We start from the raw sequence: 57,671 nt of genomic DNA, 5'->3' as shown, positions 1-57,671 counted from the left end.
ATCTGAACCTCTACAGGTACCCCGTGAGGGCCGATCATTGACGTATGAAGAGATTGGTAGCCGTTGGCTTTTGGTACCGCAATGTAATCTTTCATGCGGCCCGGACGTGGCTTGTACAAGCTGTGAGCCTGGCCAAGTGCGCGATAACAAGTGTCTGGGGTATCAACCACTACGCGGAAAGCGTAGATATCCATAATGGTGTGAAAGCGCTGTTCTTTGGTTTTCATCTTGTTATAGATTGAGAACAAGTTCTTTTCACGACCTACGACGCGAGCAGACAAACCGACTTCTTCAAGACGGCCTTCAATTTCGCTATGGATACGTTGGATCATTTCCTTACGGTTACCACGCGCAGCTTTCACTACATTTCTGAGTACGCGATAACGGTTAGGGTAGAGGGCTTCGAAGCCCAACTCTTCTAGTTCGGTCTTGATGTTATGAATACCAAGGCGATGAGCAAGTGGAGAATAGATTTCTAGGGTTTCGCGAGCAATACGACGCTTTTTATCAGGACGAAGTGCCCCAAGCGTGCGCATGTTATGAGTACGGTCAGCTAATTTGATCAAGATAACGCGGATGTCTTGCACCATGGCGAGAACCATCTTACGGAAGTTCTCTGCTTGCGCTTCTTTGCGATCACGAAATTTAAGCTTATCCAGCTTAGATACACCATCAACCAGTTCAGCAACAGTGTTGCCAAATTGAGCTTCTAGCTCCTCTTTTGTAACTTCAGTATCTTCAATTACATCGTGGAGTAGGGCGGCTTGCAGAGTTTCGATATCCAGACGCATTTCTGCCAGGATTCTTGAAACAGCAACAGGATGGATTATGTATGGTTCACCCGTTGAACGGGTTTGCCCTTCATGGGCATTTCTCGCTACCACATAAGATTGACGCAGAGCCTCAATTTGAGGCTCTGTTAGGTATTCTTGGGCAACGTCTTTGAGGCTATCGAATAGATACAAATTAAAGGCCCGGAAGGTTAATTAGTTCGAATGACGTTGATTCTATCAGCGAGTGTGAGCGATGCTGCTTACTGCTGCAAGTTCAGCCGCTTCTTGCTCTTGTTGCTCTTGACGCTCACGAGCATCTAGTACGTCTTTAGTGATAAGACCTTCTTCGATTTCGCGAAGAGCGATAACCGTTGGCTTATCGTTTTCTTCAGGCACTAGTGAATCTTTGCCGCCAGTTTGCATTTGACGTGCGCGGCGAGCCGCAATAAGAACTAGGTCGAAACGGTTGCCAACTTTTTCAACAGCGTCTTGAACAGTTACGCGTGCCATGAGGACTCCAAATAGTAATTAACTAATAAATTTTATATGACGAGAAAGTATACAAGTTTAACTAGAGACTTTCTAGCTCACCGTATACTTATCTCAATGGAAAATCCAGTTATACCAATCACAGTAAATAAGTGCTCAGAGATAGCGCCGGAAAAAAGTTTGAGAACAAGGCAGAATTTTTCGATAAGTAGTCACCCTACAATCAAAAATTATAACGACGTTATCAGGCTTTTTAGCAAGCTAGAATGACCAGTTGTTTACTACGATTGGTATCAGAGATTATTCCGCTAGTAGTGCTGTAAGCATGCCGCTGTATTTAGCTGCTTGCTTATCTTCTTTCAAACGCTCCGCACGAATGATTGCTCTGAAGTCCATTAAGGCTGCATCAAAGTCATCATTCACGATCACATAATCGTATTCTGCATAGTGAGAAATCTCAGATTTTGCTTCGCTCATGCGTTTCGCAATAACTTCGTCGCTATCTTGACCGCGAACATTCAAACGACGCTCTAGCTCACCATTTGATGGTGGAAGAATGAAAACACTCTTCGCTTGAGGCATTTTTTCACGGATCTGACGAGCACCTTGCCAGTCGATATCTAAGAATACATCGATACCGCGGTTTAGGTTCTCTTCAATCCACACGCGTGAAGTACCGTAGTAGTTGCCGAATACTTCAGCGTACTCTAGGAACTCACCTTTCTTAATCAGGTCTTCAAAGTGATGTTTTTCTACGAAGTGGTAGTGAACACCATTCTCTTCACCAGGGCGCATACCGCGAGTGGTGTGTGAAACAGATACCTTCATTGCGTAGGTTGGATTGGTTTCCAGCATTGCTGAGATCAAGCTCGATTTACCTGCGCCACTAGGTGCAGATACGATGTAAAGAGTACCTATGCCCATCTGTATATTTCCACTGTTGGTTGGATTGAGTGAAGGTGATAAACCGACACTATAAAAGATAGCACTGACCCTAATTTTTGTTCCGGTGGTGCATCTATTAATTGTTCCGGTGGTTACATCTATAAAGAGATAACGAGTGAAACTAATAGAGACAATTGGTGAAAATTAGGTCAGAAAAATGGAGGCGAAGAGTAGCATATTTAGATGATTGAGAACAACTGGCTTGATCGTTATTTATCAGCGAATGATCTTTTCAAGGATCTTTGTATAACTGCAATGACTCGTCATCTTCACTTTTTTATGTGATCTGGACAAAATTTGTTGAAGTTTTAATCTCAATCCTTACAATCCGCGCAAACGATTAAATGCTGTATATATCTAGTGATATGGACTAGATGTTTCTACTACCGAGCCTACCTTGGTGACTACAGTTTTTAGTGTAGAGACCCCTCTATTCTCACAGCATTTGAATCACCAAATTCTTAATTTATTGCAAAGGTTTTGTTGTGAGTACCGATTCCACTTTGAAAGCCCAGAACACCTCTGGCTCGCTTGATTCGATGTTTAAAATCACTGAAAGAAAAACCACGATTGGCACTGAGCTGTACGCGGGTTTTATTACCTTCTTAGCGATGAGCTACATTCTGGCGGTTAACCCAGCGATTTTGGGTGATATTCCTGGAATGGACAAAGGTGCAGTGTTTACTGCCACCGCCCTGTCTGCTGCGATTGCAACGCTGATTATGGGCATCTGGGGTAACTACCCAGTGATGTTAGCGCCGGGTATGAGTATGAATGGCTTCTTCAAAGGTTTGTTGTTGAGTGGTTCAGTGGCAGTACTTTGGAATGAGGCACTATTTGGCATCTTTCTATCGGGTATCCTTTATCTTGCGTTCTCGTTGACCAACATTCGTAAATCGATGATTGAGTCGATTCCAGAAGACCTGAAGCTAGCGATTACGGTTTCGCTTGGTTTGTTCATTGCCTTCTTAGGTCTTAAGAACGCGGGCATCATAGTGTCTAACCCATTCGTATTGGTTGGCTTGGGTGATATTTCAGATCCAAAAGTGATTATCGCTTACGTGAGTATCTTCATTGCTCTAGGTTGTATGGTTCGTGACATAAAGCTGGCAACGTTCATCTCGTTCGTTTCTGCTATCGCTCTGACCATTCTTGCTGATGTATTCATGGGTACATCAAATGCACCAATTCCAGACCAGTTCTTTGCTATGCCGCCAAGCATGGCCGGTAGCTTCGGCGCTATTTTTGATTTCTCTGCTTTCACGCCTGAGAAAATATTCGACTTGCTGTTCATCGTGCTTATCTTCCTGATTGTCGATTTCTTTGATGGCTTGAGCACCATAGTAGGTGTTGGCCGCGATGCTGGGATCATCGATAAAGACGGTAAGATGCCAAACGCGAAATCGGCTTTGGTTGCTGATGCGGGCGGCACGGTGATTGGTTCGATTTTAGGTACAACGTCGATTACCGCTTTCTCTGAGTCTGGTATTGCTTCTTCTCAAGGTGCGAAAACGGGCTTAGCAGCAGTCATGGTGGCTGGTCTGTTCTTAATCTCCCTTTTCCTATACCCAATCTTCTCCATCTTCTCTGCGGCAATGGTTGCACCTGCGATGGTCGTGGTGGGTATTTACATGGTGGGTCGTCTGGGTCAGATTAACTGGGAAAAGAAAGAGTCACGCATTGCAGCGTTCTTTACCATCATGTTCACCGTTCTAAGCTTCTCACCAGCAAACGGCATGGCGATGGGCTTCATCAGCTACGCATTCACGATGGTTGTTGCGGGTAAGCGCAAAGAAGTACACCCGCTTATCTACGGACTGTGTGTGGTGTTCTTGACTTATTTGATTCTGCTCTAAGACTCGTTAGTAAATAAAGTCGGTAGATAAAAGACAAATAGATGGCTCTGCAGTAAATGTGGAGCCATTTTTGTATCTGTATCTGTATCTGTATCTGTATCTGTATCTGTATCTGTATCTGCTAGCTTAGCTAATCGTTAGTTGATGGCGTCATCCTAAAGTCGATGCTTTGAGAGTGCGCGACTTATATTGATGCATGCTATTGTAGATATTGGATTAATTATTTTTGAAGAGTGACTATGCCTTCGCACTTACCTAAGTCTTTTAGTAAGCCTTTCCTTAAGGTTTTCCACATTCTTGAAGCCGTTTTATTGGTGGCGATCACACTGGCGACACTGTTTGCCATGATGGAAGAGTTCATGCACGTCTTTGCGGAACGTCGAGTGCAACTGACCGACATTCTTCTGATGTTCATTTACTTGGAAGTGTTGGCGATGGTTCAACAGTTTGTCATGAACGGTAAGATCCCGGTGCGATACCCGATCTACATCGCGATGATGGCGATTGCTCGTTACATCACCTTAGGTATGAAAGAGTTAGATGCAGTACTCATCGTTTGGTTGTCTGTCGCTGCATTTATCTTAGCCGCAGCCACACTGTTAATTCGAGTAGGGCACCATTACTGGCCATATGTCGATCTAAGAACTAAGAAGCCGGATGAGTAACTCAATCAGGTAATAAGCAACTGATCATAAACGACTAAGAGCCCAGCCATGTTGCTGGGTTTTTTTGTTCTTTATTGTGAGTCAATATGACGCCTAAGTGTCTTGGTGTGCTTTGAATTTATCGAGTTAAAATGACTCTTTTGTTACTTTCTCCTTGCCTTATAAGGGTTTTAGTCTTGGCATGAATGTTGATTAGTAAGTATTAGACTCATATAAGGAACACGCTATGCATTTTGAAAGCACTCATTATAAACCTGAAATCTTCTCCGAAAAGGTTGCACTTCTTGTTACTCGACTTCTCAAAAAGACACTTAACTTGTTTTATGGAAAACACTTAGCCAAACGAGCCATGTTGTTGGAAACCATAGCGGCGGTGCCGGGCATGGTGGCGGGAGTGTTCAACCACCTCAAAGCTCTGCGCCGCATGAAAGACGACGGTGGTTGGATCAAAGAGCTACTGGACGAAGCGGATAATGAACGGATGCATTTGATGATTTTCCTTACCGTTACCAACCCGTCCATTATAGAACGCATTTTAGTGATGCTATTACAGTTCATCTTTCTACTCATCTATGGCGTGATCTACTTAGTCTCATCTAAAACGGCGCATAGGATCGTTGGGTATTTTGAAGAGGAAGCTTGTAATAGTTACTCCGAATATATCTCGAAAATTCAAGATGGCACGTTGCCCAATCATCCCGCGCCTGAAATTGCGATTAAATATTATCGCTTACCCGAGAATGCCATGTTTTTGGATGTGCTTTTCTGCATAAGAGAAGATGAAGCTAAACATAGAGATAAGAATCACGACATTGCCGATCTCTATAAAACCCAAGACTTACCCGATCATCAGTGTTAATCATCAAAAGATAGAATTATGACAAATGAAGCTCAACAACCAGAAAATAAAGTCGTCTTAATTACTGGTTCAAACCCGGGATGGGGTTGGGCTTTTTTGTGGATACCAGAAATACGGGCTTACCTGAAGATGAGTGCTTAGAGATACGTACCATGAGCAAGTTTCTTAAGATCAAAGCGTTATAAATGAGCTTAATGGCGTAATAGAGCTTTAATCTAAGTCAACCGAACAAAAAAACATCAATTATTTTCAAATAAAGCTTTACAACGGGGCCCAGATCACCAAGAATGGCCTCGCTCTGTTTTCAGAGTTATTAAATGAAACATCCAGTTGTAAAGTAAAACCCTTAGTATTGCTTCATTGTTATTCTCAGTGTTTCCCTTGGCTTCATAGATACATTAAATAATTCAAGCTTTCAGCGCATCGCACTTTTGGCGATTAATTTTTTATTTTTATATAAGGGACACATCATGTCTAACAAAACAAACGGCGTAGTAAAATGGTTTAACGAAGAGAAAGGTTTCGGTTTCCTAACTCAAGACAACGGCGGCGCTGACGTATTCGTTCACTTCCGTGCTATCGCATCTGAAGGTTTCAAAACTCTTAAAGAAGGCCAACAAGTGTCTTTCGAAGTAGAGCAAGGCCAAAAAGGTCTTCAAGCTGCAAACGTTGTAGCTGTATAAGATTTTAAGTCGACGCAAGTTGCAATAGCAACTTGCGTCACTTTCCCGCTTAATTTATACCTTCTATACCTTCTATACCTTCTATACCTTCTATCTACTGCTTAACCTTTTTATCTCCCTCTGAAATATTCCTAGTACCTTTTTTACTTCAGCTACATCCTTATCTATCGCTACAATCTATATTTTGCTCTAAGCCCTTTTTCCTGCGCGCCTACTTTATCTACTCCTTACCTGATCAACCATGTACCTTGCTTGGTATTACTGTATCCATAAAAAAAGCCCCTAAAATTAGGAGCTTATCTTGTTCTAATTAACACTGTTAGTTCATCAACACTGATTGAGCTAATAGCTAATAGCTAATGCAGCGTGTGACTTACAGACTGTTATTCAATATTTTGGATCTGCTCACGCATCTGTTCGATAAGAACCTTAAGCTCTACGCCTGATGCTGTGATGTCTGTACTGATAGACTTAGATGCCAGCGTGTTTGATTCACGGTTGAACTCTTGCATCATGAAGTCAAGCTTACGGCCACAAGCGCCACCTTTCTTCAAGACTACATTCGCTTCTTTCACGTGAGAGTCTAGGCGATCAAGTTCTTCAGCTACGTCTGACTTCTGTGCTAACAGGATAAGTTCTTGCTCAACACGAGAGCCTTCAAGTTCAATTTTCGCATCTTCAAACTTATTAAGAAGGCGTTCACGTTGCCATTCTAAGATCTCAGGCATGCGAGCACGAACTTTAACAACTTCTTCAGTGATAGCATCTAAGCGCTGTACGATGAGCGCCTTCATGTTTTCGCCTTCACGAGCACGAGCATCAATGAATTCAGCGATTGCATCGTTGAATGCTTCAAGTAGATCTTTGTTGATGGCATCCATGTCTTGCTCAGGTGTTTCCATTACGCTAGGCCAGTTCATAACTTGGAATGGGTTCAAACGGCTGTCTTCACCTGTCATCGTCATTACTTGGTTAGCAGCATTGATTACTTGCTGAGCCAAGCCTTCATTGATGCTTAGTTCGCCCTTTGCTGCTGGGTTTGCTTCAAAGCGTAGGTTACATTCAACCTTGCCACGAGCTAGACGCTTACGGAAACGCTCACGTAGGATTGGCTCTAAACCACGGAACTGTTCAGGCATACGGAAGTAAGTTTCTAGGTAGCGTTGGTTTACACTACGGATTTCCCATACTGCTGTACCCCAATCGCCTTTTACTTCTTTGCGTGCGTACGCAGTCATACTATAAATCATCGAATTTTCCTGTCTTTTATCATTCTGAAAATAACGCGCACGAATAGTATCACGATATGGGGTGCTCCCGAAGCCTGTCGCTTTTCGCGATCATAGCTTGTAACGAGCAGTAGATTTGAACGGTAAATAGATTTGAAAGATAAACTGCTATATAATCTTGCCCCAATCAAAACTGTCTCACCGCGTTCTTAGGTGATGCACTCTTTCGATAGTAAATCACTTCAGACTGTTAATAAGGTAGATACCAATGCGTCCAAATGACCGCGCTGTAGATCAAATTCGTCCAATTAAAATTACTCGTAACTACACAGCTTATGCTGAAGGTTCTGTATTAGTTGAGTTCGGCAACACCAAAGTTCTATGTAATGCGACGGTAGAAGAAAACGTACCGCGTTGGTTAAAAGGCCAAGGAAAGGGTTGGGTAACTGCTGAATACGGTATGCTTCCACGTGCAACGCACACTCGTAACCGTCGTGAAGCGGCGAGCGGCAAGCAAGGTGGTCGTACGATGGAAATCCAACGTTTGATCGCTCGTAGCCTGCGTGCTGTAGTTGATCTGAAAGTACTGGGTGAAATCATGATCACTGTCGATTGTGATGTTATCCAAGCAGACGGCGGTACACGTACTGCTTCTATTTCAGGTGCAAGCGTTGCAATGGCCGACGCTATCAACAGCCTACTAGCAAGCGGTAAACTGAAAAAGAACCCAATGAAAGGCCACGTAGCGGCAGTTTCAGTGGGCATCGTTGGTGCACAAGCACTGTGTGACCTTGAGTATGTTGAAGACTCAGCAGCCGATACCGACATGAACGTTGTAATGACGGAAGACGGTAAGATGATTGAGATTCAAGGCACCGCAGAAGGCGAACCGTTCAGCCACGAAGAGCTGATGCAGCTTTTGGCCCTGGCGAATAAGGGCATTGTCGATATCGTCGAAGCGCAGAAAGCTGCGTTGGCCGACTAATCATTTAATAGCTCCCATTTGGGGGCTATTTTTTTATCTTCGTCGTATTCGCGCCTTCCGCGTTGTTAACTGCGCTTACTCACCCGAATCACTTACTACTCGTAAGCTCATGGGTTTCGCAAGTTTGTTGCCTAGCGGAAAACACGACTACTAAGAAGATACTAAGAAGAGTTTAAGTTAATTAAGTTTTATTGAATAAACGTAGAGGAAGAACATGAAAGCATATCAACGTGAATTTATTGAATTTGCACTAGAGAAAGAAGTACTTAAGTTTGGTGAGTTTACTTTAAAGTCTGGCCGTAAGAGCCCTTACTTCTTCAATGCTGGATTGTTTAATACAGGTCGTGACCTAGCGCGCTTAGGTCGCTTTTACGCGGCAGCATTGGCAGATTCAGGTATTGAGTTCGACGTACTATTTGGCCCTGCATACAAGGGTATCCCAATTGCAACGACGACAGCAGTTGCTTTAGCGGATCACCACGATGTAGATACGCCTTACTGTTTCAACCGTAAAGAAGCGAAGAACCACGGTGAAGGTGGCAACCTAGTGGGTAGCGAACTTGAAGGCCGTATCATGTTAGTGGATGACGTGATCACTGCAGGTACTGCGATTCGTGAGTCGATGGAAATCATCCAAGCAAACGGCGCTGACTTAGCGGGTGTGCTTGTGGCTATTGATCGTCAAGAGAAGGGCAAAGGCGAGCTGTCTGCGATTCAAGAAGTTGAACGTGACTTCGGTTGTGCGATTATCTCAATCGTTAGCCTAACTGACCTGGTGACTTTCCTTGAAGAGAAAGGCACAGACTCAGCACACCTAGAATCAGTACAAGCGTACCGTGCTCAATACGGTATTTAGTTCGTAAACTGAAGCAGTTGAACCTGATGGTTTAGCGCTCTAGGTTAAGAATCGAAAAAGCAAAAAGGCCCGAGAGAGATAACTCTTTCGGGCCTTTTACTTTTCTATTGAGACGAGCTGTTTTCTTATCTGAAGATAGGCGCTCTATTTATAACGGCTACTCTATTTGTAACGAATACCGCGCTCCACTTCTGGGTCTTCCATGGTTTTGAAGCGCTTGTGTAGCCACATCCATTGCTCTGGTGCTCTTAAGATAATTTTCTCAAGATAGCGGTTCATATAGGCAGCGGCCGCTTTCTCATCTTTCTGTGGATAATTTTCTTCAATTGACTCATCGGCCATGATTTCATATTTGCCGTCAGCATTTCTAAAACCCGAACCCGGAACAAGAGCGCATCGACTGGTATACGCCAGAATGCTGGTACCTGTAGTGGTACACGCGTCTTCTACAGCAAAGAAAGGCACAAACACAGATTTGTTGCGACCGTAATCATGATCAGGCAAGTAGAAGAGGATTTCTCCCTGACGCAGGATTCGGATCATGCGCTTCACGTCTTTACGGTGAATCAAGCTATTGCCATTCTGAGTACGGCCACGATATTGAATGAATTCATAAGCCGGATTGTTGTGTGGACGATAAACACCTAACCCCGAAATGCCTAATACAGCCATTGCTCGCGCCGTGATCTCTAGGTTTAAGGCATGCACACAACATAGCAAAACGCCTTTACCGTTGGCTTTGTGGGTACGCAGTGTTTGAGTGTCTTTATCCACAAGGATTCTTTTGAAACGCCACGTTGGCCAAAACCACGTAATACCCGTTTCAATAAGCGCCATACCCGTATTCTTGAAGTTTTCACTGACCATAGCGGCCACTTCATCTGCAGGTTTGTCTGGGAATGCTAGCTCTAAATTACGAGTAGCCACTGCTACACGTTTCTTACCATAGCGAGCGCCAAGAGAGCCTAACGATCGACCCAGCAACAACAGAAGTCGGTAGGGAAGGACATTTACGATAAGCGCCAATAACCCAAAGCCAAACCAAACACCCCAATATTTAGGGTGGAGTAGCGCCAGAGTAAAAGGTGGCTTAGTAATTGTGTGTTGCGCAGTGCTGCTTGTCGGAGAAGTTTTCGTCGTCATAACCATCACTTAAGATTTGATTGCTACTTAATTTGATTGCTACTTAATCTGAGCGCTTAGCAGTGCCCAATAAGCATCAAAGTTTTCTGTCGGTTGATATTTGAAGTCAGAACGTACAAATCGATTTAGGCTGCCTTCAACCTGACCGAGCAGTTGAGCCGCTAAGATTTTTTCGTCAACCGGGAACGATTTTCCTTCACGAAGCTTTCTTTCGCGTAGGATTTGGCGAAGTTGAGTTTCAATACGCTCGAAAAGCTGATTAATTCGTTCGCGAAGGCGCTCATTCTCAAACATTAGGGCATGACCCGATAAAATACGAGTTAAGCCTGGGTTGCGCTCAGAAAAGACTAAGATAAGTTGCATCACTAAGCGTATGCGCTCAAGAGTGTCTTTCTCTTCATCGAGAATACGGTTGATTCGAGACATCAACGCTTCTTCAATGAACTCGATTAGTCCTTCAAACATGCGAGCTTTACTTGGGAAGTGGCGGTATAACGCAGCTTCAGATACGCCGACTTTCTTGGCCAACTTTACCGTTGTGATACGAGAAGCACCTTCGGTCGATTCCAACATTTGTGCTAGAGCTTGCAGGATTTCTTCACGACGGTTTGATTTTCGAGTACCAGCCATCTATTTACTTCCTTTCCTAAAGATGAGGATTGAGTGAAGAAGGATTATAAACACCATTCAATTCTGTTTCCTAGTTTTGTGAGCCCTAGGTCAACAGAATCGAGAGGTGTCAGCAGATTGTCAGAGCAAATTTGTGCGTTTATGCACCAAGAAGCTGTTGGATCTGATCGAGGATCTGGAAACCAAGTGTGTCTTTACTATCCAGTGGCAGAGATTTATCACCGTCTTTCCAATAAAGGTGCAATTCATTACTGCTGCTATTGAAGCCTTGGCCTTCAACAGAGACATCATTAGCACAAATCATATCGAGGTTCTTTCTTTCCAGTTTGCCGCGCGCGTACTTCTCAACATCTTGAGTTTCTGCAGCGAAGCCGACAGTAAATGGACGGCCTTCTGTCATTGAGGCAACAGAAGCGACAATGTCTGGGTTCTTAACCATTTGAATGGTCATGTCGTCTTTACCATCGACCTTTTTAAGCTTTTGGTCTGCAATGGACTGTGGACGATAGTCGGCTACTGCAGCGCAGCTAATGAATATATCGTGTTGAGCAGCATTGGTACTCACAGCATCAAACATCTGCTGAGCGCTGTCGACATCAATACGATTAACCTTATTTGGCGTTGCTAGTGATACTGGACCGCTGATTAGAGTCACTGTTGCGCCTTGTTTAGCGGCCGCTTCAGCCAGTGCATAGCCCATCTTGCCCGAACTGTGGTTAGTAATGTAACGCACAGGATCGATAGCTTCACGAGTTGGACCTGCAGTAATTAACACCGAACGGCCAGCAAGCGGCTTAGGTTGGAAGAAGTCTTCGCAACGGTGCACGAGCTGCATTGGTTCTAGCATACGACCCATGCCGACATCACCACACGCTTGTTCGCCTGCGGCAGGGCCCCAGATTTCACAGCCACGACGTTTTAGCGTCGCGATATTCTCTTGAGTCGCCGGGTGGCTGTACATCTGTTGGTTCATTGCCGGAGATACCGCAACTGGCGCATCGGTTGCTAAAAGCAGCGTGGTCAGCAGGTCGTTGCCCATACCTGCCGTCATGCGAGCAATCAGGTCAGCGGTTGCTGGTGCTAGTAATACTAAGTCAGCCCACTTTGCTAGCTCAATGTGCCCCATGGAAGCTTCAGCCGCAGGATCAAGCAAACTATCAGACACGGGCCTTCCAGAGACGGCTTGCATGGTGAGAGGAGTGATGAACTCCTTGGCCGCGTTTGTCATCACGACTTGTACCTGCGCTCCACGTTCAATTAAGCGGCGAGTCAGTTCGGCACATTTATAAGCTGCGATACCGCCACTAATACCGAGTAGGATTTTTTTCCCTGCTAGGCCTTGTTGGTCAGCGCTGCTCAGTTGATTAACCAATGTTTGCATGATTCTGTTCCTTAATTTCTCTGGGACTTACGATATCAGAACAAAGGATTAGTGCCTAGAAGCAGAATTGGAACAGATTTGACTCTCATCAAGTTGGCGCTATCAAACTTATCAATTACATGGTTTTTCTAGTGACTCGTTCCCTTATCTCTTTATTAAAGGATCTCTCGCGATAAGCTTATTAATCTGATGGGTCGTGTTTATGACCAACTGATTAGCTTTTATATGCCTATAAGTAAGATGCCTGCTGAATCGATGCCGAGAGAAAAACTACTGAGTCGAGGGCCTGATTCCCTGAGTGATGCAGAGCTGCTCGCGATATTTCTTCGAACCGGAACACAAGGAATGAACGTTTTAGAGCTATCTGACAAGTTGATCAAAGATTTTGGTTCGCTGCGTAGTCTTTTTTCAGCAACCGAGGCCGAGTTCTGTGCTCACAAAGGAATGGGGCAGGCAAAGTATGTTCAATTACAGGCTGTCTTGGAGATGACGCAACGTTATCTTGCAGAGACGTTATCTAGAGGCGATGCATTAACCAGCCCTAGCCATACCAAGTTGTATCTTTCGAGTATATTGCGTGATCGCCAGCGAGAAGCCTTCTATATATTGTTCCTAGATAATCAAAACAGGGTAATAAAGGATGAAGTGATGTTTGAAGGAACCATCGATGCTGCATCGGTTTATCCTAGAGAAGTCGTGAAAAGGGCGCTTTACCATAATGCTGCCGCGTTAATCTTGGCGCACAATCATCCTTCGGGTGTCGCAGAGCCTAGCCAAGCAGATAGGCGAATTACCCGCAGATTAACCGATGCATTGGCGTTGGTTGACATCCGAATCCTCGACCATTTTGTTGTCGGAGATGGTGAAGTAATCTCTTTTGCAGAGCGTGGATGGATTTGAATCACATTTTAGGTTGTTAGTTGCGTTAAATCTGCTATTATTCCGCCCACATTTTAGAACCTTAAATCAGCTCTGATTACTCAAATAGCTGTACTGTTCAAAAAAAGATCACGAAATCCTTAAAAAGGATCTGTTCGGGTCTTGAGCAATGCATGTCAAGTTAGTATAATACGCGACCTTTGATAGCCTTGAATGGATTTTCCATTATGGTTTTTACCTCTATTTTCAGAATTGATAGAGAGGTTCGGCCACCAAGGTTGATATCGAGCTGAAACGATTTGGAGAGACATTCATGTCCCGAGTATGTCAAGTAACTGGTAAGCGTCCAGTAACGGGTAATAACCGTTCACACGCACGCAATGCTACCAAGCGTCGTTTTCTGCCGAACCTACAAACTCACCGTTTCTGGGTAGAGAGCGAAAAACGTTTTGTTAAACTACGTCTAACTGCTAAAGGCATGCGTATTATTGATAAGAAAGGCATTGATGCTGTTCTTGTTGATATCCGTGCACGTGGCGAAAACGTTTAAGAGGAATTAAGCAATGGCTAAAGGCATTCGTGAGAAAATCCGTCTAGTATCTTCTGCTGGAACTGGTCACTTCTACACAACTGACAAGAACAAGCGTAACATGCCAGGCAAATTTGAGATCAAAAAGTTTGATCCAGTAGTTCGCCAGCACGTTATGTACAAAGAAGCTAAAATCAAGTAATTGATAGCCCCTTTGTCTCTTCTTTTATAGAAGAATAAATTAAAAACCCAGCTTATAGCTGGGTTTTTTTATGCCCAAAATTTGGAGAGCTTTAGTGTTTTGAGAATCCTGAGAATCCTGAGGATTTTTGAGAAGCTTAAGTGTTTTCGAAAAGACTAAGTTTTTTTGACAAGGGTAAGCATTATTGGCTCGATTTTGTGCCTTCTGTGCCTTCTGTGCCTTCTGTGCCTTCTGTGCCTACCGCGCAGACGTTGCACTTGTAGGCGGGCGTATTTGATAGAAAAGAGCTCAGCATAGAAAGTATCGCCTTTTTCACGATATACTGAACACTCAATAGGTTAGATGAGCAGAATCAGATGAGATATCGTGGACGTCGATGGAACAACATACTCATGTTAAGCGTGATTGCTTTCATTGGGGTGTTAAATCTTCCAACCTTGATCAAAACGTACCTTATCGAACCTGAGCCTGAACTTCAGGTAAGCAGTCCTTATCCTTACCTTTTAAACCCAACAGCCGAGCTTCAAGCTTTGCACTTTGCTGATTGGTCAGTTGTGCTAGAAGACAGTCATTGGATTTATCAATTTAAAGACACAACACTTCCTCAAACTACCAGTGCACAAGAGTTGTCACAGCGATGGCAGGAACTTGTGGGCACCGAAATCGACTCACAGACCTATACCGACCTATCACCACAACTGAATACCCCGCACACCATCGAGGTGTGGTATCAAGATCAAGAAGAGCCACAGCGTATTACCTATTATCAACTGCCTGAGTTTTGGTTGCTAAAAAACTGGAATGATCAGTGGTTAGCGGTGTCTATTGAAGAGAGCTACTTGTTTCCAAGCTTTGGCTCAGAAGATTCATTTAAATCAGACCATCTCTTTAAAGCAGACAAGCTATCTATATCAGACAAACCACCTAAATTGGACGACTAACTATGCCTGAATTACCCGAAGTTGAAGTAAGCCGCATGGGGATCTCACCTCATTTAGTTGGCGAAACCATTAAAACCCTTACTTTTCGCACGCCTAAGCTACGTTGGGATATCCCACAAGAGCTAAAGGGATTAGAAGGGCAGGTGATTCGCTCTATCTCGCGTCGCGCAAAGTACTTATTGATCGAAACCGATACGGGCACTGCCATTGTTCACCTTGGTATGTCTGGTTCATTGCGTATATTAGATGCGGATTTTCCTGCGGCTAAGCACGATCACGTAGATCTTAAGCTCACGAATGGCAAAGTATTGCGTTATAACGATCCTCGCCGCTTCGGTGCATGGCTGTGGTCTGCTCCTGACGAAACTCATCCTGTATTGCTCGGCTCTGGTCCTGAGCCGCTAACTGATGACTTCACCGCAGACTACATCGCTGAAAAAGCTGCAAAGCGAAAAGTGGCCGTCAAACAGTTCATCATGGACAATAAAGTCGTAGTGGGCGTGGGAAACATCTACGCCAACGAAGCACTATTTTCTTCACGAATTCATCCACTTCGTCCTGCTAATAAGATAACTCAAGCTGAGTGGGTCTTGTTAACCCAAGAGATAAAACAAGTACTTGCGACTGCCATCAAACAAGGTGGCACCACTTTAAAGGATTTTGCGCAAGCAGATGGCAAGCCGGGGTATTTCGCCCAAGAGCTACAAGTGTATGGGAAAGCCGGTGAAAAGTGCCCTAACTGTGAAGCTCTAATCCAAGAGTTAAAAATAGGGCAGAGGAATACGTTCTTTTGTGAAGAGTGCCAAGTTTAAAAAAACTGAACTTACGTTCACTTTTTACTGCTAGTAGATATGCGGGCTAGTCGCTACAATTACATTAATGATACGAATTGAGAATAGTAGAATGAAATATTTAGTAACTGGCGTTGCCGGTTTTATCGGCTCCGCAGTGTCAGAGCGACTATGTGCGGCAGGACATGAGGTTATCGGTATTGATAACTTAAATGATTACTACGAAGTCTCTTTAAAACATGACCGACTAAAACGCATTGAACATGAAAACCTGACCTTTATCGAGTTAGATCTTGCTGATAGAGAAGGAATGGCTTCGCTGTTTGCTGAGCAAAAGTTTGACCGTGTGATTCATTTAGCAGCGCAAGCTGGCGTTCGTTACTCAATTGATAACCCAATGGCGTATGCTGACAGCAACCTTGTTGGCCACTTGGCTATTCTAGAAGGTTGTCGTCATAACAAAGTTGAACACCTAGTTTACGCTTCATCGAGCTCTGTTTATGGCCTGAACCAAAAAATGCCATTCCATACAGCAGACAGTGTTGATCACCCTATCTCACTGTACGCCGCGACTAAGAAGTCGAATGAGTTGATGGCACATACCTATTCTCATTTATATGACGTACCAACGACAGGCCTTCGCTTCTTTACGGTTTACGGCCCCTGGAGCCGCCCTGATATGGCGATGTTCAAGTTTGCGAATCTAATCGTAGCGGGCAAACAAATCGACATCTATAACAATGGCGACATGATGCGCGACTTCACTTATATCGATGATATTGTTGAAGGCATTGTTCGTGTTCAAGATCGTATTCCGGCTAAGCAGCCAGATTGGACTGTGGAGCAAGGCTCGCCAGCGACCAGTTCTGCTCCGTATCGCGTGTTTAACATCGGCCATGGTAGCCCAGTGAAACTAATGGACTACATCGAAGCCCTAGAAGGCGCTCTAGGTATTGAAGCGAAAAAGAACTTCATGCCAATGCAGCCGGGTGATGTGTATGCGACTTATGCCGATACCGAAGATCTGTTTGAAGCCGTTGGCTACAAACCTCAAGTGAAGATCCAAGAAGGGGCGAAAGCTTTCGCGGATTGGTATAAGGCCTATCACTCGCTTTAAAAAAGTCACGGTTTCATCAAAAATAGCGCTCAATGAGCGCTATTTTTCTTTTGTTTATGAGGACTATTTAGCTGTTTTGAGCTTTATTTCGGCTGCCACTTTTTGTGGTACAAACTGACGAATATCTCCACAATGAATAGCGACTTCATGGGCAACTGTGTTAGTAAGGAATTGGTTGATGGTAAGGAGAGCCAGTGTTTCGTTTTTCTACCTTTCTACCTTTCTACCTTTCTACCTTTGGTCTGTATTCTTTACCTAAGGAGACAAGGTGATAAAGATTGGTTGTCAGATTGAACGTCATGCTTTTTATTTTGTTAACAATCTTCATAAAGGCTACAAAATAATTTTTTTTACCTTTATGTTTACGGTTGCCAATAATGGAAGGCTGTTTACTACGTTGTAACCCCGCAATAGAAACGCCGAACATGGGGCGTTTATGAACCCAAGTGTTTCTCAAAAAGACATCTACGGGGTAACTAAAAACTTGGCTATGCTCAATAAAAGATCTTGCTGCATTAGGAGATAAAGCATAGGCAGCAGTACCTTGAGGAACTTTTAAGTACTTTACAAGTTTCTGGCTTTTGTAGCGGCATACAGGATAATGTAATTTGTTCTTACTGTTTTGTAAGCGAATATAACCGCATTGTTCTATATTTTTTTCTGCAATAGAGAGCGTTTTTTGAAAGGTACTTGATTCAATATCGAGATGGTCTTCAAATACAAAAATTGGCTCGTTAAGTTCCACGCACTTTTGCCAAATAAGGTAATGACTTGCATAGCACCCGACTTCACCGATAGCGTGCGATCTTCCCATATTGTATAAAAATGCTTTACCTCTAATTTTTTTTAGTAGAGGGTGCTCATCGGTTCGCGCATCCACTCCAATAAAAAACTCAAAATCAACCTGAACACTTTTGAGAGCATTAGCTGTTGATATTTGTCGGCTATCGTTGCCTTTTAAGGTAATGCAGTATGCTTTCATAAATTGTATGTATTCATATATAAGAGAGATATGTTATCACTCACTTAGAATTTTTGTAATGGTTGTTCTTTTTTCTAAGAGGTTCTAACTGCAGAAAGAGCAATCCACTCTAATGCTAGAGAAAAACGGATTCATTTCAATGAAGGACTACCACGAAGTAGCTTTGATACACGACCTGTTAAAACGCCTTGCTCTTGAATATTGAACCTTTGTTGAGACCAGAACTCTGTCCTGAGAAGTTTTTAGGGTTGGTATTACATCTACTAAAACATAGCGATCAATGAGCGCTATGTTTATTTTTGGATCTGGGAGGATTAGTTGGTCGTTTTGAGCTTTATTTCGGCTGCCACTTTTTGTGGCACAAACTGACGAATATCCCCACCATGAATGGCCACTTCTCGAACTATTGTCGAAGAGAGGAATGCATACTCCTCTGAAGGCGTTAAAAATACACTTTCAAGCCCCGGCAGTAGCTTCCTGTACATGCTAGTGAGACCAAACTCGTACTCGAAATCCATTGTTGTTCTTAGGCCACGCACCAACACATTCGCTTGCTGCTGTTTAACGAAGTCGACCAGTAACCCGGAAAACCCCGCTACAGATACGTTCGGTAGGTGAGCCACGGCATCGCGCAGTAGCTCAACTCGTTCATCTAACTCAAACATAGTCTTTTTACTTGGACTCGCTGCTACTCCAACAGTGATATGGTCAAACATGCTAGCGGCACGAACAATGATATCAAGGTGTCCATTGGTCACCGGATCAAAAGTTCCTGGGTAAATAACGTGTGTGCTCATTTTAGCTGTCCTTGCTTAATGTAGTGTTCGAATTCGGTGCTTTACTAGAGTTTAAGGCCTTATTGAGTTTCTGCTTTACCATATCGAGTGTGATGTCTTTCATCAGGTCATCGCCTTTGGCGCGGGTTCCCCATGGAAGGTCTTTCACTGGCTTACCTTGTTGTGCTTCTACATGCTGTTGATAAACACTCACTACGATATCGAGATCGTTGTAAGGTCCTGTTCTACGAGGATCGCTGTGTGCGTACAAGCCGATTACAGGCGTTGACTGCGTGGTTGCCAAGTGGGCAGGGCCAGTATCAGGTGCCAATACCACCGTTGCATGTTTGAGTACGGCAGTCAGTTGCTTCAAGTTTGTTTTGCCAATTAAGTTAGTGATTGGCGACTGGCATAATTTTTCGATGTCGTTACCCAGGTTAATTTCTCTTGGTGCCGGAGAACCACATAACACCACTTGCATGCCTTGTTCGACAGCATAGTCAGCAATAGCAGCGTATCGCTCTGTTAGCCAGTTGCGAGAATCTTTGCTAGCAGCAGGGGAGATAACCAAGGTCGGCTTGTCTGCCATGGTGCTAATTGCTAGCTGTTCATCTTCAGGTGTTAAAGGGATATCCCATTGAGGCTTATCGAAGGGGACACCAATGTAGCGACCAAATTCGGCAAAGTTATCCAATACATGAAACTTGTCCGAGATAGGTAGGTGGCGGTTGGTAAAGAGTGACTGCATTTCACGAGTACGGTTTTTGCCAAATCCCACTTTGCACTTCGCCTTGATCCCCCAAGATAGCACGCTGGCTCTGAGTGCAGCTTGCATATGCAGAAGTGCATCAAATTTACGATCAGATAGCTGACGCCATAATTCACGCATTCCTTTGAAGCCTTGTTTCTTATCGAAAACGATAACCTCAATACCGGGTAGATCGCTGATCAACATGGCTTCTATTTTGCCCGTTATCCAAGTGATTTTCGTTTCAGGCCACTGCTTCTGGATGGCTTGAACCACAGAGATAGCATGACAAACATCGCCAATCGCGGAGAGGCGAAGTATGCAAAGAGATTGAGGTGCAGTTGAGAACAGTGACATAAAGTGCCCGAAAAAAGTGAATAACATCAGAATTATGCAGATACTCGCATTAGTTGTAAAATAGCAATGACGAAAAGCGACCCAAAGGCCTCATAGATGGAAACGATTAGCACCAAGAACCAAACAATTTGGTACGACCCTGAGCTTCTGGCTCAGGTATCAGAGGGCGATATCGCTCAGATCTTTGAGGCTGAATATTGGCAGCAACAAGATGCCATTTCAGGCAGTGCTCAAGGACGCGGTACCACATGGTTCATTCAGCTTGATGGAATACAGGCCGCATTGCGCCATTATCGCCGTGGCGGATTGTTTGGGAAGCTAGTCGAAGACCAATATCGTTTCTCTGATTGGGAAAGCACGCGCTGTGCGATGGAGCTTAATATTCTCAAGGCATTGGCAAACGCAGGTGTGAATGTACCGAAGCCCATTGCTGCTAGAGCCATTAAAAGCGGACTACTTTATCGAGCGGACTTAATGTCTGAACGAATTCCCAATGCCAAAGATCTGGTTGATGTCTTGGTCAATGGCCCGATAGATGCGGATGTTTATCGTCGAATTGGCCAAGAGGTACGCAAGATGCACGATGCTGGGGTTAATCATACCGATCTCAACATTCATAATATCTTGCTTGATGACTCGCAAAGGGTGTGGATCATTGATTTTGATAAGTGTGGTCATCAAGCGGGTGATGACTGGAAAGAAGGCAACTTGAATCGCTTAAAGCGCTCGTTCTTAAAAGAAGTGAACAAGCGCCAGATTCAATGGCAAGAGCCGGATTGGGAACTGTTATTGCAAGGCTACCAAGGTTAATCGCTGTTAGTTTAGAGTGGTGACTAGCTAAGAATGGCCATTAATTAAGAATGTATGCCAAGGTTTGATTCAACGCGCCTCGGTTTTGCTCAATCACTTGATAAGCCGCTAAGCCTTTTTCTTTACGTAATTTGGGTTGTGTGAACAGCTCTCTAAGTTGGCCTGCGATATCTTGGCTATCTTGACAAATAACCACGGCATTGGCTTCCAGTAGCTTGTCAGTAACCTCGCTGAAGTTAAAATAGCTAGGGCCATTGAGTAAAGGTAACTGCAGAGCCGCCGGCTCTAGAAGATTGTGGCCACCCACCTTATCGCCCACAAGGCTTCCTCCCATAAAGCACACATCAGATCCGCCGAGTAATACCAACATTTCTCCCATCGTATCCGCAATATACACTTCAACATCAGAGGTGATTGGTTGCTGACTCGTTCGAGTGATGGTGTTGAATTGGTATTGTTTAGCCAGTTCCGTCACTTGGTTAAATCTCTCTGGGTGACGAGGCACAATAATCAGCAAGGTATTAGGATTGTCTTTAAGGAGCTGTTTATGAGCGTCTAAGATAATTTCATCTTCGCCTTGATGAGTGCTGGCTGCTATCCACACACAGCGTTCAAAGCCAATTTGTTCACGTAACGCTTTGCCTTTTGATACTTGTTCAGCTGAAACTTCAATATCAAACTTGATCGACCCAGTCACATGCACAGATGCTTTATCTAACCCTAATCGTATAAAACGTTCCGCATCACTAGGGTATTGGCAGAGTACTTGAGAAAGGTTGTTGGCTAAAAGGTTAAACACGGATTGGAATTTGGCGTAGCGCTGGCACGAGCGTTCGGATAGGCGAGCGTTGAGTACCGAAATGGGGATTCCAGCTTTCGCGACGCAGTGCAGTGTGTTTGGCCATAATTCGGTTTCCATGATTAGCATCTGTTTAGGTTGAACAGTCTTCAAGAAACCCCTAACACACCAAGAAAAATCAATCGGCATGTAGCGATGCTCGACTAAATCACCGAGTTTTTCTATCTGTTCTGCACCCGTGCTGGTTGTTGTGGTGACAATAATGGCTTGGTTTGGATCTCGTTGCTTCAGTTGCTTGATGATCGGTACGGCGGCAATAGATTCACCAACCGATACTGCGTGAATCCAGATAGGATTCTTACCTTGAGTTTGCGGGGTGATCCCGAAATGTTCTTTCCAACGCTGACCAAAACTTGGCTTTCCAGGTTTGCTCTTATAAAGCCCATACAGCAGTAGCGGGGAGGCTAATGACAATATGAGAGTATAGATAAGTCGTATAAGCATAAGAACAGTGACACCAGAAGGTAAAATCAATATTCAGAAGAGTATTTTCTTCAATCTCGAAAGTAAAGAGCGTTATAATTAAATGCTTAGTTGCGCTTTCAAACGGACATGGTGAATTTTATCTCATCGCTTATGCAAACCGATCAAACCTATCGTTTCTTGCTCTACGTCGAGCAAAATTATTCATTTGCTATTCTTCGCCCATTCTATGATTACGCGAAGCAACTCGGCCATGAGGTTAAGTGGTTGCTTGTTGGTGAAGACGCTTCTGAACATCTTTTACTGGATCAAGAGCAGAGCGTCTCTTTGACAGAAGCTATTGCCTTTAATCCTTCTGCTGTTCTAGTGCCCGGTGATCGTGTTCCAGCCTTTATTCCAGGGTTGAAGGTACAAGTATTTCATGGTTTGAACGAAAGCAAACGTGGGAACTTATACCCTGAGCGTGGTCTATTTGATTTGTATTGCACTGAAGGCCATGAAAGAACAAGCTCGCTTGAGCCGTTAGCTAAGCAGCGCAGCTATTTTCAAGTAAAAGAGACCGGGTGGCTGAAGCTCGATAGCTTATTTAATTATCAAGCTAGTGAGAACCGTCATGAGAGACCTCAAATTCTGTTCGCTTCCACTTTTTCGCCAAGCTTATCGTGTGCAGAGTTGGTTTATGAAGAGCTTAAGTGCCTCAGTCAACTGAGTCAGTGGCAATGGTTAGTGACTCTTCATCCGAAAATGAAGCAAGAGACGAGAACGAAATATCAGGCATTGGAAGGGAATAACCTTCTCTTTTTCGATAATGACCGAGTGATTGAAATGCAGCATCGCGCCGATGTTATGGTGTGTGACAACTCATCGATATTTCAGGAATTCTTATTGCTCAATAAGCCTGTTGTCACGGTAAATAATCGAGACCCTCAAGCAAGCTTTATTAACATTACTCAAGCCGAGCAATTAGAGTCAGCAATTAAGCAAGCAATGCTACCTGATGAAGAAAGAGATAACGCTATCGCTCATTACGGCCCGTCAATAACGCCATATTTAGATGGGCAATCCTCAGCGAGAGTTCTGAGTGCTATTACTGATGTGCTAGAAAGCGGCTGGCAAGATAACAAGCCAAAAAATTGGATTCGTAACTTTAAAATCCGTAAATCATTAAACTATTGGAAATTCTAGGGCTGAATAATGAGAAAACATACCCTGTCTGTCATTGTTATTACCAAGAATGAAGAAGACCGAATTGAAACTTGCCTTAAATCTGTTGTTGATATTGCCGATGAACTGATTGTTTTAGACAGTGGCTCAACAGATGCAACAGTTGAAATATGCCAAAAATATACAGATGACGTGACAATCACTGATTGGCCTGGCTTTGGTAAGCAAAAGCAGCGAGCGCTAGATAAAGCGACATGTGATTGGGTGCTATCAATTGATGCTGACGAAGCTCTAGATGAAGAGATGAGCAAGGCTCTTGTTGAACTATTGAAGCAAGATCAAATCAAACACACAGCGTATAAACTTCCTTGGGGAGTGACCCTTTATGGCACAACGCTCAAGTATGGCCGTAGCGCTCGCGCAGTCTTAAGATTGTTCAAGAGAGAAGGCTCTCGATATACGTTAGACGAGGTTCATGAGACGGTTGTTCCAGAGCAAGGCTCGACAGGGATATTGAAGGGGTTTCTTCTTCATTACACCCATCGTGATTATGGCCATGGTTTAGATAAAGCAGCACAGTACGCTTGGCTTGGTTCGCAAAAGTACCATCGTAAAGGAAAGAAATCACACGGTTTATTCTTGGCTTTATTACGTGCTACATGGACGTTCTTCCTTGTGTATATCATTCGCCGTGGCTTTATGGATGGCAGTGTCGGCTTCATTATGGCGATGACCTACGCCCAAGTGAATTTCAATAAATACGTCGGTTTGTGGATTCTTGAAAACCGTTCAGAAGCCAGCTCAAAAGACCAAGCCAAATAGGAACTGAGAGATGAAGATTTTAGTTTGTGCATCTTACTTACATGCATGGAACAGTTTACGCCCTGAAGCCGCAATTTTTATTGAGCTTGCGCGTCAAGGTCACCAAGTCACTATCATGACCCAAGGTGAGTCTGAGCATGTCTCAAAGCTAAAAGAGTGCGGCATTCGAGTCGTTGATGGTTACCCAAAGCGTAAAATTTGTTTTGATACCATTAAAAAGATTCGCCACGAGCTGAAAACGCATGATTACGACATCTGCTATGCTTTTAACTCAAAAACGATACCTAATGCGGCGTTTGCCTGTATTGGTTTCAAGGTTAAATTAGTCGTTTATCGAGGCACTACTGGAGGTTTATATCGACATGACCCAAGTGCTTATCTAACACAGCTACATCCTCGTGTAGATGGCATAGTCTGTGTCTCTGAAGCGGTTCGACAAGATGTGGTGAAGCGCGTTTGGAAGAACAAAGATAACGTTGTTACCATATACAAAGGGCATGAATTGGATTGGTATAAAGTACCACCAACCGAGCGCTCTGAGTTTGGTTTGAATGAAGATGATGTAGTCGCAATTACTGCAGCGCACGTAAGGCCAAGTAAGGGTATCTCTGTCTTACTTGAGGCGACCAAATACATTACTGCACCAAACTTCCATTTGATCTTAGCGGGCAGCGGCTACGAGCCTCATTTTGATGAGATGAAAACAAGCCCTATGAGTGAGCGAATTCACTACATTGGTCATCGTACTGACATCCCTTCAATTATGTGTATGGCTGACTTTCAAGTTCAGCCATCGATTAGCGGAGAAGGGCTACCACGCACAATTGTCGAAGCGATGGCAAATGGCACAACCTCAGTAGTGACAACTACCGGTGGCGCTCCTGAACTCGTTGTAGATGGCGAGACTGGTTATATTGTCCCGACTGGTGACGCCAAGGCGTTAGGTGAGGCTATGGACAAGCTCGCACAAGATAAGGCAAAGTGCACAACAATGAGTGAAGCGGCTAAGAAGCGCCTAGATGAAAGCTTTAGTTCACGAGTGACAGTGAAGAAGCATTTGGAATTTTTTGATAGATTGTTGAGTAAGCAGTTATGAATTTGTATCTGTGCTCTACATTGCGGCATTTTTTATTTGCTTTATTAAAATCATTAAAAGAGGTAGAGCAGGAAAGTCGAATAATAGTTGTTACGGATCAGCAGGGACTTGAGCCTGAAAGTTTCGATTTGTCTATCTTACCCAGTACCATTACGGTGAAGTTTATAGGTAGAAAAAAACTTCTTGAAGAAATATATAGAGGTGGTGTAGGAATTATTCATAAATGCTTTGCCGTAGCTAATTATCAGAATGAGTTCTTCAAAAAAAGAACAGTTAATAAGCTATATGAAAGTGAAATATTAAGTAAAAAATTCACAGCCGAAAAAACGCGTTTATTTTTATTTAATGATCGTAACCGTCTTTCAAGGTTAATGCGTTTAGCTTTCTCCTTTTATGAAGTTATAGAAGATGGGTTGTCGAATTATACAGGCACAGAGTTAAGTTTCGCTGACCGTTTTCTTTCTAATAAAAAAATTCGGCGTTATATTGGAGATGATCGACGTTGTAAGGTTATCCATTTACTAACTCCTGAATTGGCCCCTAGTCAAATTGTAAACAAAGTACAAAGTATAGACTTCATCGACCCTAATAACGTCAACAGGTTCTTGTATTCAATTTTTAAATTGGATAATTCAAATGTGGTGATCCCTGATGTGATAATTGCCACACAGCCTATTTCTATTGCTGGTATGAATGATTCAGGGAAAGATATAGACGTTTATCGTAAAATGGTGGAACACCTTGAATCTAAAAATTTCACGTATGCTTTTAAGGTTCACCCTAGAGAAAATGAAGGTAAGTATAAAAGTGCATTTCCAGTTTCAAAGTTTATAAAAAGCAAAATCCCACTGGAGTTGTTGGTGTTCGCCTCTTCAAGCTCACCAGTAGTCTTATCAGTATATTCTAGTGCTGGTATGGGATTTGAAGGTTTTTGCCGTAGAATGACTTTAATAACGGATGATGAAGCTGAGGTGCAGACTGAGATTTATAATCAATGGAAAGAAAGTCTTTTAGACTTAAATAAACGCTTAGAGGCAATGTTTTGATAAAAAAAATGGTTTTTGTAATATCAGCTTTGCGAGGAGGTGGAGCTGAGAAGTTTGTGCTTAACCTTTATAAGGTAATGGAAAAACATCAAGGCTATGAGTGCCATATTGTTGCTATAGAAAAAGCCGTCGAGCATGATATCGATGGTTGCCGTGTGCACTTTGTTAGTGATTTTTGTAACGTTTCAAAAAAAGGGTTAAGACGTCTTTCATATAAAAAAAACGTAGCTAAATCTATAGATAAATATATAAGCCAAAACATATCAAAAGATGCACTTGTACTGAGTAACATGCTACTGGCTGATAAAATCATGTCTGAAAGTACCTTGCGAGTGCATCACGTAATTCATAGTTCATACCATTCGGCGTTTTTACTAGGGAAAGGTTGGCTTAAGAAAAAACAAATAAAAAGAAAAATAAACGCTACTTATAAAAATCACCCTCTGATTTTTGTGTCTGAAGCTTCAAAATGTGAGTATGAATCATCATTTGAATCTAAATTCTCAAATACTGTTATTTATAACCCAACAGAGTTAGAAGAGCTTGAAAATTTAGCTGATGAACCTGTTGATGTGGATAGTTTAGGTGACTATCTTGTACACATTGGACGATTCAATCGAGCTAAGCGACATGATCGTTTGATTGATGCATTCTCAAAAATGACTAACACATCAGTCAAGCTTGTCTTACTTGGAAATGGTGGCCTGTTAGAGAAAGCTCAGCAACAAGTTAAAGTTCTAGGCCTTGAAGAACGTGTCATTTTTAAAGGTTTTTTAGCAAATCCATACCCTTATTTAAAGCATTCTAAAGGCTTAGTACTGACCTCTGATTTCGAGGGGTTACCCACGGTATTGATAGAGGCAATAGCCCTTGAAAAGCCGTTACTTACTACAAATTGCTCGGGTGGAATCTATGAAATCGTTGGTAATAACCAATTCGTAATTTGTACAAAAAATGACTTGCCGCAAAATATGGATAAAATGCTATCTCACAGCCAATATTATACTGTTCCATTTGATAATAAGTTTTCGGCTATGTGCATAACTGAAGCTTACCATCAACTTAATTTATATTAAATTCATGGGAATTTAGCCGATTAATAGGTTAGTTATACATCATATTCAGGCAAGGAAGGGGATTCTATATCCCCCTTTACATATCCTATTTAAACTTGTTTTTAATTTTGAAAAGATACTTTTGTTGAGTATACAATTTCCCCCAGAACCCTTTATGTTTGGATTTTAAGAAAATTATACCTTTATTACTTTTCCAAGAGTGTTGATACCAGTGAGTCATGTAGCGAGGTGTATGACTATTTATATCTAATAGTTTCTTTCCATCATATGCATAAAAATAAGCTTGTTCATACAATCGACATGGTTCTAATTCTTGGTAACCATTGTGAGTTAACTTATAGGATAAAACCTTAGGCCCCATATATAGTGAAGATGACATTATTTCGTTTTCATAGAAATGAACAAGCTTCGCTAATATTTTTGAGTTTTTATCGGCATAAATTATTGCATTGCCTAGAAATTTATCACTTTCCCACCCAGCAGAAAAAGACAACTCATCAAATAATGGGAAGGGATCTTTGGTTATTGTTACGTCTGTATCTAAATAAAGTCCACCCTCTAAAGACAATATTTTTAGGCGTAAGTAATCGGTGACGAAAGCATAGAGTTTTCTTTTATAGCATTCTCGAGCAAACTCACAGCCATTTATCAAGTCGATTACGACAGGGTTATCATCTAGCCAAAGTTTATAAGTAAACCCCTGCTTTTCCCAATCATCGATGCATGCATTAGAGAAACTATTCGGAGTCCCTCCTAACCAGATTGCATGAATTATTTTATTTTGTTTCATTTCTTATATCGCCTTTAAAATTATAACTATATAACACTCCAAGGACTAAAGTGTGAATCAAAACCCCACTTTTTACAAAGAGGTATGATTCAAAAAAGTTTAGAACTATTAAGAAAGAATATAGGCAAGCTGCAAAGATAAGCATCTCCTGATTTCCTTTCTTTTTTACGATGTTAAAAATATGAAAATAAAGATAGAAAATCAATCCTACACCAATTAAACCATATGATGCAATTAATTCTAAGTAGCTACTATGAAGGTGTCGAATTTTGTATTTTTCATACATTTCGGAGTGATTAGAATGTTCTAAGATATATGTATTGGCGTTGTTGCCTAGCCCCAAAACAGGATTAAAGAGGAATTGCTTAATGGTATCATTCCAAAAGTGAACTCTTATACCAACTGACGTATAAGGTATATTGTCAGAAAAATCATCCAAGGTCTGAACCATTTTCTCTCGAATTGTTATGTTCTTTATTGAAGAGGGAATCGCTATTACTTCTTTAGGTTGAGATTTGATCTCAATTAAATTTTCATTTTCTCTTGTCGTTTTCTCAATACTCAATTCATATTCTTCCTGAAATACCTTTGCTTCAGAACTAACTCGGGGAAGGGATGAATAAATAAAGCTAAATAGAACACCCAATATAATAATAAAAGTAAAAGCTAGATTTTCTTTACTATTTTTTAAGCTGGAATAAAATAAAATAGAAAGTGGTATTGTGAGTGCGACATAAGCAGAGCGAGATTGTGTCCCCATTAGTAGGAATATAGTGATGGTAGTTAATATAAGTAATGGTGCTAATTTTCCAATACTTATTTTTATTTTAGAAACTATATATGTGACAATTATCAGAGAGGTAGCAAGAAGTGCAGCAGAGTGATTTGCATTCATGAAGTCATAATTAACTCTAACACCATTAATTATTTTAGAGTAATCGGAGTGGATATCTTTTGAATGTAATAGGCATGTTAATACTGCACCAATAGAAAAAGAAACCAGAGTAATATTTATTTTATTATTGTCACCTTTAAGCCAATATGCAATAGCGATAAAAATAAAAAGATAACCAAGCCAAGTTAATGATAGTTCATTGATATATTCTGGATCTAATTTATGTAAGTTGTACCAACTGATTATCTGAATGATGATAGATGCTATAAATAATTGGACAACTCTGAGTTTTAATATGTTTACACGTTGGCTATATAGTGCGAATAAAGTACCTAAATAAATGATAGTTTGGAAAAAATCACCGACATAGCGATAAGATGTTTTAAACATAAAATAACCAAAAATACTTAAAAGTATCAATAAACTAAAATAGTTTTCATTTTTCTGTAAATGTTTAAATTTGATCATTATTTATAAGGGTTTATATTGTTTTCAGGACGAGTCTTAAGCAGTCTTAAGATCCACATATATTGTTCCGGGTTCTTACTCACGTAATCTTCAATGCATTGATTCATCATGCGTGCATCTTGCTCTTCGCTTCCTGTTGGGAATGGTAGGGCAGGGTAAAAATCTAGGGTGTATTGGCCACTATTGCTATCGTATTGAGCAAATAAAGGAACGATTTTAGCTTTGCTTAGTTTTGATAAGCGACCTAAGCCTGAGATCGTTGCTTTCTGAGTCGCGAAAAAGTCAACGAAGACACTGTGTTCACGGCCAAGATCTTCATCAGGAAGGTAGTAACCAAGATATCCATCACGCACTGACTTGATGAAAGGCTTGATACCACCACTGCGATCATAAACACGACCGCCGTATTGCACGCGCTGTCTGTGCATTAGCCAGTCACTGAGTTTGTTTTTCTGTGCTTTCGCCATCGCAGATACAGGTAAATTGCGTGATGCTAATAATACCGCTGGGATATCGATAGCCCATGTATGAGGTACCAACAAAATCACATTCTCGCCACCGTCCGTAACATCGGTTAGGTTGCTCAGGCCGTTTATCGAAGTGTTATTCTCTAGCCAAGTTTTACTCTTGAGTGTCAGTGAAGCAAACCCCATCAAAAACGATATAGATGTAACGTATGACTGGTAGAGAGTTTCTTCGCGCTCTTCGATAGATTGCTCAGGGAAACACATCTCAAGATTCACACGAGCTCGGCGGTTAGCCTTATTCTTGATTTTTACAGCTTGCTTAGCCATAAACTTAGCGAGAGCTAAACGAATGCTATTAGGTAAGAAGCAGACTAAAGACGATAACAGAACAGCAATCCAAGTGCCCCAGTATTTAGGTGCTAGAAATCCCCATTCAAACTCAGGATTGTAAGCTTTTGGATCAAAATCATTACGTTGTGTGGTCATTCGTTCACTACATTATTTAAATCAGAGAGTTAACTTTATATCGGTCACTCGAGGAATGATTATGCTTGCTAGGTTGTCCAATAGTGCACCTCAAAAAGTAGGGTGCATTATTAGTCTTAATCTGAAATATAAAGCTTACAGCTATGCGTTGACGAGCTTCATGTACTCAGCGACGCCATCGGCTACTGTCCTAAACTCGATATCGCAACCTGTATTGCGAAGCTTAGTTAAGTCAGCTTGAGTGAATTCTTGGTAAGCACCTTTTAAATGCTCAGGGAAAGGAATCGTTTCGATTTCGCCTTTACCATGGTGTTTGATGACTGCTTTAGCGACTTCTTCAAAAGACTCTGCGTTGCCTGCACCTAGGTTGAAGATGCCTGAAACACCATTCTTCAAGAACCATAGGTTTACCGCTGCGACATCACCGACATACACAAAATCACGCTTGAAGGTTTCGCTACCTGCGAACAACTTAGGGTTTTCACCGGCGTTCATTTGGTTGTTTAGGTGGAATGCTACCGAGGCCATGCTGCCTTTGTGTTGTTCACGAGGGCCATAAACGTTGAAGTATCGGAAACCAACGATTTGTGGAAGCGTTTCGTTATGCGCTGCAGCATCCGCGGTTAGGCGGCGAACATAGTTATCAAATTGTTGTTTTGAATAGCCGTAGACATTCAATGCACCTTCGTACTCTCTCTCCTCGATAAAAGTATCGGTTTCGCCATAAGTGGCAGCAGAAGAGGCATACAGGAAGGGGATTTCACGCTCCACACAGTAATGAAGTAGCTCTTTTGAGTATTCATAGTTGTTGAGCATCATGTATTTGCCATCCCACTCAGTGGTCGCAGAGCACGCACCTTCATGGAAAACAGCTTCAATAGGGCCGAAATCATCACCAGCCATAACCTGAGTTAGAAAGTCATCACGATCCATATAATCAGTGATGTCTAGGTCTACAAGGTTCTTAAATTTCTTACCATCTTTTAAGTTGTCGACGACTAGAATATCGTTGTGGCCCGCTTCATTAAGCGCCTTAACAATATTGCTGCCAATCATGCCAGCACCACCAGTTACGATAATCATAATTTTCTAACTCTTTTGAATACAAAACTATAACGAGTATAGCAAGGAATGGATAAGGCGGGCTAGTGGAATAATTCCCCAACCAGAGTATGATACCGCAAGCTAAGTTATAAATTATGTTGAGTTAATTACTCAAAACTATAGGTATTATCATGAAGATTGCAGTAGCCGGTACTGGGTATGTGGGTCTATCAAACGCAATGCTGTTAGCACAACATCACGAAGTAGTCGCGGTAGATATCATCGATGAAAAAGTGACAATGCTGAATAATAAGCAGTCGCCGATTGTAGATAATGAGATTGAGCACTTTCTATCAAATAAGTCGCTGAATTTCAGGGCGACAACAGATAAAACGGCTTACAAAGGTGCTGAGTTTGTCATCATTGCTACTCCAACCGATTATGATCCAAAAAACAATTATTTTGATACTAGCTCTGTAGAATCGGTCATTAAAGACGTCATGGATATCAATCCCAATGCAGTCATGGTGATCAAATCAACGGTACCTGTTGGTTATACTGAGCGCGTCAAGCAAGAGCTGAACTGTGAAAATGTTATGTTTTCACCTGAGTTTTTGCGTGAAGGCAAAGCCTTGTACGATAACCTACACCCATCACGTATTATCGTGGGTGAGTGTTCTGAACGCGCTAAAGTGTTTGCGAATCTGCTGGTTGAAGGCGCAGAAAAAGAGAATATCGACGTACTGTTTACTAACTCAACAGAAGCAGAAGCAGTAAAGCTCTTCTCAAATACCTACCTGGCGATGCGTGTTTCTTATTTCAATGAGCTCGATTCTTATGCCGAAGCGCATGGTTTGGATTCTCGTCAGATCATCGAAGGTGTGGGTTTAGACCCTCGTATTGGTAATCACTACAACAACCCTTCATTTGGTTACGGTGGCTACTGCTTACCGAAAGACACCAAGCAACTGTTGGCGAATTACGAAGATGTACCTAACAACATTGTGGGTGCTATTGTCGATGCTAACCGCACTCGCAAGGACTTCATTGCCGATTCTATTATTAAGCGCTCGCCTAAAATTGTAGGTATTTATCGCTTGATCATGAAGTCTGGCTCGGACAACTTCCGTGCGTCGTCGATTCAAGGGATTATGAAGCGTTTGAAAGCTAAAGGCATAGAAGTGGTCGTGTTCGAACCCGTGTTGGAAGAAGAGCATTTCTTTAACTCGAAGGTTTATTCTGATCTCGAAGAGTTCAAAGCCGTATCGGATGTGATTGTATCCAACAGAATGGTAGAAGAGATCGCAGACGTTGCAAATAAGGTTTACACACGAGACCTATTTGGCAGTGATTGATTCCAGCAGCGATTGATTCCTATCTATTTTAGCTAATGCTAATTAGACCAGATGTTAACAGCTCGATCTATCCGTTTAGTGGGGATATACTGAACCACTAAACGGATAGGGATACTTATTACCAATGAAAACACGTGACAAGATTGTTTATGCTGCTCTAGAGCTTTTTAATGAGCATGGCGAGCGTAGTATTACGACCAATCATATTGCTGAGCACATCGAGATTAGCCCTGGTAACCTCTATTACCACTTCCGCAACAAACAAGAAATTGTCCGTGATATCTTTACTCTCTATTCGACAGAGTTGCTTGAAAGGTTCACACCGATTCAAGGGCAACAAGAAAGTCTGACGCTACTAAAGAGCTACTTAGATTCTATCTTCACGCTGATGTGGAAGTACCGATTCTTCTATGCGAACCTACCTGAAATATTGTCTCGTGATGAAAAGCTCCATCTTGATTACATGGCAGTTCAAGAAAAACTGCAAACTAATCTTGTGGGTATCATGAGAGCCTTCGTTGAGTTGAACTTGCTCAAAGCAACAGATGCAGAAATGAAGTCGATGGTTACGTCTCTTCACTTGATTGCATCGGGTTGGTTGGCATATCAGTCTGCAATGTCTCCAAAAGCTCAAATTACTGAGCAAGTGGTCCATCAAGGAATGCTACAGATGATAGCGACCGTCAAACCGATTGCAACAACACAAGGCTTCGAGCAACTGACATTATTGGAAGATGGTGTAAGGGCTTTGAATTCGAAGTAGAAAGAGATGAGTGAGCGAAAAGGGGATTTGAAGAGCGGGCAAGAGCTGACTTGAATAGCTAGGTAGATAGATAGCGGTAATGACGTTCTCTTCAATTTCTAAATCGGCTCTAAATTTTTTCGCATCCCGATTACTCGCATCCCGTATCTGCTTTTACCTAACCAACCAACTCTTCGGGTTCTGAGCTTGGCTGTTTCTACGAATCTCAAAGTACAGTGATGGACGAGTTTGGCCGCCAGTGTTACCAGCCAGTGCAATTGCTTCACCTGCTTTAACTTTGTCACCTTCTTTCTTTAAAAGCGCTTGGTTAAAGCCATAGAGCGTCATATCGCCTTTGCCATGGTCAAGCAGTACTACTAAGCCATAACCACGCAGATATTCAGCGAATACCACTGTTCCTGAATAAACCGATTTAACTTGCTGACCGTATTTAGCGTTGATCACCATGCCTTTCCAGTTTACTTGGCCGGTTTGGCGCGAACCGTAGTTATGTAGAACTTTATCTTTGATTGGCCAAGGTAGTTTACCTTTACGTTTGGCTAACCCATCCATAGGGACGGCATTACGTCGTTCTCGTGCCGCTTTCTCGGCTTTCGCTATTTCAGCTTTCAGGCGAGTTTCATTTCGCTGAAGCTCTGCCAAATAGTTCTTGTCACCCGAGATGTTTTTCTTAATGCTGCCAACCGTTTGTTTACGCTGCGTTTGAGTCTGAGATAGCTTGTCGCGTTTTGAGGTTTGTTGTTTTAACAGCATTGCTATTTGTTCTTGCTCAAGTTGGCGCTGCTTATGGCTTTCTTCTAATTCAAGCTGTGTTCGTTCAAGCGTTTTGATTGTTGCCGAGCGCGCTTTGGCAAGGTGTTGGTAATAGTGACTGATGCGATCTTCTTCTACCCCAGTATTGAGAATGTGAGAAGAGGCTTTAGCTCGGCTTGTCATGTAGTAAGTTTGAATGAGCTGTTCTAACTTGTCTGTCTGAATTTTTTTTTGTGCTGTGAGTGCTTCTATCTTGGTACTTAAGTTCGCAATATTAGCATTAGCAGTATTGAGTTGCTTTTTACTGTCTAGAATCGCTTTTTCAAGCGAAGCGATGGAGAGCTCTTGTTTCTTGAGGTTTGCCTGTAGGCTATCGAGTTTTTTCTGCTGTGAGGAAAGGTTTTTTTGTTGACGAGAGATTTCGCTTGATACGCCTTTCAGTTCACCTTGAGATGCAGCAAATGATGATGAAGACAAAAGAGCAACACCAAGGCTGGCAGATATCAAAAGAACAGTGCTCATTGATTGAACGGGTTTCATCATTATCGTCATTTTGCTCTTATTAATAATCAGCATCTGCTGCGAGTCTTTTCGCATCTCGGCTATCGGTTATTCGTCGGATCCCGAATCTGCTCTTAAATCCCATCACCATGGATGAAGTTCTGAGAGCGACCGTTAAACCCCTGATCCATATCCAAAGACGGCTTGTCAGTTTTCGGTTTTCCAACAATTTTTGCAGGAACACCAGCGACAGTCGTATGAGGCGGTACGGCTTGCAGAACCACAGAGCAAGAACCAATTTTCGCGCCTTCACCCACTTCAATATTGCCAAGTATTTTAGCGCCGGCACCGATCATTACACCTTCTCGGATTTTAGGGTGACGATCGCCACCTTCTTTACCCGTACCACCTAAAGTCACGTCTTGAAGGATAGATACATCATTTTCAACGACAGCTGTTTCACCAATCACGATACCGGTGGCGTGGTCGAGCATGATCGCTTTACCGATACGAGCGGCTGGGTGAATATCCACTTGGCAAGCAACTGAAATTTGGTTCTGTAGGTAAGTAGCAAGTGCAATACGCCCTTGCTTCCATAGCCAGTTAGCCACTCGGTAACCTTGCAAAGCGTGGTAGCCTTTCAGATAAAGCAGAGGCATCGAGTACATCTCGACCGCAGGATCTCGATTTACCGTCGCGCAAATATCACAAGCAGCCGCATCAATAATCGATTGATCTTGCTTAAATGCTTGTTCAACCACTTCACGCACTGCCATTGCTGGCATTGAAGCTGTTTTAAGCTTGTTTGCCAGAATGTAGCTGAGTGCAGCCCCCAAGCTTTCATGGTTGATAATCGTGGCATGATAAAAACTCGCAAGCATAGGTTCTTGCTCCGACTGCTGTCGAGCTTCCTTCACAATGCATTGCCAAACTTTTTGTTGTTCACAGTGTTTCATTTTACCATCCATTATTTTTTAAGGGGCAGAGACGAGTGAGTTTAGAAGAGCCGATTAGAGTAGCGAGTAATGAAAAGCATTTTTCGTCGAACTTTGAATGTGCTCTTCATCTTTTCGAATCTCGCTTACTCGAATCTCTTTACTGCTCTTACTATCTTTCTGACTTCTTGTCTCGTGCAAGTAGATCTTGCGCCGCCAGGTGTGCATCTTTCCCTTGATACAACACTTGATAAATTTGTTCAACAATTGGCATCTCAACGCCCATGCGTTCTGATAATAACCAAACTTCTTTGGTGTTGCGATAACCTTCAACGACTTGGCCAATTTCTTCTTGTGCGGTATCCACATCTTTGCCTGCGCCAAGTGCCAAACCAAAGCGACGGTTACGTGATTGGTTGTCGGTACAGGTTAGCACTAGGTCGCCTAGTCCTGCCATGCCCATAAAGGTTTCTGGTTGCGCGCCAAGAGCTGCGCCCAATCGACTCATTTCCGCTAAACCGCGCGTGATAAGTGCGGTACGTGCATTGGCACCAAAGCCAATACCATCTGACATGCCTGCGCCAATTGCGATAACATTCTTCACTGCGCCGCCAAGTTGCATGCCGATGAAATCAGAGTTTGCGTATACGCGGAATGTTTTGCCGCAATGAATCTTCTCTTGTAGCTCTTCTAGGAAAACTTCGTCAGGTGAAGCGACAGAGATAGCCGTTGGCATACCCATCGCTAACTCTTTGGCGAAGGTGGGGCCTGATAGAACCGCTAACGAGTAGCCATCACCAAGCACGTCGTGGGCGACATCTTTAAGTAGGCGGCCTGTTTCTGGCTCTAAACCTTTGGTTGCCCAACAAATACGAGAGTTTGTCGTTAAGTGAGGTTTTAGGCTATTTAGAACGATACCAAACACGTGGCTAGGAACAACAACAAGAAGGTCACGGCTTGCTGTTACCGCTTTCTCAAGGTCTGATTCGATGATGAGACTTTCAGGAAAGTCGATATTCGGCAGAAACTCATTATTCGCACGCTCTGATTCAAGGCGAGCCATATGAACCGGATCATGCCCCCAAAGAACAACGTTTGCACCGTTACGCGCTAGAGAGATCGCTAAAGATGTCCCATAAGAACCTGCGCCTACCACTGTCATCGCAATGTCTTTACCGTAAGCGCTGTCTTTACCGTAAGCGTCTGTCGCGTGAGTCGGGCGAGTTGTTTCTGTCATGCTTCCACCTAAAAATAATGAGGGAAATCGAAGAGTTCTGGAGAAGTTCTCTATAAAAGAAAGAGGTCTTTACCAAAAGATAGTGCTCTCTACCAAATAAAGGCGCTCTCTACTAAATAACAGCGCTCTTCACTAAAAGAATATACAAAAAATGCACACCGCAGAAGCTGCGATGTGCATTTAAAACTAACTATTTAATAAAAGCCAAGCTTCTAATCAAAACCAATCTTCTAATAAACTAAGAGTTTATAAGGACCATTGGCTAACTAAGCGTTAAGTTCTACTTAGAAACTTAAGCTTGCTCGCCTTCAGTTTGTTCTGCTTGTTGAGCTTGGTTTTGTAGGTAGTTCATGAACAAAGCATCAAAGTTTACTGGCGCTAGGTTCAGTTGTGGGAACGTACCTTTAACCACTAGGCTAGAAATCGTTTCACGAGCGTATGGGAATAAGATGTTAGGGCAGAAAGCACCTAGGCAATGTGCCAGTTGACCCGCTTCCATTTCGCTTGCAGAGAAGATACCACCTTGTTGAACTTCACAAAGGAATGCTGTGTCATCTGCGTTCTTAACCGTAACGGTTAGACGTAGGATTACTTCGAACACGCCTTCGCCAAGTTCACGGCTTTGAGTGTCTAGGTCCAGTTTTACATCTGGGTTCCACTCTTTTTGAAACATGTCTGGAGAGTTTGGCGCTTCAAAAGATACGTCTTTTAGGAAGATACGTTGGATTGAGAAGTTTTGTTGTGCGTCTTGTTGTGCTGCTTCAGCCATTTTCTTGTCCTTAAAAATTTATAATTAGGTTTTGTTCGTCATATCTGCCGAACAAAACCTTAAAGTCATATTCGTGTAATTAGGTCAGCTTACTTCTTGTCGTTAACGGCTGTTTGTCTTTAAAGGCTTTTCACCTTTAACTACTTCTTGCCTTTAACCTATTTCTTACCTTTAACCAAAGGTAGGTTAGCTTCGCTCCAAGCCACTAAGCCACTTTTCAGTACGCTTACGTTTTCGAAGCCTGCTTTAACCAGTAGGTTAGCGCTTTCTTGAGCTGTCTGACCTGTCTTGCATACTACGATGATTGGGTCTGCTTTATGACTTTCAAGGCTACCAAAGCTATTTGCTTTGATATCTGACGGCAAAATGTGAAGTGCGTCAGTAATGTGGCCTTTTTTGAATTCATCCTTTGTACGAATATCCACCACAACGCCGTTTTCACGGTTAATCAGATGTGTGGTTTGTGCTGCCGTGATCTCTTTGTAGGCAGCGTTTGATGTTTTGATAACGTTCGCAATGATGGCAACAATCAAGCCGATCCATACGATGGCTAAAATCATATTCTCTTGAACAAATGGAACTAACTCTTGCATATCTTGAACTCTTATTCGTTATTGGGCGAAAAACTATAGGTCAGGAGTATAGCGAGAAAGGGTAGGAGAATACAGAGGAAGCATGATTGGAGCTCAACTCAAGTTAAAACGAAACATTAATCTATATTTTTACTGGTAAGTCACACGTTTCTTAAATTCGAATCAATTGAACATCGAATGTTCAATTATTGACAACTTGAATAAGAGTAAGGGGCTTTGTTGAGAAAAGAGCGAGGGATCATCAAAACCTTACACTTCTAAATGCGATATGAAGCAAGATAATCGACTTATGAGGGCATAAAATTATTACAGGAGCAATTTGCTTGTGAGACTATATTCCACCATTGGAGAATGTATCCTCTATTTGCTATGATACGTTGATTTTAAGCTGGACCATTTTAACCTTTGTAACGCACTACAATCAGGATTTATTTTGCCTCTAGGAGCTAAACCTAAGGGCGGTAGCGTATCAAAATGAATGATTTTAATTTTGAAAGTAGAGCTTTAAGAGAGTTGTGCTTGGTTGTGTGACTAGGTCGAAAAACAGTGTGGGACCAAATCTCTCGAGGCATATGGAAGAAGCTATATATTTTGTTGCTGATGTCAAAGTTTTGAATGGTCCTAAAGCCGCTTCGATAGGTCATTGCTTATTCATTTGATACGGGTTCTGTTGTGGTACTTGAAGTGTTTGGATAAAATTGAAATTCATACGAGAGTCCTATTTAATAATCTTACCTTGAGTTTCGGAGGGTATCTCGGTGTCTCAAATGAAATGTGTCTCAGTGGGTTGGAATGACTGAAGTAATAAACCGAATTTTTAAACTTTGTTAGGTAAAGATAGTATGAATTTTTCGTTAGAGAATACGAAGGTTGGCATCATTGGTTTAGGCTACGTCGGCCTACCTTTAGCTGTTGAGTTCGGTAAAAAACAAGCAACAATTGGTTTTGATATCAATGAACGTCGAATTACTGAATTATCAATAGGCACTGACAGCACATTGGAATGTAGTGATGAAGAGTTAAGTGAAGCTATTCACTTGACTTACACTGCTTCATTAGATGATTTAAGCGATTGTAACGTCTACATTGTCACGGTGCCAACACCAATTGACGAACACAAACAACCAGACTTATCCCCACTAATTAAGGCATCAGAAGCGCTAGGTTCGGTTATCTCTCAAGGGGATATTATCATCTATGAATCAACCGTATACCCAGGAGCAACCGAAGAAACTTGTATTCCTGTAGTTGAAGGTGTTTCGGGCTTGATTTTTAACCAAGATTTCTATGCGGGTTACTCGCCTGAGCGTATCAATCCAGGTGATAAAGAACACCGTGTAACCAGTATTTTAAAGGTTACAAGCGGTTCAACAGATGAAGTCGCTGAATTTGTTGACCAACTGTATAAAACGATTATTACTGCGGGTACGCACAAAGCGTCGAGCATCAAAGTTGCCGAGGCGGCAAAAGTAATTGAAAATACTCAGCGTGATGTGAATATTGCATTAATCAATGAGCTTTCAATTATTTTCAATAAATTGAATATTGATACTCTTGAGGTGTTAGAGGCTGCAGGGACTAAATGGAATTTCTTACCATTCCGCCCTGGTCTTGTCGGTGGGCACTGTATCGGTGTGGACCCATACTACTTAACGCATAAAGCGCAAACTGTAGGATATCATCCGGAGATGATTTTAGCGGGGCGCCGTTTGAATGATGGTATGGGGGAATATGTAGTCTCTACGTTGGTTAAAAGCATGCTTAAAAAGCGCATTCATGTTGAAGGCGCTAATGTACTTGTTATGGGCTTAACGTTTAAAGAAAACTGTCCAGACCTTAGAAATACCAAAGTGATCGATATTGTTTCTGAACTTAAAGAATACAACATCAATGTTGATATTATGGATCCTTGGTGCTCAAACGAAGAGGCACAACGTGAGTATGGCCTGTCGGTTATTAAAGAAGCACAGTTTAATCACTATGATGGTATTGTTTTAGCTGTATCACATGATGAATTCAAAAGGTTAGGTGCAGAAAATATCAGAGCATTCGGTAAAGAAACGCATGTGTTATATGATTTGAAGTATGTCCTAGAAAAAGCCGATGTAGACATGCGTCTCTAATGACCTCAAACCTAAAATTACGTACATGCGTTAATTAGTATGTGATTGTCGAAAAAGTACTTTTATTCCCTCTAATCCTTATGTTTAAACAAGTGGCCGATATGACAAAATATGACCAAGTAAAGCAGCAATTAACGGAATGCCCTAAAAAATGGTTAATTACAGGGGTGGCAGGTTTTATCGGTTCTAATCTATTAGAAACGCTCTTGAAATTGAATCAACAAGTGGTTGGGTTAGATAACTTTGCTACAGGTCATCAACATAATTTAGATGAAGTACATTCGCTTGTCACTGAAGAGCAATGGGGACGATTTTCATTTATTGAAGGTGATATTCGAACATATAGTGATTGTGAAAAAGCCATCGGCATAGGTGAAGCTGCGGTTGACTACGTGCTTCATCAAGCAGCTTTAGGTAGTGTGCCAAGATCAATTGCTGATCCGATCACAACTAATGCTACTAACATTACTGGTTTTCTTAATATGTTGGCGGCAGCAAAAGAAGCACAAGTGAGTAGTTTTACTTATGCTGCAAGCAGCTCGACCTATGGTGACCATCCTGCATTACCAAAAATAGAAGCAAACATTGGTAACCCGCTATCACCTTATGCCGTTACTAAATATGTAAATGAGCTTTATGCTGGAGTGTACGCTCGAACTTACGGTTTTAAAACTATAGGCCTTCGTTACTTTAATGTGTTTGGGCCGAGACAAGACCCTAATGGTGCTTATGCGGCAGTTATACCGAAGTGGACGGCAGCTATGCTTGAAGGTGATGAGGTCTTTATTAATGGTGATGGCGAAACTAGTCGAGATTTTTGTTTTATAGACAACGTAGTGCAAATGAACCTCTTAGCAGCAACAAGTGATGAAGCCGCTAAAGACGAAGTATATAATGTTGCACTAGGGGATAGAACTACATTAAATGAGCTTTATTATTCGATTCAAAAAGCATTGAATGATTTGAGTGTAGAACATTCAATACAACCGACATATCGCGACTTTCGAGCTGGTGATGTAAGACACTCACAAGCTGATATATCAAAAGCAAAAATCAACTTAGGATATTCACCACAGTATAACCTGTCTAAGGGGATTGATATTGCAATGCCTTGGTACAAACAACTAATTCTGAACGCTAAGTAAAATAATGCAGGAACTAACAAACGTTATGAAAATTTTAGTAACCGGCGGTGCCGGTTTTATCGGCTCTGCGGTCATTCGTCATATTATTACTAATACCTCTGACAGCGTTGTCAATGTTGATAAGCTAACTTACGCGGGTAATTTAGAGTCTCTTATTGAAGTGGATTCAAATGAACGTTACGCGTTTGAAGCTGTTGATATTTGTGATCGTACTGAGCTTGATCGTGTTTTCTCTGAGCATCAACCGGACGCGGTAATGCATCTCGCGGCAGAATCTCATGTTGACCGCTCTATCGATGGCCCCGCAGCATTTATCGAAACCAATATTGTAGGCACGTACACTTTACTTGAAGCGACTCGAACTTATTGGAATACATTGTCTGATGATAAAAAACAAGCATTCCGTTTTCACCATATCTCAACCGATGAAGTTTATGGTGATTTAGAAGGTACGGATGATTTGTTTACTGAGACAACATCATACGAGCCATCAAGCCCATATTCGGCATCAAAAGCGTCTTCTGACCATCTAGTTCGATCATGGCTACGTACCTATGGTTTGCCAACGGTAGTCACCAATTGTTCAAACAACTACGGTCCTTACCATTTCCCTGAAAAGCTTATTCCACTGATGATTTTGAATGCTTTAGACGGTAAGGCTTTGCCTGTTTACGGTAATGGCATGCAAATTCGAGATTGGCTGTTTGTAGAAGACCATGCGCGCGCGTTGTACAAAGTGGTAACGGAAGGTGATATCGGTGAAACCTACAACATTGGTGGTCACAATGAAAAAGCGAACATTGATGTCGTAAAAACCATTTGTTCATTACTTGAAGAGCTCGTTCCTACTAAGCCAGAAGGTGTGAAGCAGTACCTTGATCTTATCACTTATGTGACTGACCGCCCCGGGCACGATGTTCGTTACGCGATTGATGCGTCAAAAATTGAGCGCGAGTTGGGTTGGAAGCCAGAAGAAACGTTCGAGTCTGGTATCCGAAAAACTGTTGAATGGTACTTAAATAACAAACAATGGTGGTCTCGCGTATTAGACGGTTCCTATGCCGGTCAGCGCTTGGGTGTGTCTTCTGAGTCAGTTATAACTGAGAAGGGTACTAAATAATGAAAGGTATTGTTCTTGCTGGTGGTTCCGGTACGCGTTTATATCCTTTGACTCGTGGTGTCTCTAAACAACTGTTGCCTATCTACGATAAGCCAATGGTGTTTTATCCGATTTCGACCTTAATGCTTGCGGGCATTAAAGACATTTTAATCATTACTACGCCTGAAGATAACGCGGGTTTTAAACGTTTATTAGGTGACGGCTCTTACTTTGGTATTAATATCGAGTATGCCATTCAACCCAGTCCTGATGGCTTAGCCCAAGCCTTTATTATCGGTGAAGAGTTCATTGGTGATGACAGTGTGTGCTTGGTGTTGGGCGATAACATTTTTTATGGACAATCTTTCTCTCAAACGTTGAAAAATGCCGCATCTCGCGAGTCTGGTGCAACCGTATTTGGTTATCAAGTTAAAGATCCTGAACGTTTTGGTGTGGTCGAATTTGATGAAGAGATGAAAGCTGTTTCGATTGAAGAAAAACCGGAATCGCCAAAATCAAATTATGCAGTAACGGGGTTGTATTTCTACGATAACCGAGTGGTTGAGATGGCGAAGAAAGTAAAGCCTTCTCATCGTGGTGAGTTAGAAATTACGACGCTAAATGAAATGTATCTAAATGATGGTTCTTTGAATGTAGAGTTACTGGGCCGTGGTTTTGCGTGGTTAGATACTGGCACGCATGAAAGCCTGCATGAAGCGTCTTCTTTTGTTCAAACGATTGAGAATGTTCAGGGTTTGAAAGTCGCTTGTTTAGAAGAGATTTCATGGCGTAATGGTTGGTTAAGTGACGAGCAAGTGTTAGCTCTTGCCAAACCAATGATGAAGAATGAATACGGTCAATACTTGACTCGTTTAGTTAATGAGAGTCAAAAAAAGGCAATCAATTGATGCGAGTATTAATTACAGGTTGTTACGGTCAAGTAGGTCACTGCCTGACTCAACAATTGGCGGATAAAGAAAGCACAACTGTGCTTGCTTTAGACCGAGACCAGCTAGACATCACCAATCAAGACTCAGTGAATGCTATTGTTGATGATTTCAAGCCTACCATCATTATTAATGCTGCGGCACATACTGCGGTTGATAAAGCTGAAGAGGAGGTTGAACTTTCTTATGCGATTAATCGTGACGGCCCTAAATATCTAGCACAAGCGGCGCAAAATGTTGGTGCTGCAATACTGCATATTTCCACTGATTACGTCTTTGAAGGTAATAAAGTGGGTGAGTATGCAGAAAGTGACCAGACAAACCCTCAAGGTGTTTACGGCGAAAGTAAGCTCGCTGGTGAAAAAGCTGTTGCACAAGCGTGTGAAAAGCACGTTATCCTTCGTACCGCTTGGGTTTTTGGTGAGAACGGCAATAACTTTGTTAAGACCATGCTCCGCTTAGGTGAAAATCGAGACGCATTAAGCATTGTCGGAGACCAGTTTGGTGGACCTACATACGCAGGTGATATTGCGAGTACATTGATTCAAATCGCGAAGCGCATTACCCAAAGTGATGCAGTTGAGTACGGTGTTTACCATTACTCGGGTTTGCCACACGTCAGTTGGTTTGACTTTGCTAATGCGATTTTTGATGTGGCCGTTGAGCAAGGGGTACTGGTAAAAAAACCTAGCTTAATCAGTATTACCACCGAAGAATACCCTACACCCGCAAAGCGCCCAAGTAACTCTCGACTCAGTACGGAAAGAATCACCCAAACTTTCTCGGTTAAAGCGAGTGATTGGAAAGCAGCATTGGGCAATATTGAAGCATACGCAGGATAAGATAATGAAAGTGATAGATACCCGTATCCCTGATGTTAAAATTATAGAGCCAAGTGTATTTGGTGATGAACGTGGTTTTTTCATGGAAACCTGGAATCAAAAGAAATTTGAAGAATTAGTAACAGGTAAACCGACACAGTTCGTGCAAGATAATCATTCTAAGTCTAAGAAAGGAATCTTACGTGGTTTACATTACCAAACAGAGAATACTCAAGGGAAGTTGGTAAGAGTTGTTTCCGGTGAAGTATTTGATGTTGCAGTGGATATTCGTAAAAACTCCCCAACATTTGGTCAATGGGTAGGGGAGTATCTTTCAGCTGATAATAAGCGTCAATTATGGGTTCCTGAGGGATTTGCTCATGGTTTTTATGTGACTAGTGATGAGGCTGAGTTTGTCTATAAGTGTACCGATTTCTATAACCCTGAGGCTGAGGTCTCCATTTTTTGGGGGGATAGTTCTCTCTCCATTGATTGGCCTTTATTGTGTGAACCTGAGCTATCTAAAAAAGATATAAACGGAAAAGTATTCTCGATTAATACGAGCCTATAAACATAACAATTAATCAATATAGAATTGTTCGAGAGGAACTTATGAATACGTTTTATAGAGAGGCACCTTGGGACTCTAGGGTTTTTGGTTTGTCGTGTTGTGAAATTATAAATTTTGATGAAGACTCAACAGAGCTAGACTGTCATATTCAGCAAGTTAAAAATACTTATGATTTTATTTACGGCCGGGTTGGTGTTAATAGTAAAGTTCGTACTCTTTTATCAGAACAAGGTTTTGTTGGTACTGAAATATCTGCACTGGCTAAGCTAACCAAGTTACAGAAGCGTAATTTAGTATCTAAGCCTCTAACAAATATTTATCTAAATTCTATTACTAGTGATTATCAACAAGAAATAATAGAAAGTGCGGATAAAATGTACTCTTATTCTCGCTTTCATGAAAGCCCCTTCATTACGGGAAAGTTAGCCAATTTAAGAATGAAAAATTGGGTTGTCGACCTCATATCGAATAATACTCCCTGTCTTTTATTAATATTGAATGAGGAAGGGAAAAGTAAATTATTAGGCTATATGTTTTTCTCTCGCGAAAATAAGAAAGCAAATTTATTATTAGGTGGAGTTCTGAATGGAGAAGGAATCCATGCGCTGACATTATGGCAGCAAGTATTAATTGAATTGCAAAATTCAGGCGTAAATGTCGTTACAGCAAGGGTGTCACTTTCAAACTCTGGTGTAGTTAAGCTATATCAGCACTACGACTTCCAATTAACTGATTTTTTAATAGATTACCAAATGGTGAAAAATAATGGATAAATATATTGACTTAGTTCTATCAACGCTATCAGAGATTGGTGAAGATGAAGATAACTCAGCTTTAATTGAAGCTCATACTAAAACTAAACTGTTTGGTGCTAGTGGTGTTTTAGATAGCGTTGGTATCGTGTTTTTGATCACTGAGCTTGAAGAGAAAATTAGCGACGAATTTGAAGTTGACGTAACTTTAGCCAATGAAAAAGCTATGAGTCAAGTTACATCGCCATTTCGGAGTGTTGAAACACTAGCAAAGTATATTGCGCAATTAATCGAAGAGTAGAGACTTTATTATGCCGTTAAATATCGTTATTACAGGTTCTAGAAAAGGTTTAGGTAAGTTTTTAGCTGAGTATTATCTAGCGCTTGGCCATAAGGTGATAGGTTGTAGCCGTCAAAAAAGTAGTATTGAACACGAAAATTATCATCATTTTGAACTAGATGTGACAGATGAAAAAGCTGTTGTATCCATGGTTAGAAGTATAAGAAAACAGCATTTAACCATTGATGTACTAGTTAATAATGCAGGTATGGCTGCAATGAATCACTTCATCACAACGCCTTTGAGTAGTGTTAAAGATGTAATGGCGACGAATGTTTACGGTACTTTTTTGTTTTCTCGAGAAATTTCAAAATTAATGATGAAGCAAAAATCAGGGTCTATTGTTAATTATTCAACAGTTGCTGTTCCATTAGATCTGGGAGGCGAAGCTATCTACGCTGCAAGCAAGGCAGCAGTAGAATCATTAACTAGAATATCAGCCAAAGAATTAGCACCTTATGGTATTCGCGTTAATGCTGTAGGGCCAACTCCAGTGCCAACAGATTTGATAAAGGCTGTACCGAAACAAAAGATTGATGATCTGATTGCGAGTCAAGCTATTAAACGACTTGGAAGAGAAGATGATGTTGTTAATATTGTCGACTTTTTTATATCTCCAAGAAGCGAGTTTATTACAGGGCAGGTGATATATTTAGGTGGAGTATTTAAATAGTGAAATATTTGGAGAAAATTTCAGATTATTCTGAATCTATAGCACTTAGCTTCAACTCTGGTAAATACACTTATATTGAACTCATTCGAAATATTGAAAAATTCGAAAAGATATTAGTAGATGTTGGTGACAATCAAGTAGTTTGCATAGTTGGTGATTATTCATTCGATGCTATTTCATTATTTTTTGCTTTAGTTAAGAAAAAATGCACAATTGTTCCAATAGTAAGTGAAAATAATGAAGAGATAGATAAACGTATTTCCGTAATCAAACCAGATGTCATTATCAATTTAAGAAAATCACCAACTTGTGTTATTGAGACGTTGGAATTAGGCGATCATTGTCGACATCAATTAATTTCGGATCTTATGGATCGTCAACAGTCTGGACTGGTTCTTTTTAGTAGCGGGAGTACTGGAGAGCCAAAAGCGATGATTCATAATTTGGATATATTGTTGGATTCATATATTGAAAAACGACCTAAGACTCTATCTATTATGGTTTTTTTGATGTTTGACCACATTGGTGGTTTGAATACGCTACTTAGTTCTTTATCAATGGGTGCAAAAATTGTGATCCCTCAAAAGAGGGAGCCTGAGCATGTAGCTATGTTGATCGAGCGAGAAAAAGTTAATCTTCTGCCTGCTTCACCAACGTTCTTAAATATGATGCTAATTGCAAATGTACACCAACAATATGAACTTAAGTCTTTGCGAATGGTTACATATGGAACGGAAGCGATGCCTGAAAGCTTATTGCTACGTTTGAAATCCACATGGCCACGAGTGAAATTATTACAGACGTTCGGAACGAGTGAAACCGGCATCGCCCAAACTTCTAGCCGTTCCTCAAGCAGTTTAGAAATTAAGTTTGATGACCCTAATCAAGAATACAAAATTGTTAATAACGAACTCTGGTTGCGCAGTCGAACCCAAATATTAGGGTACTTAAACCATAATATGGATAGTTTTTCAGATGATGGATGGTTTAAGACTGGTGATTTGGTAGAAGAATCAGAAGATGGATATTTGAGAATAAAAGGTAGAGCCAAAGAAGTTATTAATGTTGGTGGAGAGAAGGTTTTACCAAGCGAAGTTGAATCGGTATTGTTGGAGATTGAAGCCGTAGAAGATTGCGTTGTTTATGCTGCTGCCAGTGCAATCACGGGGCAAACTGTTGTAACAAATATAACACCAGCGGAAAATACTGATATAAAAGAGCTAAAAAAACAAATTCGTAAATATTGTCGAGAGAAACTAGAGACTTATAAGGTGCCAACAAAAATTAACTTTAATTCGGATACTGGTGTCAGTGAGCGATTTAAGAAAAATAGAATCAATAAGTACAATATCTAGTTTTTAAATAAGGTAATAAATAGAAATGCTACCATTCAATAGACCAGCAGTTACGGGTAATGAAGTAACTTATATCAGTGACGCAATTGTTAAAGCTAAGTTAAGCGGTGATGGTCCATATGCCAAGAAATGTGAATCTTGGTTTGAAAAAAATACCGGCACATTAAAAGCACTTCTTACACCGTCATGCACGCATTCGTTAGAACTTGCAGCAATTCTTATTGGTATTGAACCTGGTGATGAAGTTATTGTACCGAGTTATACTTTTGTAAGCACAGCTAATGCATTTGTGCTTCGTGGGGCTAAAATTGTGTTTGTTGATATTCGAACTGATACTATGAACATTGACGAAACCAAAATTGAAGCAGCAATAACGAATAAAACGAAAGCGATTGTTCCAGTACACTATGCAGGTGTTGCTTGTGAAATGGATGCAATAATGGCTATTGCATCAAAGCATAATCTAGTCGTTATCGAAGATGCAGCTCAAGGTATGATGGCGACATACAAAGGAAAAGCTCTAGGTACAATAGGACATCTAGGTACTTATAGCTTTCACGAAACAAAAAACTATACTTCAGGTGGTGAGGGTGGCGTTCTTTTAATTAATGACGAGTGCTATAAAGCACGCGCAGAGGTCTTAAGAGAAAAAGGTACGAATCGTAGTCAATTTTTTAGAGGTATGGTAGATAAATATACCTGGGTTGATATCGGAAGCAGCATGTTACCTAGTGAGATACAAGCTGCATATTTGTACGCGCAGTTAGAACAAGCTGGCCAGATAAATGAAAAACGCCGATTGTTATGGGATAGCTATTTTGAGTTATTTTCTACTGAATTTGAAAACAAAGAATTCACAATTCCATATGTCCCTACTGAATGTGAGCATAACGCGCACATGTTTTATATTAAACTTTCTTGTATAGAAGAAAGACAAAATTTTATCAAATCAATGGCAAGTGAAGATGTATTGTGTGTATTTCATTATATACCATTACACAGCTCTCCAGCGGGTAAAAAATTAGGCTTATTTCATGGTGAAGATATAAACACAACAAGTGAGAGTGAAAAATTGGTAAGAATCCCAATTTTTTATAATATGACTGATGAAGAGTTAACCAAGGTGAAAGCAGCGATTAGAAAAGCAATGGCATAACTAATGAAAAAAATACATATCAATAATTTTTTTATACTTGGTGGGAAAATATACACAGTAATATTAAGCATTGCTCTATTACCAATATTATTAGAACACTTAGGCAGTGAACAATATGGATTGATTGGATCGTTTGTAGTATTACAAACCTGTATTCAAGTTTTAGACGCTGGTGTAAGTGGTACATTGACCCGTCAGTCAATAATTACTCAAAAAAATTATTTTTCATTTTTTGAATTTGTAAAAAAGGCAAAAGTTGTACTTTTGTTTTTTGTTATAGTTGCTTTGATAGTTGCGGTTCTAGGGTTTGAAATATCAGGTCGGTATGCTGATAAATGGTTTAATTCGACACTAGAGCCTTCATTATTGTCATATAGTGCCACATTAATGTTTTTTATTACAGCTGCTAGGTTTTTACAAGGGCCTTTTAGAAGTATATTGTTATCATATGAAAGTCATAAATTACTCGCTATTATTGATATGGTTTATGCAACAATTAATGGACCTCTGATCGTTTTTTGTTTGTTGAAATTTGATGGTGATATTACTTATTATTTTAACTTTCAATTATTTGCGGTGTTGGGGGTTTTATTTTTTGTAATGCTTTGCACTTGGAATTTGACTGATAAAAAATTGAAGACACTTGAGTCATTACCTTCAAATAATGACGGTATTATAGAGACATCGTTAAATAAAGTACTTAGATTTGGGTTTAGACTTTCTATTCTTTCTATGCTTTGGGTTGTAGTTAATCAGAGCGATAAATTAGTCTTAACCAAATATATGCCATTATCCGAGTATGCTTTTTATGCTATAGCTATTAGTTTGATTGCAGTATTATCGATTTTTAGCAGTACAATGGTTCAGACCGTTAGGCCTAGGTTTACACACTTTTTTAGCGAAAAAAATCATAAGGAAATGTCAACTCTACTTAGAAGCACGATAATTAGTCTGACTACAATATTAACACCATTGGTAATATTTTTAATAGTATTTGGTCATGTAGTTATTGAGGTTTGGACCGGTGACCCAAAAGTGGCTGATCAAGTCATGAATTATTTCCCTTACCTTCTCGTTGGTAGTTATTTTGTAGCCTTATCTGAAATTAGTTTTATCCTGTTATATGCTAGTGGCGACTTAAAATCACACACAAGGTTCTACACTTTAGCTAGTATGGTAATAATTCCCCTTAATATATATATCGCAAGTGAGTTTCTTGGCCTTGGGAGTTCTAAGTTATTTATGTTGATTAACATATTTATTTTCATGGTTTGGTCTTCATATAATATTAGAAAGTTCTTTTATGGTGCATTGAAATTGTTATTAATGAGTGGCGTTATCTCTGCAATAATATCAATTATTATCGTTAGCGCGTTAAGCTCTTTATTAGTTAAATGGTCAGCATCTACTTTATTTATACCTGTAGTTTTAGGTATGGTATCGGTTGCTTTGTCATATTTAGTAATGACTAATTGCATATCAAAAACCACGATTAAGTATAGGAGTTATAATTAGATGAAGTTTTATATATATGCACCTTCTTATAATGCTAATTCTGGAGGTTGTGTCGTTTTACACAAGCTTGTACATATAATAAATACAGAGACAAAACATGAAGCATTTTTAGTGCCTCGAGTCTTTGAAAGGTTTCAAGTCGGAAGTATTAAAACATTACTACGTAATTTTAAAATTTATCTTTTTCTAAAAAAGGAGGGTTTTTCTTACAAAAATAATGAAAACTTTGAAACACCTATACGACGAGTTATAAGTAAGGATGACTTGTTAGATAGTATTATAGTTTATCCAGAAATTACATCAGGAAATCCACTTAATGCTAAAAATGTCGTACGTTGGTTTTTACACCAACCTGGTCATTTCACAAATGAAGTGAACTACAGTCCTGGTGAATTATATTACAAGTTCAATTCGGCAATTAAAAACTTTGAGCTTTATAAGTCAAAGTTATCAACATCGGAACTTAAAGTTATTCATTATCCAACTGATATATACAATAATGATTTATGTGACACGGAACGTGCAGGGGTTTGTTATATGGTTCGAAAAGGAGGCCATAAATCTAAAATTCATGATAGTAATGCTATATGTATCGATGGTATGGAGCATCACAAGATTGCAGAGGTATTTAAGCGTAGTAAAAAATTTATAAGCTATGATGATTATACCGCTTATTCAATATTTGCGAATCTTTGTGGGTGTGAATCTATAGTTGTACCTGATGAAAATGTAACTAAGGAACAATGGTATCCGTTAGAGTCTGATCGATATGGTATTGCTTATGGAACTTCTGAAGAAGAACTTACTTGGGCTAATGAAACGAGGCCTAAGGTTCTTGAGCATGTTGATTTAGAACACCGACGTTCAATTGATAATGTAAAGGGCTTCGTTCAAGAGTCTATAGAATATTTTAATCTTTGAACCTTCTGATGATTAAAGTTTAAGATGTTAGGTGCAATGAATACGATTAGATATAAAGTTATTTTTATAGCTATAACAATCAATTACTCTCGAACTTAGAATAATAAAACACTTATAGAGTAGTAAATTTTATTATAAAAATTTCAATAGTAATCCGAACTCAATGTTAACATCTTAAAGATAAAGTAAAGGGTACTTTAATGAAAAATTCAGTTGATGTGGTTTTAGCTATTTACCGACCAAATCACTATTTACTTGAACAACTTGATTCACTGGTTAATCAAACATACTATAACTACATCAATAGCATTATCATTGTGAATGATTCACCAGAGCTTGATAGTGATATTTATAGAAAAATTATTAGCTACGACAAAGTCAGTTATAATGTAAATGACTCAGGTTCTCATGGAGCAAAAGAAAACTTTACATACGCATTATCATTAAGCAATGCAATGTATATTATGACTTGTGATCAAGATGATGTTTGGAAGGAAGATAAGATAGAAGTATCCGTTGAACGATTGATCTCTTTAGAGAATTCATCAACCGATAAAACCCCATGCCTTGTCGCCACAGATGTCGAAGTTGTAGATTCAAATCTCACTGTTATCAATGATTCATTCCAGTCTTTTAGAGGTACGACACATGGCAAATATCAAAAGCATAGTAATTTATTGGTAAGAAATATATATCCAGGATGTTCTATGGCGTTCAATCGAGCACTACTGGAAAAAGCTTTACCTATTCCAAAATCTGCAATTATGCATGATTGGTGGTTGTTGAGTGTCTCATTACTGACAGGAGAGGTTGGATTTATTAATCAGAGTACGATGTTATATAGACAACATGGGAATAATACACTAGGAGCACATAAAAGTTCGCTCTTGAAATCACTATTTAATCGAAGTTTAACAAGCAATATAGCTTTAGCAGAAAAACAATTACAGGAAATTTTTGCTCAATTAAGAGAGCTAGACACCAACTTCAACCTTGCCCCCTATTTTGATAGTAGTTTATTGTTAAAACCTACCAAGCTTAAACTTGTGAAGTTTTTGATGTTGAATTATCCTTATCCAATTCATAAAAAATTAGCGATTATCTGTTCGGTTATCTTGAGTAAATAAAATGAAAATTGCATTTCTTACTAAATATTCAGATCTTGGAGCAAGTAGCAGGCTACGTAGCTATCAATACATTCCTTTTTTGGAAAAAAAAGGGCATTCTGTTAAGGTCTATCCATTCTTCGATTCTAATTATTTGAAATCCCTATACTCAGGTAACAAGATATCAAAGTGCTCTCTGCTTCGGTTTTATTTTCGAAGGTTAATTAATATACTTAGGCTATATAAATTCGATGTTGTAGTCATAGAAAAAGAATGCTTTCCATACCTTCCATCATCTTTCGAAATGTTAGCACCTTTAATCAATAGCTCATATATAATTGATTATGATGATGCTATATTTCACAACTATGATACTGGTTCAAAATTAAAAAAGGCTATTCTTTCTAATAAACTAGATTATTTAGTTAAGCATTCAAAGATGATTCATGTCGGTAACGATTACCTTGGTAAGTACATGACTTCTAAGGGGGCTACTACAGTCAAGTATTTACCAACAGTTGTTGATTTTAATCGATATAGCGACGTTGAAGTACCTAGATCGACCTATAAGAGTAGTGTTGTTATTGGTTGGATCGGATCTCCTTCGACAACAAAATACTTGGTTAACCTGATCCCTACATTGGAATTGATATCTAAAAAATTTGATATAAAACTACTTGCGATTGGTGCATCGCATATAGAATCAGATATCCTTGATATTGAGATTGTCGAATGGACCGAGGATACTGAAGTTGAGTCTTTATCTAGAATAGATGTCGGTGTAATGCCATTGAATGATAGCATTTGGGAAAAAGGAAAGTGTGGCTATAAGTTGATTCAATATTTAGCACTAGGTAAGCCAGTAGTTGCTTCACCCATTGGTGTTAACAAGTTCATTGTTGATGAAAATGTTGGGTTTTTAGCGAGTTCTGAAGATGAATGGTATGAAAAAATTCATTTCTTGGTATCCAATGAAGCTACTCGAAGTAACTTTGGTATCAATGGAAAGAAAAAAGTTGAACAACTTTTCAGTTTGAGTGTTACTAGTGAAATGTTTGAAAGCAGTTTAGAAGAAATTTGATGAAAGTTAGTTTAAGATTTATTTACTTAATTGTTATGTTACCTTTAGTTATTTTGTTCTCTTATTATGCTTCTATAGCGACTAACGGTCCGGATTATAATAACTATCTTTTGATGATTGAAAGAGTTGTAGATAAAGAAAATCTTGTTGAAATGTTATTGGCTGCAAAGGATTATTCATTTGGATTATTTGTTTACTTGGTTAATCCTCAAGAGTCTAGCAATTACTTCTTAGTGTTTTTTTATATAATACTAGTTAGCACTGTTGTTAAATTTGTTATTCTTCCTAAAAATCCAGTAAGTGCATTGCTATTCGTTTTATTGTATTTCTTTCTACTTGCTCCTGGGTTGGATTTTGCTGCAATACGCTCACTATTAGGTATTTCATTTTTTGTTTGGTATATGAGGATTGGAGAACAAAGATTAGTAATTGGCAAAATAAGTAAAATTTTTATTTTGGTTTTTTCTTTCGCCTCTCATAAGTCACTATTAATACCAATTTTATTTTCAACAAAATTATTTACAAAAGCATTGAAATTTTTTGGATATTTAGGCACGGCCTGTATATTTATGATATCAGTTCCTGTCGTTGTGATCATGACAATGAAGATGTTTCCGGAATATAGGGATTATTATTTTGGACCAAGCACATCAACGCTGTCTATACTGTATAGCGCGTTCTATGTTCTATCTTCATTGCTATTGGTTTTTTTCTCTAGGTACTTTATTTTTGATAACATAGGGAAAAGGTTGTTAACTGTTTCTTATGGTTTGGTATTATTTGGTTTTTTCTCTTTCCCTAGTGCTATTTTATCTGGTCGTATACTCGAGTTTTTTGCTTTTATACAATTAGTGATTTTATTAAATATTAGGGTGAATATCGAAAACTATAAAAGATTTGTTCCTTTAGTTTGGTTTTCTTCATTACTATTTCTATCAATACCTCTAATTCGTCGAGCATACCTGCTTGACTTATGGGCAGTATATTGATCTTTTGAGCATATATAAAATTTAAGTGTTAACAAGTTTATGAAACCTAAAAATAATGTTTATATCATTGGAGCTCTTCCTAGTTCACTTTTTAACTTTAGAGGTGAATTAATCAAGGCTCTCACAAAATTCAATAAAGTAACTTGTATGGCTTGTGACGCTGTTGATAGTGAAATTTCCACCATAAATAATTTAGGGGCCGAGTATGTAGACTATCCGGTTCAACGAAATGGAATGAATCCTATTAAGGATGTGAGAACGTTTCTTTTTTTTAAGGAAGTATTTAGTTCACAGAAAAATAGTGTAATTCTTGCTTATACAATCAAACCTATTATTTGGGGAGGATTAGCAGCAAGAATATGCAAGGTAGACTCATTTTATGCAATGGTTACCGGCTTAGGATATGCTTTCCAAAAAGGCGGATGGGTTAAAAGTTTATTAAACAAGTTAGTTAAAGTTTTGTATCGGATGGCTTTATCTAAAGCTTCTGGTGTGATATTTCAAAACAAAGATAATATGCAACTGTTCATCGAACAGGGGATTATCCCTAAGGAAAAATGCCACATAGTCAATGGTTCAGGTATAGATTTAAGCCACTTCGAGTTGGAGGCACTCCCGAGTAAGCCTAGATTTTTGCTTGTAGCAAGACTGCTAGGTGACAAAGGAATACGCGAGTATTATGAAGCGGCTCGAATAGTGAAGATGAAGTATCCTGACGTCGATTTTGAACTAATAGGCCCTGAAGACCCATCACCTGATGGCATTGGCATTCAAGAGGTTAATCAGTGGGTAGAAGAAGGGGTGATATCTTACGGCGGGTCAACTAATGACGTTAGACCGTATTTAAAAAGGTGTTCTACCTTTGTGCTTCCTTCTTATCATGAAGGCCTGCCTCGAACGGTGCTTGAGGCTATGTCTATGGGACGTCCTATATTGACAACAAATGTGCCTGGTTGTAAAGAAACCGTTGTCGAAGGCGTTAATGGTTGGTTGGTAGAAAAAGCAAATGTGGAACAATTAGCAGAACGAATGATTTGGTTTATCGAGAATCCCGATGCTTGGTTGGAAATGGGGACTCTAAGTCGTCAAATGGCATTTGACAAATTTGATGTTCATAAAGTTAATACGGATATTTTAAATGTAATGGGGCTTAATTATGAAAAGATTTGTTGACCTTTTATTATCAAGTACAGCATTGCTATTACTATCCCCCATCATAATCCTTGTTGCTTGGAAAATAAAAAAGAATTTAGGCTCTCCAATTCTTTTTCGACAACAGAGACCAGGGCTTAATGGGGAAGTATTTGGGATGTTTAAATTTCGCTCTATGAGGGATTTGGTTGACTCAAACGGAACGATGCTGCCTGATTCTAAACGCTTGACTCCTTTCGGAGAAAAGCTGCGTTCCTCTAGTTTAGATGAGTTACCGGGATTATGGAACGTAATTAAAGGCGATATGAGTTTAGTTGGCCCCCGTCCACTACTGGTCGAATATCTTCCATTATATAATCACGAGCAGGCTAAGCGTCATAATGTTCGCCCTGGAATTACTGGTTGGGCTCAAGTTAATGGACGCAATGCGATCTCTTGGGAGGAGAAGTTTAAGTTAGACGTTTGGTATGTGGACAACCGAACAATGTGGGTAGACATTAAAATACTCCTCCTCACCGTGAAAAAAGTTTTTGTCAAAGATGGTATTTCTGCTGATGGCCATGTGACTATGGAACCTTTTAAAGGAACTCCTGATGAATAGGTGCGCAATTCTTGGTGCAAGTGGCCATGGAAAGGTAGTTGCTGATATTGCCGAGTGTAATGGTTATAGCCAGATTGACTTTTTTGATGATCGCTGGCCTCAATTAACAAGACACGAATGTTGGGCTGTCCAGGGTAATACGGAAGCCCTATTGGCCGATGTCGAAAAATATGATCTTGTTGTTGTATCAATTGGTAATAATACTGTTCGTCTTGAAAAACAACGTATTTTGAAAGATGCTGGAGGTACTTTTAAAGCGTTAGTTCACCCTAAAGCCATAGTGAGTCATTACGCTCAAGTGGGTGCTGGTAGTGTAGTCATGGCGAATGCTGTGGTTGGCTCGTTTGCTAACGTAGGTCAAGCTTGCATTATCAATACATCAAGTAGTGTTGATCACGACTGTGTTCTTTTAGATGGCGTACATATTAGTCCAGGGGCGAATTTAGCTGGCAATGTAAATGTTGGAGAAGGTGCTTGGATAGGCATCGGTGCTCAAGTAAAACAACTCATCAACATTGGTAGTTTTTCGGTGATAGGTGCGGGTGCTACGGTTGTCAGTGATATACCGAATAATAAAGTAGCTTTCGGCATCCCCGCAAAATGTATCAATGATTTTAGATAACGAACTTATATAGGTTTTAGCGTGCTCAATACTCAATTCTCCTCTTGGCCTTCTTTTACTCAAGAAGAGGCTGATAAAGTCAGTCAGGTTTTGTTGTCAAATAAAGTGAATTATTGGACCGGCCAAGAAGGTCGTGAGTTCGAAAAAGAATTTGCAGTTTGGTGTGATAGCGAATATGCAATCGCTCTTGGTAACGGTACGTTAGCTCTTGACGTTGCATTAAAAGCTATAGGCGTAGGCGCTGGAGATGAGGTTATTACAACCTCACGAACATTCTTAGCATCAGCATCTTCCATCGTTACTGCAGGTGCGTCTCCTGTTTTTGCCGATGTAGATTTAAATAGTCAGAATATTACTGCGGAATCGATACAGGAAGTGCTAACTGAAAAAACTAAGGCAGTTATTGTGGTTCACCTAGCAGGTATGCCTGCCGAGATGGACGAAATTATGGCTCTTTCTGAAAAACATGGTTTTAAAGTGATTGAAGATTGCGCTCAGGCTCATGGTGCAAGGTATAAAGGTCGTAGTGTAGGT

Annotated in this window: 60 protein-coding genes and 1 riboswitch (2 of these 61 only partly in view); of the genes, 40 read left to right on the top strand and 20 right to left on the bottom strand. The window is 40.6% G+C overall.

Annotated features, from left to right (window positions below; all coding sequences use genetic code 11):
- The 3 genes from spoT to gmk form a co-directional block, all read right to left on the bottom strand.
- Positions 1–965, bottom strand: the start of a protein-coding gene (gene spoT / locus AACW75_RS23820) for a bifunctional GTP diphosphokinase/guanosine-3',5'-bis pyrophosphate 3'-pyrophosphohydrolase (protein WP_004735646.1). The gene continues 1,162 nt to the left of window position 1, outside the view; only the first 965 of its 2,127 coding nucleotides appear in the window; the start codon lies at positions 963–965; its stop codon lies off the left edge, out of view.
- Positions 966–1,010: 45 nt separating this feature from the next.
- The gene (rpoZ, locus tag AACW75_RS23815) at positions 1,011–1,283 is read right to left on the bottom strand and encodes a DNA-directed RNA polymerase subunit omega (RefSeq protein ID WP_009848003.1); all 273 of its coding nucleotides are present in this window, start codon (positions 1,281–1,283) and stop codon (positions 1,011–1,013) included.
- A 279-nt stretch (positions 1,284–1,562) separates the two neighbouring features.
- Positions 1,563–2,186 carry a guanylate kinase gene (gene gmk / locus AACW75_RS23810; RefSeq protein ID WP_017076522.1) on the bottom strand — a complete coding sequence of 208 codons (624 nt, stop codon included), beginning with the start codon at positions 2,184–2,186 and terminating at the stop codon, positions 1,563–1,565.
- A gap of 348 nt (positions 2,187–2,534) precedes the next feature.
- Positions 2,535–2,634, top strand: a riboswitch (purine riboswitch).
- A 58-nt stretch (positions 2,635–2,692) separates the two neighbouring features.
- Between gmk and AACW75_RS23805 the strand changes: the two genes are divergently transcribed.
- The 4 genes from AACW75_RS23805 to cspE all read left to right on the top strand — a co-directional run bounded on the left by AACW75_RS23805 (position 2,693) and on the right by cspE (position 6,270).
- Complete coding sequence (locus tag AACW75_RS23805; RefSeq protein ID WP_017076523.1) at positions 2,693–4,063, top strand: NCS2 family permease; 1,371 nt, start codon at positions 2,693–2,695, stop codon at positions 4,061–4,063.
- A 239-nt stretch (positions 4,064–4,302) separates the two neighbouring features.
- Positions 4,303–4,728 carry a phosphate-starvation-inducible protein PsiE gene (locus tag AACW75_RS23800; RefSeq protein WP_017076524.1) on the top strand — a complete coding sequence of 142 codons (426 nt, stop codon included), beginning with the start codon at positions 4,303–4,305 and terminating at the stop codon, positions 4,726–4,728.
- Positions 4,729–4,954: 226 nt separating this feature from the next.
- Positions 4,955–5,587: an alternative oxidase gene (locus AACW75_RS23795; RefSeq protein WP_102557650.1), complete on the top strand. Its 633-nt coding sequence runs from the start codon at positions 4,955–4,957 to the stop codon at positions 5,585–5,587.
- Positions 5,588–6,057: 470 nt separating this feature from the next.
- Positions 6,058–6,270: a transcription antiterminator/RNA stability regulator CspE gene (cspE, locus tag AACW75_RS23790; protein ID WP_017055634.1), complete on the top strand. Its 213-nt coding sequence runs from the start codon at positions 6,058–6,060 to the stop codon at positions 6,268–6,270.
- Between the two features lie 383 nt (positions 6,271–6,653).
- Here cspE and AACW75_RS23785 read toward each other — a convergent pair whose 3' ends face one another.
- The gene (locus AACW75_RS23785) at positions 6,654–7,520 is read right to left on the bottom strand and encodes a YicC/YloC family endoribonuclease (RefSeq protein WP_237297565.1); all 867 of its coding nucleotides are present in this window, start codon (positions 7,518–7,520) and stop codon (positions 6,654–6,656) included.
- Between the two features lie 247 nt (positions 7,521–7,767).
- On the opposite strand from AACW75_RS23785, the gene rph reads away from it, so the two are divergent.
- Positions 7,768–8,484 carry a ribonuclease PH gene (gene rph / locus AACW75_RS23780; RefSeq protein ID WP_135455775.1) on the top strand — a complete coding sequence of 239 codons (717 nt, stop codon included), beginning with the start codon at positions 7,768–7,770 and terminating at the stop codon, positions 8,482–8,484.
- Between the two features lie 214 nt (positions 8,485–8,698).
- Complete coding sequence (gene pyrE / locus AACW75_RS23775; protein ID WP_017075364.1) at positions 8,699–9,340, top strand: orotate phosphoribosyltransferase; 642 nt, start codon at positions 8,699–8,701, stop codon at positions 9,338–9,340.
- Positions 9,341–9,502: 162 nt separating this feature from the next.
- Here pyrE and lpxL read toward each other — a convergent pair whose 3' ends face one another.
- From lpxL to coaBC, 3 genes are all read right to left on the bottom strand, one after another.
- Complete coding sequence (gene lpxL / locus AACW75_RS23770; RefSeq protein WP_145570084.1) at positions 9,503–10,483, bottom strand: LpxL/LpxP family Kdo(2)-lipid IV(A) lauroyl/palmitoleoyl acyltransferase; 981 nt, start codon at positions 10,481–10,483, stop codon at positions 9,503–9,505.
- A gap of 39 nt (positions 10,484–10,522) precedes the next feature.
- A complete protein-coding gene (slmA, locus tag AACW75_RS23765) occupies positions 10,523–11,113 on the bottom strand; it encodes a nucleoid occlusion factor SlmA (protein ID WP_102553954.1) in 591 nt (196 codons plus the stop codon).
- 139 nt (positions 11,114–11,252) lie between these two features.
- Positions 11,253–12,494, bottom strand: coding sequence for a bifunctional phosphopantothenoylcysteine decarboxylase/phosphopantothenate--cysteine ligase CoaBC (gene coaBC, locus AACW75_RS23760; RefSeq protein ID WP_145570085.1), 1,242 nt, complete (start codon positions 12,492–12,494; stop codon positions 11,253–11,255).
- Between the two features lie 225 nt (positions 12,495–12,719).
- On the opposite strand from coaBC, the gene radC reads away from it, so the two are divergent.
- The 6 genes from radC to AACW75_RS23730 all read left to right on the top strand — a co-directional run bounded on the left by radC (position 12,720) and on the right by AACW75_RS23730 (position 16,953).
- Positions 12,720–13,394 (top strand): RadC family protein, encoded by a 675-nt coding sequence (gene radC / locus AACW75_RS23755; RefSeq protein WP_029224970.1) that lies wholly within the window; start codon positions 12,720–12,722, stop codon positions 13,392–13,394.
- A gap of 292 nt (positions 13,395–13,686) precedes the next feature.
- Positions 13,687–13,923 carry a 50S ribosomal protein L28 gene (gene rpmB / locus AACW75_RS23750; protein WP_004728407.1) on the top strand — a complete coding sequence of 79 codons (237 nt, stop codon included), beginning with the start codon at positions 13,687–13,689 and terminating at the stop codon, positions 13,921–13,923.
- Between the two features lie 13 nt (positions 13,924–13,936).
- Positions 13,937–14,104, top strand: coding sequence for a 50S ribosomal protein L33 (rpmG, locus tag AACW75_RS23745; protein WP_002535344.1), 168 nt, complete (start codon positions 13,937–13,939; stop codon positions 14,102–14,104).
- Positions 14,105–14,460: 356 nt separating this feature from the next.
- Positions 14,461–15,045: a hypothetical protein gene (locus AACW75_RS23740; RefSeq protein WP_339385040.1), complete on the top strand. Its 585-nt coding sequence runs from the start codon at positions 14,461–14,463 to the stop codon at positions 15,043–15,045.
- Between the two features lie 2 nt (positions 15,046–15,047).
- Positions 15,048–15,857: a bifunctional DNA-formamidopyrimidine glycosylase/DNA-(apurinic or apyrimidinic site) lyase gene (mutM, locus tag AACW75_RS23735; protein ID WP_237297563.1), complete on the top strand. Its 810-nt coding sequence runs from the start codon at positions 15,048–15,050 to the stop codon at positions 15,855–15,857.
- Positions 15,858–15,948: 91 nt separating this feature from the next.
- Positions 15,949–16,953: an NAD-dependent epimerase gene (locus AACW75_RS23730; protein ID WP_237297562.1), complete on the top strand. Its 1,005-nt coding sequence runs from the start codon at positions 15,949–15,951 to the stop codon at positions 16,951–16,953.
- 223 nt (positions 16,954–17,176) lie between these two features.
- Here the strand turns inward: AACW75_RS23730 and AACW75_RS23720 are convergent, their stop codons facing one another.
- The 3 genes from AACW75_RS23720 to AACW75_RS23710 all read right to left on the bottom strand — a co-directional run bounded on the left by AACW75_RS23720 (position 17,177) and on the right by AACW75_RS23710 (position 19,816).
- The gene (locus AACW75_RS23720) at positions 17,177–17,935 is read right to left on the bottom strand and encodes a glycosyltransferase family 25 protein (protein ID WP_237297561.1); all 759 of its coding nucleotides are present in this window, start codon (positions 17,933–17,935) and stop codon (positions 17,177–17,179) included.
- Positions 17,936–18,249: 314 nt separating this feature from the next.
- On the bottom strand, positions 18,250–18,732 hold the full coding sequence (coaD, locus tag AACW75_RS23715; protein ID WP_145570090.1) for a pantetheine-phosphate adenylyltransferase: 483 nt from the start codon (positions 18,730–18,732) through the stop codon (positions 18,250–18,252).
- 1 nt (position 18,733) lies between these two features.
- Positions 18,734–19,816 (bottom strand): glycosyltransferase family 9 protein, encoded by a 1,083-nt coding sequence (locus tag AACW75_RS23710; protein ID WP_145570091.1) that lies wholly within the window; start codon positions 19,814–19,816, stop codon positions 18,734–18,736.
- 96 nt (positions 19,817–19,912) lie between these two features.
- Here AACW75_RS23710 and AACW75_RS23705 point away from each other — a divergent pair, with 96 nt between their 5' ends.
- Complete coding sequence (locus AACW75_RS23705; RefSeq protein WP_145570092.1) at positions 19,913–20,626, top strand: 3-deoxy-D-manno-octulosonic acid kinase; 714 nt, start codon at positions 19,913–19,915, stop codon at positions 20,624–20,626.
- A 40-nt stretch (positions 20,627–20,666) separates the two neighbouring features.
- Here the strand turns inward: AACW75_RS23705 and waaA are convergent, their stop codons facing one another.
- Complete coding sequence (gene waaA / locus AACW75_RS23700) at positions 20,667–21,929, bottom strand: lipid IV(A) 3-deoxy-D-manno-octulosonic acid transferase (protein WP_145570093.1); 1,263 nt, start codon at positions 21,927–21,929, stop codon at positions 20,667–20,669.
- 132 nt (positions 21,930–22,061) lie between these two features.
- Between waaA and AACW75_RS23695 the strand changes: the two genes are divergently transcribed.
- From AACW75_RS23695 to AACW75_RS23675, 5 genes are read left to right on the top strand one after another with little or no spacing between them, the layout of a single operon-like run.
- Entirely contained in the window at positions 22,062–23,093 is a 1,032-nt protein-coding gene (locus AACW75_RS23695; protein WP_145570094.1) for a CDP-glycerol glycerophosphotransferase family protein, read from the top strand.
- A 9-nt stretch (positions 23,094–23,102) separates the two neighbouring features.
- Positions 23,103–23,894: a glycosyltransferase family 2 protein gene (locus AACW75_RS23690; protein ID WP_145570095.1), complete on the top strand. Its 792-nt coding sequence runs from the start codon at positions 23,103–23,105 to the stop codon at positions 23,892–23,894.
- A 10-nt stretch (positions 23,895–23,904) separates the two neighbouring features.
- A complete protein-coding gene (locus AACW75_RS23685) occupies positions 23,905–24,990 on the top strand; it encodes a glycosyltransferase family 4 protein (RefSeq protein ID WP_145570096.1) in 1,086 nt (361 codons plus the stop codon).
- Entirely contained in the window at positions 24,987–26,036 is a 1,050-nt protein-coding gene (locus tag AACW75_RS23680) for a glycosyltransferase family 52 (protein ID WP_145570097.1), read from the top strand. Before AACW75_RS23685 ends, AACW75_RS23680 begins: the two co-directional genes overlap by 4 nt.
- Positions 26,033–27,112 (top strand): glycosyltransferase, encoded by a 1,080-nt coding sequence (locus AACW75_RS23675; RefSeq protein ID WP_145570098.1) that lies wholly within the window; start codon positions 26,033–26,035, stop codon positions 27,110–27,112. The genes AACW75_RS23680 and AACW75_RS23675 overlap by 4 nt, the downstream gene beginning before the upstream one ends.
- Positions 27,113–27,197: 85 nt before the next feature.
- On the opposite strand, the gene AACW75_RS23670 is transcribed toward AACW75_RS23675, so the two are convergent.
- From AACW75_RS23670 to rfaD, 4 genes are all read right to left on the bottom strand, one after another.
- On the bottom strand, positions 27,198–27,902 hold the full coding sequence (locus AACW75_RS23670; RefSeq protein WP_145570099.1) for a glycosyltransferase family 32 protein: 705 nt from the start codon (positions 27,900–27,902) through the stop codon (positions 27,198–27,200).
- Positions 27,889–29,187 (bottom strand): O-antigen ligase family protein, encoded by a 1,299-nt coding sequence (locus tag AACW75_RS23665; protein WP_237297560.1) that lies wholly within the window; start codon positions 29,185–29,187, stop codon positions 27,889–27,891. The genes AACW75_RS23670 and AACW75_RS23665 overlap by 14 nt, the downstream gene beginning before the upstream one ends.
- A 77-nt stretch (positions 29,188–29,264) precedes the next feature.
- Positions 29,265–30,218: a lauroyl-Kdo(2)-lipid IV(A) myristoyltransferase gene (gene lpxM, locus AACW75_RS23660; RefSeq protein WP_145570101.1), complete on the bottom strand. Its 954-nt coding sequence runs from the start codon at positions 30,216–30,218 to the stop codon at positions 29,265–29,267.
- A 141-nt stretch (positions 30,219–30,359) separates the two neighbouring features.
- On the bottom strand, positions 30,360–31,301 hold the full coding sequence (gene rfaD, locus AACW75_RS23655) for an ADP-glyceromanno-heptose 6-epimerase (protein WP_145570102.1): 942 nt from the start codon (positions 31,299–31,301) through the stop codon (positions 30,360–30,362).
- Between the two features lie 152 nt (positions 31,302–31,453).
- On the opposite strand from rfaD, the gene AACW75_RS23650 reads away from it, so the two are divergent.
- Positions 31,454–32,617 carry a nucleotide sugar dehydrogenase gene (locus tag AACW75_RS23650; RefSeq protein WP_145570103.1) on the top strand — a complete coding sequence of 388 codons (1,164 nt, stop codon included), beginning with the start codon at positions 31,454–31,456 and terminating at the stop codon, positions 32,615–32,617.
- 124 nt (positions 32,618–32,741) lie between these two features.
- Entirely contained in the window at positions 32,742–33,380 is a 639-nt protein-coding gene (locus AACW75_RS23645) for a TetR/AcrR family transcriptional regulator (protein WP_017074434.1), read from the top strand.
- A gap of 153 nt (positions 33,381–33,533) precedes the next feature.
- Here the strand turns inward: AACW75_RS23645 and AACW75_RS23640 are convergent, their stop codons facing one another.
- From AACW75_RS23640 to AACW75_RS23620, 5 genes are all read right to left on the bottom strand, one after another.
- On the bottom strand, positions 33,534–34,685 hold the full coding sequence (locus tag AACW75_RS23640; protein ID WP_261378900.1) for a murein hydrolase activator EnvC family protein: 1,152 nt from the start codon (positions 34,683–34,685) through the stop codon (positions 33,534–33,536).
- Between the two features lie 83 nt (positions 34,686–34,768).
- Complete coding sequence (gene cysE / locus AACW75_RS23635) at positions 34,769–35,590, bottom strand: serine O-acetyltransferase (protein WP_009847961.1); 822 nt, start codon at positions 35,588–35,590, stop codon at positions 34,769–34,771.
- 151 nt (positions 35,591–35,741) lie between these two features.
- Positions 35,742–36,806, bottom strand: a complete 1,065-nt coding sequence (gene gpsA / locus AACW75_RS23630) for an NAD(P)H-dependent glycerol-3-phosphate dehydrogenase (protein ID WP_237297559.1) — start codon at positions 36,804–36,806, stop codon at positions 35,742–35,744.
- Positions 36,807–37,098: 292 nt separating this feature from the next.
- Positions 37,099–37,575: a protein-export chaperone SecB gene (gene secB, locus AACW75_RS23625; protein ID WP_017074437.1), complete on the bottom strand. Its 477-nt coding sequence runs from the start codon at positions 37,573–37,575 to the stop codon at positions 37,099–37,101.
- A 158-nt stretch (positions 37,576–37,733) separates the two neighbouring features.
- On the bottom strand, positions 37,734–38,168 hold the full coding sequence (locus AACW75_RS23620) for a rhodanese-like domain-containing protein (RefSeq protein ID WP_145570106.1): 435 nt from the start codon (positions 38,166–38,168) through the stop codon (positions 37,734–37,736).
- Positions 38,169–39,010: 842 nt separating this feature from the next.
- Here AACW75_RS23620 and tviB point away from each other — a divergent pair.
- The 20 genes from tviB to AACW75_RS23520 form a co-directional block, all read left to right on the top strand.
- Positions 39,011–40,291, top strand: coding sequence for a Vi polysaccharide biosynthesis UDP-N-acetylglucosamine C-6 dehydrogenase TviB (tviB, locus tag AACW75_RS23615; protein ID WP_145570107.1), 1,281 nt, complete (start codon positions 39,011–39,013; stop codon positions 40,289–40,291).
- 101 nt (positions 40,292–40,392) lie between these two features.
- Positions 40,393–41,436, top strand: a complete 1,044-nt coding sequence (locus AACW75_RS23610) for an NAD-dependent epimerase/dehydratase family protein (protein WP_145570108.1) — start codon at positions 40,393–40,395, stop codon at positions 41,434–41,436.
- A gap of 25 nt (positions 41,437–41,461) precedes the next feature.
- Positions 41,462–42,556: a dTDP-glucose 4,6-dehydratase gene (rffG, locus tag AACW75_RS23605; protein ID WP_237297558.1), complete on the top strand. Its 1,095-nt coding sequence runs from the start codon at positions 41,462–41,464 to the stop codon at positions 42,554–42,556.
- Complete coding sequence (gene rfbA / locus AACW75_RS23600; protein WP_145570110.1) at positions 42,556–43,443, top strand: glucose-1-phosphate thymidylyltransferase RfbA; 888 nt, start codon at positions 42,556–42,558, stop codon at positions 43,441–43,443. Before rffG ends, rfbA begins: the two co-directional genes overlap by 1 nt.
- On the top strand, positions 43,443–44,324 hold the full coding sequence (gene rfbD, locus AACW75_RS23595; protein WP_237297557.1) for a dTDP-4-dehydrorhamnose reductase: 882 nt from the start codon (positions 43,443–43,445) through the stop codon (positions 44,322–44,324). The genes rfbA and rfbD overlap by 1 nt, the downstream gene beginning before the upstream one ends.
- Positions 44,325–44,328: 4 nt before the next feature.
- Positions 44,329–44,874 (top strand): dTDP-4-dehydrorhamnose 3,5-epimerase, encoded by a 546-nt coding sequence (gene rfbC / locus AACW75_RS23590; protein ID WP_102571993.1) that lies wholly within the window; start codon positions 44,329–44,331, stop codon positions 44,872–44,874.
- A gap of 41 nt (positions 44,875–44,915) precedes the next feature.
- Positions 44,916–45,647, top strand: coding sequence for a hypothetical protein (locus AACW75_RS23585; protein ID WP_102571992.1), 732 nt, complete (start codon positions 44,916–44,918; stop codon positions 45,645–45,647).
- Positions 45,640–45,927 carry a hypothetical protein gene (locus tag AACW75_RS23580; RefSeq protein ID WP_102571991.1) on the top strand — a complete coding sequence of 96 codons (288 nt, stop codon included), beginning with the start codon at positions 45,640–45,642 and terminating at the stop codon, positions 45,925–45,927. The genes AACW75_RS23585 and AACW75_RS23580 overlap by 8 nt, the downstream gene beginning before the upstream one ends.
- 10 nt (positions 45,928–45,937) lie before the next feature.
- On the top strand, positions 45,938–46,639 hold the full coding sequence (locus tag AACW75_RS23575) for an SDR family NAD(P)-dependent oxidoreductase (protein WP_102571990.1): 702 nt from the start codon (positions 45,938–45,940) through the stop codon (positions 46,637–46,639).
- Positions 46,639–47,994, top strand: a complete 1,356-nt coding sequence (locus AACW75_RS23570) for an ANL family adenylate-forming protein (protein ID WP_237297556.1) — start codon at positions 46,639–46,641, stop codon at positions 47,992–47,994. Before AACW75_RS23575 ends, AACW75_RS23570 begins: the two co-directional genes overlap by 1 nt.
- Before the next feature lie 25 nt (positions 47,995–48,019).
- Positions 48,020–49,150, top strand: a complete 1,131-nt coding sequence (gene rffA / locus AACW75_RS23565; protein ID WP_186437182.1) for a dTDP-4-amino-4,6-dideoxygalactose transaminase — start codon at positions 48,020–48,022, stop codon at positions 49,148–49,150.
- 3 nt (positions 49,151–49,153) lie between these two features.
- Entirely contained in the window at positions 49,154–50,665 is a 1,512-nt protein-coding gene (locus AACW75_RS23560) for a lipopolysaccharide biosynthesis protein (protein ID WP_102571987.1), read from the top strand.
- Complete coding sequence (locus AACW75_RS23555; protein ID WP_145570112.1) at positions 50,666–51,586, top strand: WavQ; 921 nt, start codon at positions 50,666–50,668, stop codon at positions 51,584–51,586.
- A 200-nt stretch (positions 51,587–51,786) separates the two neighbouring features.
- Complete coding sequence (locus AACW75_RS23550) at positions 51,787–52,713, top strand: glycosyltransferase (protein WP_102571985.1); 927 nt, start codon at positions 51,787–51,789, stop codon at positions 52,711–52,713.
- Between the two features lies 1 nt (position 52,714).
- The gene (locus AACW75_RS23545; protein ID WP_102571984.1) at positions 52,715–53,773 is read left to right on the top strand and encodes a glycosyltransferase family 4 protein; all 1,059 of its coding nucleotides are present in this window, start codon (positions 52,715–52,717) and stop codon (positions 53,771–53,773) included.
- Positions 53,773–54,762, top strand: a complete 990-nt coding sequence (locus AACW75_RS23540; RefSeq protein WP_237297555.1) for an EpsG family protein — start codon at positions 53,773–53,775, stop codon at positions 54,760–54,762. The genes AACW75_RS23545 and AACW75_RS23540 overlap by 1 nt, the downstream gene beginning before the upstream one ends.
- A gap of 39 nt (positions 54,763–54,801) precedes the next feature.
- Complete coding sequence (locus AACW75_RS23535; protein WP_102571982.1) at positions 54,802–55,935, top strand: glycosyltransferase family 4 protein; 1,134 nt, start codon at positions 54,802–54,804, stop codon at positions 55,933–55,935.
- Positions 55,919–56,515 carry a sugar transferase gene (locus AACW75_RS23530; protein ID WP_181360086.1) on the top strand — a complete coding sequence of 199 codons (597 nt, stop codon included), beginning with the start codon at positions 55,919–55,921 and terminating at the stop codon, positions 56,513–56,515. The genes AACW75_RS23535 and AACW75_RS23530 overlap by 17 nt, the downstream gene beginning before the upstream one ends.
- Entirely contained in the window at positions 56,508–57,137 is a 630-nt protein-coding gene (locus AACW75_RS23525; RefSeq protein ID WP_237297554.1) for an acetyltransferase, read from the top strand. Before AACW75_RS23530 ends, AACW75_RS23525 begins: the two co-directional genes overlap by 8 nt.
- A gap of 21 nt (positions 57,138–57,158) precedes the next feature.
- Positions 57,159–57,671 carry the 5' end (the start) of a DegT/DnrJ/EryC1/StrS family aminotransferase gene (locus AACW75_RS23520; protein ID WP_237297553.1) on the top strand. The gene runs 666 nt beyond the window's last position, so the window shows 513 of its 1,179 coding nt (coding positions 1–513); its start codon is at positions 57,159–57,161; its stop codon lies beyond the right edge, outside the window.

It is taken from the genome of Vibrio sp. L3-7 (assembly GCF_963898195.1).
GTDB classification, from domain to species: domain Bacteria; phylum Pseudomonadota; class Gammaproteobacteria; order Enterobacterales; family Vibrionaceae; genus Vibrio; species Vibrio echinoideorum.
The sequence above is the reverse complement of the archived record's forward strand: the minus strand, read 5'-3'. Positions and strand labels throughout refer to the sequence as shown.

Coding starts and splice junctions, on each gene's coding strand:
- lpxM (WP_145570101.1), bottom strand. CDS start 30,218: ATGACCACACAACGTAATGATTTTGATCCAAAAGCTTACAATCCTGAG.
- rpmB (WP_004728407.1), top strand. CDS start 13,687: ATGTCCCGAGTATGTCAAGTAACTGGTAAGCGTCCAGTAACGGGTAAT.
- AACW75_RS23685 (WP_145570096.1), top strand. CDS start 23,905: ATGAAGATTTTAGTTTGTGCATCTTACTTACATGCATGGAACAGTTTA.
- rfbD (WP_237297557.1), top strand. CDS start 43,443: ATGCGAGTATTAATTACAGGTTGTTACGGTCAAGTAGGTCACTGCCTG.
- cysE (WP_009847961.1), bottom strand. CDS start 35,590: ATGAAACACTGTGAACAACAAAAAGTTTGGCAATGCATTGTGAAGGAA.
- rfaD (WP_145570102.1), bottom strand. CDS start 31,301: ATGATTATCGTAACTGGTGGTGCTGGCATGATTGGCAGCAATATTGTT.
- slmA (WP_102553954.1), bottom strand. CDS start 11,113: ATGGCTGGTACTCGAAAATCAAACCGTCGTGAAGAAATCCTGCAAGCT.
- AACW75_RS23580 (WP_102571991.1), top strand. CDS start 45,640: ATGGATAAATATATTGACTTAGTTCTATCAACGCTATCAGAGATTGGT.
- AACW75_RS23730 (WP_237297562.1), top strand. CDS start 15,949: ATGAAATATTTAGTAACTGGCGTTGCCGGTTTTATCGGCTCCGCAGTG.
- AACW75_RS23645 (WP_017074434.1), top strand. CDS start 32,742: ATGAAAACACGTGACAAGATTGTTTATGCTGCTCTAGAGCTTTTTAAT.
- AACW75_RS23665 (WP_237297560.1), bottom strand. CDS start 29,187: ATGTTTAAAACATCTTATCGCTATGTCGGTGATTTTTTCCAAACTATC.
- AACW75_RS23695 (WP_145570094.1), top strand. CDS start 22,062: ATGCAAACCGATCAAACCTATCGTTTCTTGCTCTACGTCGAGCAAAAT.
- mutM (WP_237297563.1), top strand. CDS start 15,048: ATGCCTGAATTACCCGAAGTTGAAGTAAGCCGCATGGGGATCTCACCT.
- AACW75_RS23710 (WP_145570091.1), bottom strand. CDS start 19,816: ATGTCACTGTTCTCAACTGCACCTCAATCTCTTTGCATACTTCGCCTC.
- AACW75_RS23545 (WP_102571984.1), top strand. CDS start 52,715: ATGAAAATTGCATTTCTTACTAAATATTCAGATCTTGGAGCAAGTAGC.
- AACW75_RS23525 (WP_237297554.1), top strand. CDS start 56,508: ATGAATAGGTGCGCAATTCTTGGTGCAAGTGGCCATGGAAAGGTAGTT.
- AACW75_RS23530 (WP_181360086.1), top strand. CDS start 55,919: ATGAAAAGATTTGTTGACCTTTTATTATCAAGTACAGCATTGCTATTA.
- coaD (WP_145570090.1), bottom strand. CDS start 18,732: ATGAGCACACACGTTATTTACCCAGGAACTTTTGATCCGGTGACCAAT.
- AACW75_RS23650 (WP_145570103.1), top strand. CDS start 31,454: ATGAAGATTGCAGTAGCCGGTACTGGGTATGTGGGTCTATCAAACGCA.
- AACW75_RS23670 (WP_145570099.1), bottom strand. CDS start 27,902: ATGAAACAAAATAAAATAATTCATGCAATCTGGTTAGGAGGGACTCCG.
- AACW75_RS23540 (WP_237297555.1), top strand. CDS start 53,773: ATGAAAGTTAGTTTAAGATTTATTTACTTAATTGTTATGTTACCTTTA.
- AACW75_RS23585 (WP_102571992.1), top strand. CDS start 44,916: ATGAATACGTTTTATAGAGAGGCACCTTGGGACTCTAGGGTTTTTGGT.
- AACW75_RS23550 (WP_102571985.1), top strand. CDS start 51,787: ATGAAAAATTCAGTTGATGTGGTTTTAGCTATTTACCGACCAAATCAC.
- AACW75_RS23740 (WP_339385040.1), top strand. CDS start 14,461: ATGAGATATCGTGGACGTCGATGGAACAACATACTCATGTTAAGCGTG.
- rph (WP_135455775.1), top strand. CDS start 7,768: ATGCGTCCAAATGACCGCGCTGTAGATCAAATTCGTCCAATTAAAATT.
- AACW75_RS23705 (WP_145570092.1), top strand. CDS start 19,913: ATGGAAACGATTAGCACCAAGAACCAAACAATTTGGTACGACCCTGAG.
- rfbC (WP_102571993.1), top strand. CDS start 44,329: ATGAAAGTGATAGATACCCGTATCCCTGATGTTAAAATTATAGAGCCA.
- gmk (WP_017076522.1), bottom strand. CDS start 2,186: ATGGGCATAGGTACTCTTTACATCGTATCTGCACCTAGTGGCGCAGGT.
- AACW75_RS23720 (WP_237297561.1), bottom strand. CDS start 17,935: ATGAAAGCATACTGCATTACCTTAAAAGGCAACGATAGCCGACAAATA.
- AACW75_RS23620 (WP_145570106.1), bottom strand. CDS start 38,168: ATGCAAGAGTTAGTTCCATTTGTTCAAGAGAATATGATTTTAGCCATC.
- AACW75_RS23610 (WP_145570108.1), top strand. CDS start 40,393: ATGACAAAATATGACCAAGTAAAGCAGCAATTAACGGAATGCCCTAAA.
- AACW75_RS23680 (WP_145570097.1), top strand. CDS start 24,987: ATGAATTTGTATCTGTGCTCTACATTGCGGCATTTTTTATTTGCTTTA.
- pyrE (WP_017075364.1), top strand. CDS start 8,699: ATGAAAGCATATCAACGTGAATTTATTGAATTTGCACTAGAGAAAGAA.
- radC (WP_029224970.1), top strand. CDS start 12,720: ATGCCTATAAGTAAGATGCCTGCTGAATCGATGCCGAGAGAAAAACTA.
- AACW75_RS23690 (WP_145570095.1), top strand. CDS start 23,103: ATGAGAAAACATACCCTGTCTGTCATTGTTATTACCAAGAATGAAGAA.
- secB (WP_017074437.1), bottom strand. CDS start 37,575: ATGGCTGAAGCAGCACAACAAGACGCACAACAAAACTTCTCAATCCAA.
- AACW75_RS23555 (WP_145570112.1), top strand. CDS start 50,666: ATGAAGTTTTATATATATGCACCTTCTTATAATGCTAATTCTGGAGGT.
- AACW75_RS23785 (WP_237297565.1), bottom strand. CDS start 7,520: ATGATTTATAGTATGACTGCGTACGCACGCAAAGAAGTAAAAGGCGAT.
- rffG (WP_237297558.1), top strand. CDS start 41,462: ATGAAAATTTTAGTAACCGGCGGTGCCGGTTTTATCGGCTCTGCGGTC.
- waaA (WP_145570093.1), bottom strand. CDS start 21,929: ATGCTTATACGACTTATCTATACTCTCATATTGTCATTAGCCTCCCCG.
- AACW75_RS23800 (WP_017076524.1), top strand. CDS start 4,303: ATGCCTTCGCACTTACCTAAGTCTTTTAGTAAGCCTTTCCTTAAGGTT.
- AACW75_RS23535 (WP_102571982.1), top strand. CDS start 54,802: ATGAAACCTAAAAATAATGTTTATATCATTGGAGCTCTTCCTAGTTCA.
- coaBC (WP_145570085.1), bottom strand. CDS start 12,494: ATGCAAACATTGGTTAATCAACTGAGCAGCGCTGACCAACAAGGCCTA.
- rpoZ (WP_009848003.1), bottom strand. CDS start 1,283: ATGGCACGCGTAACTGTTCAAGACGCTGTTGAAAAAGTTGGCAACCGT.
- AACW75_RS23575 (WP_102571990.1), top strand. CDS start 45,938: ATGCCGTTAAATATCGTTATTACAGGTTCTAGAAAAGGTTTAGGTAAG.
- cspE (WP_017055634.1), top strand. CDS start 6,058: ATGTCTAACAAAACAAACGGCGTAGTAAAATGGTTTAACGAAGAGAAA.
- lpxL (WP_145570084.1), bottom strand. CDS start 10,483: ATGACGACGAAAACTTCTCCGACAAGCAGCACTGCGCAACACACAATT.
- AACW75_RS23560 (WP_102571987.1), top strand. CDS start 49,154: ATGAAAAAAATACATATCAATAATTTTTTTATACTTGGTGGGAAAATA.
- tviB (WP_145570107.1), top strand. CDS start 39,011: ATGAATTTTTCGTTAGAGAATACGAAGGTTGGCATCATTGGTTTAGGC.
- rpmG (WP_002535344.1), top strand. CDS start 13,937: ATGGCTAAAGGCATTCGTGAGAAAATCCGTCTAGTATCTTCTGCTGGA.
- AACW75_RS23795 (WP_102557650.1), top strand. CDS start 4,955: ATGCATTTTGAAAGCACTCATTATAAACCTGAAATCTTCTCCGAAAAG.
- AACW75_RS23640 (WP_261378900.1), bottom strand. CDS start 34,685: ATGACGATAATGATGAAACCCGTTCAATCAATGAGCACTGTTCTTTTG.
- rffA (WP_186437182.1), top strand. CDS start 48,020: ATGCTACCATTCAATAGACCAGCAGTTACGGGTAATGAAGTAACTTAT.
- rfbA (WP_145570110.1), top strand. CDS start 42,556: ATGAAAGGTATTGTTCTTGCTGGTGGTTCCGGTACGCGTTTATATCCT.
- gpsA (WP_237297559.1), bottom strand. CDS start 36,806: ATGACAGAAACAACTCGCCCGACTCACGCGACAGACGCTTACGGTAAA.